The organism is Thermosporothrix hazakensis, from assembly GCF_003253565.1.
GTDB lineage: Bacteria > Chloroflexota > Ktedonobacteria > Ktedonobacterales > Ktedonobacteraceae > Thermosporothrix > Thermosporothrix hazakensis.
On the sequence record NZ_QKUF01000001.1, the window covers coordinates 897,788 to 955,282 of the forward strand.

Sequence of the window (57,495 nt, forward strand, 5' to 3'; positions counted from 1 at the left end):
CAGAAGGTTACTCAGGCAACCGGGAAAGTCGCGCAGGGAGCAATTGAGGTTCGCGCCCGCATTGAGCAGGGCAAGGCTATTGTCAAAACTTTCTTCAAGCCGCCCCGCAAGCAGAATCTTGAGGAACGCATCAATAAGGAAGGGCTACAATTTACCAGCCCGGGCTATCGGACACTCATGAAAGAAAAAGCGCCTGTATCCACCGCCGAAAGTCCGAGCGGCGAAGGATATGAGCAGACAATCACAGCAAAGCAGTTAAAAGATGTCCCTTCTCGTTGAGTACCTTCAGGCATTCAAACATTTTCAGCGAGATGCACGTCTCTTTCTTATCAGCAACACGCTGAGCGGCGTAACAGTTGGTATCATCCTTGTGCTCTATAACCTCTACCTGATCGCACTGGGCTATGATACCAGCTTCGTCGGTCAGCTTCTCTTTGTAACGACGTTGGGTGCAGGATGTGCTATTTTCCCCGCTGGCCTCTGTGTTGACCGCTTTAGTGGCAAGTGGATCATGATTCTGGGCAGTCTCGCAATTGGCATCGCCGGAGCGGGACAATTTCTTTTGCACCAGCCCCTTCCCCTGCTCATCAGCGGTTTTGCCGCGGGAGTTGGCGGGGCCTTTATTCTGGTCGTGAATGCCCCCTTCCTGACCCATCACAGCACGCCACGCGAGCGCCCGCATCTCTTTAGTGTCAATATCGTGCTCTTACAAGTAACGACCGTCATCGGGGAGCTGCTTGGGGGCGCGCTTCCCCAGTGGATTCAACACTATAGCTGGCTGACCGCCTGGCTTCCCTCCTGGGCAGAGAGCATGCTGGCCCCGGGAGCAGAGGCCCGGGCGTACCAGCTTTCGCTGCTCTTTGCTGGCATTATTGCGGCTCCGAGTTTCATTCCACTGCTGTTGATGCGCGACGCGCCGCCACCACGCCCCCCGCAACAGGACCGCGCCACCCACCGGCCAGCGCAGCGCCCCGGCCTGCATTGGCGCCCGCAAGCCCTGCTGCGTAGCCCACTCACGATCCTGATCGCGATTCAGGTGCTTATCGGCCTGGGAGCGGGACTTTTCATTCCCTACTTCAACATCTACTTTGTGCATACACTGGGGGCCTCTCCCTTTCTCTTCGGGGTGATTGATGGAGGAGCTAACATTGTGTATGCGCTTCTCACATTACTCGCTCCACTGTTGGCCACGGCTCTGGGCAAAATCAATACTATTGTCCTGACCCGGCTCATCAGTCTACCCTTGCTGCTGGCAATCGGGTTGATACACTATCTGCCCCTTGTCTCAATTCTGTATCTCTTCCGGCTTGGGACAATGGATATGGGGAATGGTCTCTTTCAGGTCTTCTCAATGGAGGCCATAGAGCGCAAAAATCGGGGAATGGCTAACAGCCTCTATCAGATCGCATATCAGGGCGCATCGGCCATTTCTACCCCCATAGGAGGGCTTTTAATCGATCAATCAGGCTATAGTGTTGTCTTCATAGGAGCCGCTATCCTGTATCTCTGCTCACTGTTGCTGCTCTGGGGATATTTCGGACGAGGGAAAGGGGAACGTCTGGTCACGGCCATCCGACTCCAGGAGCCGCCACACACACCACAGGTAGAGCAGGAGATGCAACCCTCCTGAACAGAAAGAAGGCGGGAGTGTTCCCGCCCTTCTTTTCGTTATCCCTTTTTTAGCTCAGGGACTTTTTCGACTGTCGCTCAGTAAAGAAGCGTACAAAGAAAATGCTCAACTCATACAAACCTGACATAAAAATGCCAATAATAATCGGGCTGTAGATATCGCCTCCCGGGAGGAAGCAGGAAATCAGCCAGAGAATAAAGTGAGCGAACGGACGCTTCTTTCGGAGTGTCTCTGATGTCACCAGACCGATTTTCGCCATAAAGGTGAGCACCAGCGGCAACTCGAAAATAAGCCCGAAGACAATCAAGAACCAGGCCGCAAAACTGAAGTAGCTCTGCGCCGTTACCAGTTCGGTAAAGTTGTTCTGCGCGAACCGGATCAGGAATTCCAGCGGATATCGCAGAATAAAGTACCCGATCGAAATGCCGATCACAAACAGCACGATCCCGATAAAGACAAACGGCAACGCCGCCTTTTTCTCGTGCGAATAGAGGCCAGGCGCAATAAACGCCCAGGTTTGATAGAGAACGACAGGCAAAGAAGCCAGGAACCCAATAGCGATAGAAACCATCAAGGTTACTGTAAAGCCTTCAGCAATCCCGGTGACGACCAGTTTGCTATGTCCTGTGCCTTTGACCCCGGTCAACACATTCGTGCCATCAGGCAAAGGAGCAGTCAGGAAAGCCATAATATAATCTCGGAAGATGAACGCAACCACGGAAAACACCGCGATGGCGATCAGACACTTGAAGATACGCTGGCGTAACTCTTCCAGATGCTCGACCAGCGTCATCGAAGAGCCAGCCAGCTCATCATCTTCGTCATCATCGTCTCCGAAATCGAAACGGAAATCGTCATCATCTTCGGCCAGCGCTTGCTTGAACCGATCCTGCCGTTCCAGTTCACTGGAAGCCATGAGTTCCCCCTAAGCAGGCTATAGAAACAGTCTTAGCTAACTTTGCCATCCCTGGTGACTTCTTTTTTCTCGCTCTCGGGAGCAACCTTCACCTCAGACTGAGCAGCTTCTTTTGCAGCCAGAGCGGCCTTACGAGCAGCAATCTCGCGCTCAAGCTCGTCCAGCGACATTGACGCGGGGTTCAGAGCCTTTTCTGGAGCGGGGGCCGGTTTGGGCTCAACATACTCTTCCTCGTCTTTCGAGCTGGAGCTATTGCCGATACCCTCTACGCTCTTCTTGAATTCTTTGATCGTGCGACCAATCGCTGAACCCATTTCCGGAAGACGCTTCGGTCCAAAGAACAACAACGCGAGCAAGAACAGAATGAGAAGCTGAGAAGGGTGAAATCCGATAGGCATTTGTTTTGTATCCTTTCTGGTCGTAACAACCTTTGGCAACAACAGAGAACAATTACCAGACATGCTGTGGGTGCGAGACATCCCGACCAAGCAGAGATGCGCTTACCTCGCTAATCCCATCCAGAGCGACTCCTACCACGCCAACCCCGGCTGTACCCAGAGTCACAAAGCGCAGCATCTGGCGGCGACTATAGCGCCGTTTCCGCAAATGCGCTTCCATCTGTTGACGCTGGCGAAGCTGTGCGCCCTCCTGACGGACTGACGCGATCAGACGCTGTTCCAATCCATCTGGTGTGGATGCGGCATGCCCATAATGGCGCAGCAGCAGGGTTTCAAGAGAATCATTTCGCATGAGCTTTTCCTATCTGCCGGGAGGATGAGCCAGGAACGATAAACGACGAGAGAGCGGTTTGACCTGCCCTTCCTCCTCGTCACGGGTCACGCGACGCTGTGGGGAAGAGGTATCGATCAGCATTTCGCCACTTTCATAGCGATAGAGCCGCTGAAATTGCTTTCTGGCTCGCGAGAGCCGTTGCCGGACCGCAGCCTCATTCAGTGAGAGCAGATCGGCGATTTGTGCCGTTGAGAGGCCACCCACGATGGAAAGGAGCAGGCATTCACGCAACTGCTCAGGGAGTTTTGCCAGGGTTCGCTGCACAAGCTCCTGTTCCGCCACCTGCTCAGCAAGATCGCGCGAAGCGACCGGAGCAAAGCCAACGGGTTGCACCGGAACAGCCTGTTCCTCCTGCACAACCTCTGTACCCTCCAGTCTTCCCTCAGCCTTCTGTGGCATCCGCGAGAACGGAATAAAACTGAAGAGTTTGCGGCGCCGACGCTGCATGCGGACAGTGTTAAGCGCGATGCGCAGCAACCAGGCTCTGGCCTGAAAATGCTCGCCACTGGCGGCCCGCGCCGCATCAATCGAGCGCAAGGCCTGATGGAACGTATCCTGCGTAAGATCCTGACTTTCTTCCCAATCGCCGGTCAGGCCGTAAATAGTATGGAAAACCAGCTTATGGTAATCACGTATAAGAGCTTCAACCGCTTCAACGGCTGGCATTTTATCCACAGCGACCACTCTCTATCGTTCACCGCTTCCACAGCGAAGCAGTGTCTCAAATACAGTTACTTAATTACAACGATGCACGACCAGGAGGATTTGTGACAACGAAAAAAATCATTGTCTTACTATTATTACAATACCAGTTCAAACGGAAAGGGGCAAGAGAGGAAAAGGGAGGGGGGAAACAGGGCAGCAAAAAGCCACCCTGTCGTGTATGGATAATAGCGCGAGAGATAAAAATTTAGCTCTGCAAATGCTCTTCGATGTAGTCCAGAGCTTCCTGAACGGTTGTGATCTTCTCAGCATCCTCATCGGAGATCTGAACCCCGAACTTTTCTTCCAGGGACATAATCAGCTCGACCAGATCGAGAGAGTCAGCGTTCAGGTCCTCAACAAAAGAAGCTGTCGGAACAACCTCGTTTTCATCCACACCAAGCTGCTCGACGATAATCTGCTTGAGTTGCTCATAGATGGACGACGACATTTACTTCACCTCACTTTCCGCTTTCGGGATGGGCTGTTGCTGAGCCCGATTAAATATAGTACCCAGGACACCATTAACAAAGCGACTGGATGTGTCACTTCCGAAAATCTTCGCAAGTTCCACGGCTTCATTAATAGCAGCCTTTGCTGGTACAGTATTATTAAACAGAATCTCGTAGATGGCAAGTCGCAGGATATTTTTATCGATGCGAGCCATCTGTTGTAACGGCCACTCACGCGCGGCACTCTGAATATGAGCATCGACCTCCGCCAGGTGGTCGCAGACACCTTGAAGCAGCTCATGGGCATATTCCACCACCTTCGTGTGAAGATTACGCTCTTGAGCATGCCGCTGCAAGACCTCAAAGGGGTCATGGTTGGCCGTATCGTATTCATAAAGCGTTTGCAGAGCGACAATGCGTGCTTGTCTGCGTATCCCTGGCATAGTACCTCGAAAGCTCCTTTCACGATGCCTGAACTGAGAGGTCAGACACAGCGATTCACCCGTTTAGTCTACCTGACCATATAACGAAGGACATGGGCGCAGCGCTGACATCGTGGTATGCAACATTACCATCGGGCCAGATGTGCCTCTCCCGGCACACCACCCGTTCATCTCCAGGATGCTCTGACGAAGCAGAAAGAGAGGTGTCAGTATCACCCGCCCTCTTATGCAACATCCTGAATATAGACATTGACAGCCTCAACCTGCATCCCTACCATCTCTTCAAGGGCTGCGGAAACCTCCTCCTGTACAGCGGACCCGACTGCAAGCATATCAGCATCGGATTCGACAACAATATACAGGTCGGCAGTCACAGTGTTATCCTTAATGGTCAAGGAAACGCCTTGCGGCGGAAGCTCGCGCTTGAGAAGATGGGACCATTGCCCATATCGCTGCGCAGAGCGAACAGGATTTGCCATCCGAACAACACCGGGTATCAGCAACGCACTATGAATGACAATAGTCGAAAGAACCTGCCGTGCCACTCGAACGGTGCCACTGGGCTGTGACGCTATTGTCATAAGACCTTCTTTCTACTACCGATTTGTGGCCGGGGCCACAAGCGGCGCGACCGAAACAACAGCATCTTCGCTTTCCATTGCAAAGATAGGTGCTTTTTTCCGCGCTGTCAAGTAGAAAGCGCCAGGATGGCTTATTTCACCTATCAGAATAGCTGTTAGATGCCAGCTTCACGTAGAGCAGCAGCCACCTTTGCGACGTCGGACGCTTTGCTCACATTCAGCATCGTTACCCCTTTGGCGATACGCTTTACCATACCAGCAAGCGCATTGCCCGGGCCAATCTCAATAAAGGTGGTAACACCAGCAGAGACCAGATATTCTACGGTCTTTGTCCATTGCACAGAGCTTGCCACCTGCTTCGCAAGTTCTTCACGCAGGGCATGGGCATCTGTCAAAGGAGTTGCTGAAATATTGCTGATGATCGGAATAACCGCATCTTTAATCTGTAGTTCGGACAACACCGAATCCAGGGCATCAGCAGCGGGCCGCATGACTGGAGAATGGAACGCGCCACTCACCGCCAGCGGGATCACGCGTTTGGCTCCGCGGGCCTTTGCCAGCTCACACGCCAGCTCCAGTGCTCGCTTCTCACCGGAAATCACAATCTGTCCGGGCGCATTATAGTTCGCGGCAATGACCTTACCCTGTCCGGGATGCACCGGCTCGGAGATCTCGGCCAGAGCTCGTTCGGTTGCCTCCTGGCACACCTGCTCAACAACGTCCGGCTCCATCGCGATAATGGCAGCCATTCCACCGGGGCAGCTTGTTCCCTCCTGCTCCATCAGGCGCCCACGTTCACGCACCCCCTTGATCGTTTCTTCCAGGGACAGGACCGAAGCCGCAGTCAGCTCGGTCCACTCCCCCACACTGTGACCGGCCAGAAAGGCAGGAGTAAGCGGAGAAATCCAGGAAGAATCGTCAGGAGAAAGGGCTTCTTGAAGGGCGGCCAGGAAGGCCAGGCTGACGGTTACAATAGCGGGCTGAGCATTGATTGTTGAGCGCAAGGTATCCTCTGGCCCCTGAAAACAGAGAGAGCTCAGGGGAAAGCCAAGAGCTGTATCAGCGGCCTCAAAGACACGGCGAGCAGCGGGCGACGCCTCATAAATGTCTGCCCCCATGCCTACGGTCTGGCTACCTTGCCCGGGAAAAAGAAAAGCGACTCGTGTCGACATGTTGCTTCACTCTTCAGTAGAAAAGCGGCCTGTGTATCGCTTGTGAGAAGCTACACTGCCGCCTTCTAAATTTATTTCTGATTTTTCGGGATAAAGACCTGACGTCCACGATAGGTACCGCAATGAGGGCAAGCATGGTGTGACAGCCGAGGCTTCTTGCACTGCGGGCAAGCCGCCAGCTGCGGCAACTTCAGATGATGATGAGCTCGCCGCTCACCCTGACGTGAACGAGAAACACGCTGCTTTGGTAGCGCTCCCATGGTTAGTACTCTCCTCTTCCACCGGTTATAAGAACCTGGGTCTTGTCTATTTTTGAATCATACAACACTATACCAAGCGAAGGCCGCCACAGGCAACGTCCCCATCGGGTGGGGGCGCTACCCGCTGGACGACCCGCTGTATTAGCCTTCTTGCTGGAGCAACGCCTTTAACGCACTGAAGCGTGTATCCACCTCAGGCTCACAGGAACAGGGACCTTCATTCAGATCCTTACCGCACTGTGAGCAGAGTCCCTTACACTCCTCTTTACAGAGCGTCACCATCGGAATGTCAAGCAGGATCTGTTGTCGAACCGGCTCCGTCAAATCGAGATGATGGTGGTCATCAATCGGGAAGGCGTCTTCCACATCCTCGGCATGCACAGGCATGCCAGTGAGAATATCAACGGTCGGATAGTACCGCGCTTCGTAGACGACATGCATCGGCTGCTGAAATTCCCTCAGACAGCGTGTGCAGGACAATTCGAGGGTTACATCAACCCATCCGTCGACCAGGACCCCCTGATTGATACGACGCATGCGGACATGTCCATTAAGTGGGCCGACGACCCTGGAAACTTCATCGAATTGAATCTCGTCTTCGTGAAGATCTGCTTTGAATGAAGCCCCAACCTGAGACTTCATGAGTTGCGCCACATTAAAAAGCATAGGAAATCCCCTTCCATAGATCAAACTCCCGGTGGGGAGAACACATGTATCACTATAAATAGCTATGGCGCAGGTATGTAGTTTCCTACGTTCTTAGCTGGCGCTTGCTCATTATAGACAAGCCGTTTGAGGGTGTCAAGCCCTCACAGGACCAGCATAGACAAGGATAGCGGCTCACGCCCATAGCAAGTAGCACCACAAGCACAAGGGCAGAAAGCACAGCGCAAAATTCACAACTGAATCAGCCCTTTACGAAAAAACATTCGGCCCGCCTATAGTATCCGCTGCCAGAGACGAGCGCCGGGGTGTCGGAAGGTCGGAAGGCTCAGGCAACGTGTTCTCTTCCTCTTCAACAACCTCTTCTTCAAGAATCGTTGTTGGTTGATCTTGTAAACTGTCAATTCCGCGCTCAATGCTCAAAATCGTGCGACTGACCTCGGTCTCCACATGTAGCAGATGCTCACGCAGGTTGCGCAACGTTTCCAGCGCGTATCCATCCGCATCAGCCTTAAGCTGTTCGGCATGCTCCTCTGCCCGCCGGATGATATCCTGAGAACGCAGATTTGCGCTCTGGATCATCTCCTGTGAGCGCTCTTCCGCAATGACCAGCAATCCCTCACGGTCAATGGCCCGGTTAGTCTCTTCCTGAGCGCGTGCAAGAAGCGCGGAGGCATCAGCTTGCGCCTGGGCAAGAATACGCTCTTTCTCTTGAATAATGCGGCGAGCCTGCTTCACTTCCTCAGGGATCGAGGTTCTCATCTGATCGATTATGTTGAGGATGTCACCCTCTTTCAGAATCACCTGATTCGTTAGAGGGACGCGCCTGCTACTGGCAATGAGGTTTTCCAGGCGGTCAATGAGATATAATATATCCATTCTTTTCCTCCTTCCCCACTGAGAAACTCCCCAGGCCCGCGCACAGTCAGAAATCCTTTATCATCCATATTTCTGCTGAAGCGCCCGAACAACTACAGGGGGGAGCATGTCTGAGACATCGCCGCCCAGGCGTGCGACTTCTTTGAGTAAGGAAGAACTTGCAACAAGATGCTGTAAGTTTGTAAACAAGCAAACGGTCTCAATCTCTGGTGCCAGTTTGCGATTCATCAAACCCTGTCGAAATTCTGCATCAAAATCATTGGGAGAACGCAGGCCCTTGATAATGGCGATACCATCCACCGAGCGCACATACTCAACAAGCAGTGTCGAAAAGGAGTCAACCCGCACATTGTGTAGCCCCTCTGCTCTCAGTATCTCCTGCCAGAGCGCAACTCGCTCCTCAACCGAGAACAACAGATTCTTCGCGGGAAACGCATAGACCGCAATGATGACGGTATCAAATAGTTTTGCCGCGCGACGCGCAATATCCAGATGCCCGTTTGTTGCCGGGTCAAAGCTCCCAGGATAGACTGCAATCCGTTCCGATTGCGCTGGAGTATTCATGCCCGGTTCCCCCTCATTTGTTCTTTTTAGCACCCCTCGGACGCTTTCTCGTTAAGAGGAATGCTGTTTCCATTAAACCATAACGCGAGACTTTCGGCAATAGGAGGGAGATATGAGCCAGTGCGTTCACTGCTCCTTTTACCCCGATTCCAGATGCCTATAAAAAAAGCAAGGACACAGCCTGTGGACTGTCTCCTCGCCTTGCAGCACCCGCCGCTTAGTCGCGTTTATGGCGAGCGTTCATCATCTCACTCAAACCAATCGCGCCGATACCAAGCAGGGCATGCACAATCTTCGTCACCACATTGCCCGGGCCGATAACAAAAGAATCCTGCGTGAAGCCCACAATCAACAGGACTATACCCCAGACAAAGGCTCCGATTGCGTTTCCCCGGTTTCCGGGTTTGGAGGTCATCAAAATACCGGCGATCACCCAGAGCGCAATGGTGACGATCAGGCCCAGTAATCTATGTGTATCTACGGCCCGTGGCATATAGGTGTAATTCCCGGTCCAGAAGAGAACTCCCATGATAAGAGCCAGGATAAAGCAAACACGCACAACCCAGATTGCAATACGCATAAAAACTCACTCTCCTTTAAAGGTAAAAAAGCGTGCAGACCAGCAACGACCCGCACACTACGCTGCCAATGCAGCGTCATTCCCTTACGTTAAAAGATACCGTAAAAGTGGAAACACTGCAAATCGCAGCTCACCACTTCATATTCTCCGGCTTGTCAGGCCGGACGCTGAATCTTTGCAAGCGATGGGGAAGCAGTCAATACAGCCAGCAACGAAAGCAGCCCACCAACAACAAACGGGATCGCCGGCCCCCCCAGTGCATAGAGCCCGCCTGCAACCAGCGGCCCAAGCACACGCCCCAGGCCCGCGATCCCCTGCGCGAAGCCCTGGGTCTCGCCCTGCACATCTGAAGGCGTGGCAAACGAAAGCAGGGTGGAAACCAGTGGCGAAACCGCTCCATCTCCAATACTCAGAATACCAAGCGCGATAAGCAAGAGTGCAAGCTGATGACTGAACGCCAGTACGAGCAGCCCGAGCGCCAGGCATACCATACCGCCGATCATTACAACGTTCTCACGCCAGCGCCGCACCAGCTGCCCTACCAGCCCACCTTGCATGATCACCACAATGACGCCTATATACGTAAACACATAAGCGTTCTGTGATGCCCCCCATCCAAACTCATGCTGCGTAAAGAGGGCAAAGACTGACTCCATGCCGGTAAAAGCTACGGTATACAACAGATTGACAAGGACAACCGACAGGATCAGCGGGTAATGCACCGCGGTACGCCAGCCAGAAAACAGCACATTGATCCCTCGCTGCTGTGCTTCCTCCTTCACGCTGCTACGCTTACGCGTCTCAGGCAACAGGAATAGCACCAGCACCATATTGAGCAAGGCAACCCCGGCAGCGATCCAGAATGGCAGTGTCTGATTCTGCTGTGCCAGCACTCCGCCAAGCGCAGGACCAACCACAAAGCCAAGACCAATAGAGGCCCCGATGATTCCCATGCCCCTTGCTCGCTCCTTCGGCGCAGTGACATCCGCGACCACAGCCTGCGCAGAACCAATATTTGAAGCGCCCAGACCTCCGATAAAGCGAGCAAGCAACAACACCGGAAGCGACCCTGCCAGGGCCGTCAGAGCAAACGACAACGCCTCGATCACCAACGAGAGCAGAATGATCGGTTTACGCCCGTACCGGTCAGAAAGGCTTCCCAACAGCGGGGTAAACAGGAACTGAGCCAGCGCATACAGGCTTGAAAGCATGCCAACCATGAAAGCATTCGCGCCAAAATGTTCCGCCCAAAAAGGAAGTAACGGGATAATCAGTCCAAAGCCTGTGAAGTCTATCAGCACGGTTAAGGCCATCAAGGAGATAGCCGTGCGTTTCTGCTTTTCCATACTCTAACCTCGTCCTTTTATTAAGTCAGATTTGACTTAACTCATAAAAAAGAGCAAACCTTCTGTCCCTTTCTATGCTTTCGTCTCTGGAAAAAGAGTTACGCTTCGACTTGCTTCCGTTGAGAAGAACAGAGATGATCGATTGCTCGGCGCAGCCAGTTCAGCTCCGCATCCAGCAATGTCAGCTTATGATCATTTACCAGCAAGTGAGCGGGATCTGGAGAAGAGAGTCCTTCCATTTGCTTCACGACCGAGAGGCGGAAACTGTTGACAAGTTGATAACGCTTTTCCAGCAGAGCCCTGGCTTCCTCGGGCGAAAGATAGCGCAGGAAGAACAAACAGGCGTCGATATCTTCCAATCCGGGAGTATAGCGGCTGATCGTATCTCGTAAGAGGCTATAGAAATACTGACGTCCTTTTTCCGTAATATAGTAGACGTCACGCTCGCGCAGCGCAACATCATCGTGGGCAGCACCGGGCCCTGGAGCCTCCACTGACTCTCGGCGAATCTCCAGGTAGCCATCATGCGCCAGACGCTCCAGTTGATAATAGATGGTTGGCTTCTTGATAAAGTTTGCCAGCATCTCGTGATGGTTTTCAATGACCTCTCTGATCTGCTGTCCATACATTGGCTTTTCCAACAGCAGGCCAAGAAGCATCACTTGTTTATACATGGTTACAGCCGCCCTACTCAGTCAAATCTGACCTATTATATCGTTGAAAAAGGCGAGGCGTCAAGGCACGCTTATCGCCCTGCGCTTCGCCTTTTCTGCGCTCCTGTCAGACACGACGCCGTACAATCATGCTCACGTTATCACGCGGACGCAGCGTCAGCGTATTGGAAGGATCGGGAAGAACCTGTTGTCCCGGCACAAACTCAAACGACACGCGCTGTGCCAGCGTCGCCAGTAACAGCGGTCCCTCCATCATAGCAAAATGGTTCCCAAGACAGATACGCGGTCCGGCTCCAAACGGCAGAAACGCATAGCGCGGGATCAGCTTTTCATGTTCTGGCCCAAAACGTTCGGGCTCAAAGCGTTCGGGATCAGGAAAATGTTCAGGATTGCGATGCATCACCCATGGAGCCATCAGCGCAACCGTATTCTTGCGTACGCGGTACCCATCAATCAAAACATCTTTCAGCGCGGTGCGAGTAAACGCATAGGCTGGTGGATACAGACGCAACGCCTCTTTGAAGACCTGAACCGTGTAGGGAAGTTGAGCAAGATCGTCATAGGTCGGCGAACGGCCCTGCAAAACAGTGTCGACCTCCTGACGCATCTTCCGATAGCGCTCGGGATTTTGCGTCAGCAGGTACCAGGCCCAGGTAAGCGCCACGGCAGTCGTTTCATGTCCTGCCCCAAAAAGCGTTAGCGCCTCCGCAATGATCTGATCCTCATCCATCGCGCTCCCATCATCATAGCGGGCACGCAGCAAGAGTGAGAGCACGTCATTGCGCTCATCCAGTGGCCGCATGCGCCGTTCCCGGATCATCTGGCGTAGACGATCCTGGAGCAGTCGGGCAGCAGTACGAACCTGCGCATGGCCGGGAAGAGGCCAGCCAAGCGGCAGATGAATCAGGCGAGTTAGCTCCTTCCCGACATACGAAAACATCACGGTAAAGGCGTTTCCCAACTCATCGGTCTCCTTAAAAACATCCGCATCAAAGAGCACCTTCCCAATAATGCTCATGGTGAGATCGGTCATCGCATGGTTGATCAGGATTTTCTCCCCATCCTGCCACTGCCGTTGAATCTGCTCGCTATATCGCACCATCGTATCAGCATAGCTGACAATATGCCGTGGCTGAAACGGAGGTGCCATAATCTTGCGCTGTCGTCGATGAAACTCCCCTTCGCTGCTAAAGATCCCATCGCCAACGACTGCCCGAAAGATGGTATGTATTGCCACTCCTTTATCAAAATCATAGCCATGCTCTACCAGAATACTGCGTACCTGTTCAGGCGCAAAAAACGCCACGCCCGGGAAGGGCCCAAAGTGAAACCCGACCACATTCCCATGTTCCTGCCACAGCCGCATATAGAAGTTCAAACGGTCTCTATTATGCTCAAGCAGGCTCCCCATCAGGGGATTCTCTTGCTTGAGAAAAGGAATCTCCTTTTCCTGCGTAGAGAGTGCAACCATTGTGTGTTCTCCCGTTTCATCATGCATCACGTTGTTATCTGGAACACTTCACACTATAGCAGCAGCACACTCGGGAATGCATCGAGAAAAAGATGGATCTTTTCCTCCAACCTGCTCCTCCCGATTTCATGCACAAAAGAGATGACAGAAAATGGAGAGCATTACAAGCAAAACGTTCGATATCTTTCGATCCTGCTCCACCTTTTGGGTAACTTTTATCGCGTCGGACATCCACAAAAGAGAGGGAGATTTGCGTTTAGTGTCTCAAAAGCGCATTGAAAAATCAAGTTATTTCGAGGAAGCACGAAACTGTGGTAGCTCACGCAACCACGATCACACTTTCTCGGTCCGGAGAACCCGTCCCTTGCTTACTGCTATAGTGTCATGGTTTTGAAGAACTGTTGAAGGGTGAAAAGGCAGATGATAAAGCTCACATTTAAACACATATTGAAAAAGCATCAGGTCTCTATGACTGAAGTATCCAGATATAGCGGTATCAGCACTTTGCTCATCTGGATGATGGTTCTGGGACAGCCGGTTCAGCGAGAGGACGCTGAGCGAGCGCTGGCAGGCTTAAACCGACTCTGTGGTACGACCTATCGGCTGGAGACGCTCAACATGCCCCTGAGCGAGGCAGAGGAAGCGTGAGAAACAGTTCCCCTGCCCGATTGTTTTTGCTAGTGAGCCATAAAATCGCGCCAGAAGAGGTGCATGCGTTCGCGCAGTGGTGCATGCTCTGGTTTGCGTAAGTAGGGATCGCTTTGCCAGAGTTTAGCAGCTACATCGCGCGTCAATGAGATCAGCGCGGTATCGCTGAGATCAGCAACCTTCATTTCGGGCATACCACTCTGACGCACGCCGACAAAGTCACCGGGGCCACGCAAACGGAGATCTTCTTCAGCCAGCTTAAAGCCATCATCGATCTGCTCAAAGACGCCCAGGCGCTCCTGTGCATTGATACTGGCCTCAGCGCTCAGCACATAACAATACGACTGATGTTGCCCGCGTCCGACCCGGCCTCGAAACTGGTGCAACTGAGATAGACCAAAACGGTCGGCATCTTCGATCACGATAACAGTCGCGTTCGGGATATCGATACCAACTTCAATCACCGAGGTTGCGACCAGCACATCAAGCTCATGGTTTCGAAAACGATGCATGATCTCATCTTTTTCGGCGGGCTTCATCGCGCCATGCAACAGCCCGAGGCGCAGATGCGGGAAGACCTCCCGCTGGAGGCGCTCATACTCGGCTGTTGCCGCTTTCACCTCCTGTAGCGCCTCCGACTCCTCAACCAGCGGACAGATGATAAACGCCTGTCTGCCCTCCTCCACCTGCTTCTCGATCAATTGATAGGCTTCCTTGCGCCGTGCGCCGGTACGCCAGCGCGTAATAATCTTCTGCCGACCGGGCGGAAGCTGATCGATCACCGAAACGTCCAGATCGCCATAGAGGGTCAGAGCCAGCGTGCGCGGGATTGGCGTCGCGGTCATCACCAGCATATGCGGATGGTACCCCTTACGTCGCAAGAGATCGCGCTGTTCCACACCAAAACGATGCTGCTCGTCAACAATGACCAGACCAAGCTTATGAAAGGTGATATCGTCCTGAATCAGCGCGTGAGTACCAATCGCCACCGCGGCCTCTCCACTCGCCAGCATCTCACGATACTGATTGCGCTCACGTTGGCGCAGGCTTCCCGTCAGCAATACCGTCCGAATGCCGAACGGTTCCAGCATCTTCGTGATACTGCGCGCATGCTGTTCCGCCAGAATTTCCGTTGGTGCCATAATTGCGCCCTGGCACCCGTTGAACGCCGCCATCAACAGCGCGGCAGCAGCCACAGCCGTTTTACCGGCACCCACATCACCTTGAAGCAAGCGGCACATCGGCTGACTCTTCGCCATATCCGCGAAAATCTCGCAAATCACCCGCCTCTGTGCCTCAGTAAAGCGGAAAGGGAGGGTTGCCTCAAGCGGCTTATCGGTGGTAAAGACCGACCAGAGTGTTGAGCCAAGCGTAGGTACAGCTTCCTGACGCTCAGGACTCTTGATCTTCGGCAACTCAGAAGAATCAAGAAAGATCTTATCCAGTTCAATAGAGAAAGCGTTCCCCTGTGGAGCCTCGAATTGCCAGCGCGAGCGCCGTTCCTGCATGCCAAGCTGAATCAAAAAGAGCTCGTCAAAGGCCAGCCGTCGATAGGCCGCCTGACGCATGCCCTCATTTTCGGGATAGTGATATTGCGCCACTGCCTGCGAAAGCGTCAGCAGGTTCGCTGCCTGCAACACCGAAGGGGGAAGATGTTCAGGAAGCATCCCGGCATAGCGCTTGACCACATAATCAGTAAAACGTCGCAAGGCCTTCGCATGCAGGCCTTCGGTCAGGCTATAGACCGGAACCAACCGCCCGGTGTTGAGCAGCTCGTTCTGTTCCGGGAGTTCATGACTACGGACATTAAAGTAGACTTTGTTCCCGAGACGCTGCTTGATACCGGTAACAACAATATAGCTTCCCTTCGCCTTTTGTAGTTGCTTTTCCAGATAAGGCTGATTAAACCAGTTTGCATAGAGTTTGCCATATTCGTCGGAAATTTCGGCAATAGTGCGTGTTCGGCCGCCGCTGGTGCGCTTTGTGCTCACCTCCCAGATCAGGCCCTTTGTTGTTGTCAGCTCATCAAATGGAATTTTGTTGATAGGAGTCAGTCTACTATAATCACGATGCTCACGCGGGAAATAAAAGAGAAGATCCCGCACAGTACGAATATTCAGGTGATTCAGGCGCTTCTTCACCGTCGGCCCCACGCCGGGAATAGCGCTCACATCGGCACTCAACAGCGTTAAAGCAGTATGCCCTTGAGACATGCCCGCTTCCAGTTGGATCTGGTTCTGTGGCAACGGTGGGGGCTCCTGCATCTTGCGGATAACCGGCTCCGGTCTGGCATCCTTCGGTTTTGCCTCTTTCTTTACGGGCGCAGCAATCGGCTCCGCTTCTTTCTTCACGGGTGTAGCGACTGGATTTGGACCGGAGTCCAGTTCATGTAATAGGGCCAGCACCGCCCGCAAACTTGATGCACGTTGCTCCGGGTCACGCTGATGATACCCCTGAAGCAACTGGGCAAAACGGCGCACAGGAGCGGGATCTATACCAGCGGCACTACAGGTCTGAACAGCCTCCGAGGTCCAGTGAGAGGCAAACGCTTCAAGCCCACCACCCAGAATGGCCTTATCCCGATACTGTGTGCGCTGTTCCAGTTGCAGCACCTTACGAGCGCGCTCTATATATGGAGATAAAACATGTTGCTTTGACTGTTTTTCCATACAAATCTTCTAACTGCTCAGGGATTCACTCCCCAATAATAGAAGGAGAGCGAGACAAAAGTCAATGTGACATTTGTCTATTCTCCTCCTGACAACAACGTGAAATACATAACAAGGCCAACTACCCTGTTACGCCAGAAACAATCCCTTGCACTTATAATTATCTATCGTTTATTGTATAAAACGGAAACTCTGCTCACCTGGATAAGAAAGAAAGGGCATCCCACAATGAGAGTTGAATCTTTCATAGAGAAATTCAAAGATGGCTGGGAAACCGCAACACATCATCCATTCCTTGACGCAGTGCGGAATGGAACCCTGAACGACCAGGCCTTCAATGCATGGCTTGTTCAGGATTACCACTTTGTCGGCTATGAAATGAAATTCCTGGCCTCTTTTCTCACCCGTGCGCCACGTCCTGCGCATTCAGCGATCATACGTTGTCTTGCCTCACTGGAAGCAGAGCTAACATGGTTCGAGGATCTGGCAAAAGAGCGCCATTTGAATGTGTATGGTCCAGAACATCCGGTCACACAGCAATATGGAGCGCTCTTTAAACGGTATGTTCAGGCACCTCCACCCGTCATTCTCACCATTATCTGGGCCGTGGAACGTGCCTACCTGGACGCCTGGAAAAGCGCCCTTCCGGGAGGACCACAGTTCCGTGAATTTGTCGAGCGCTGGACCTCACCGAGTTTTGAAACATTCGTCGGCGTACTTGATGGCCTTGCCTCAGTCTCGCTGGAACGCGGAGGCTATGTTCAGGAAGCAGAGCAGGCTTTCCTCGATGTAGCCCAGATGGAAAAGGCTTTCTGGGATATGGCCTGGTCGGGCGCAGGCGTCTCTTGAAGCTGCGAGGAGTCATGGTTCGCGCAGTAAGAACCGCCACCACCCAGACCGCACATCCTGCTCGGTACCTGCGCACTCTGAGCAGGTATCCGCAACCAGAACACAAGCGTCGCCCAAACAGGCATGTACTGCGGGGTCTCTGCCTCCTGATAGGACTTCTCTTTCTCTGTATGGTGCTGCTCAGTGCCTTTCCCGGCGATCCGCTGGCCCAACAACAGGCCGAACAGAGCAGCAAAGCGCTCGCGCAGGAGCTCCGATATGCCCGCAGTATCGGGATTCCCGACGCTTACCTTCAGCCAATACTGCGCCGTCAGCAGGTTCTGAACAACACCCATGCGCCGCTCGCCTTCTTTACAAATACACAGGCTGTAACAACCTATTATACCAATCTACAGCAGAGCTACCAACTCCTGCTGATCCAACTCCACGGTATCGAGGAACAGGCCCCACAACGACTGAGCTACCAGGCGAACCGCGACCTACAGGCGCTCAGTAGTCTGCTCAACCAACGCGAGGCACAGGGTTTTCTGGAAACTGAGCGCTTCAAAGAGGTGCTCTCTCAATATCGCCTGCAACTAGAACAGGCCCGGCTTCCCGGCGATTTTGTACAGGTCAGTGCCAGCATGCACGATACGATGCAGGCACTACAGCTACTCGGTCCTGTTCATGACCAGCTCAACCGTCTCCAGACCACCATTACCTTGCTTGCACAGGTTGGTGTGGAAGTCGATACGCTCAAGACTTACGAACAGAGCGACAAAGCCAACCTGCTAAGTGCCCAAACCGCCAGCGATTTCACTCGTCTGTTGCAGCAGCTTCAGAACCATGTTCGCCTGGGCAATGAGCTTACCGCGCAACACATCCAGGCTATCGGGCAGGTGAAGCTTCAGCAGCTTGCCGAGGATCTGGAACGGCTGCAAAGCTACCATGTCGATATCAGCGTCTATCAAAAGCGGCTGGAAGCGAACAGAGAGGCTTTCAAGCGGGCCTCCTCACCCGCCGAATATCTGCAGGTCGCACAGCAAATTGAGCAGGATAGCGCCGCGCTCCGTCTTCCGCTGCTCCGCGGGGAGGCTACCTATCGGCTGAACATCCTGCGCGACGAGGTCCAGCGTTGGGGTCAGACCCACCGGTATCAAAATGCATTTGACAATACTACCTACAGCTATGGATATGAGTACAACGATGCACATGGGTTACTTGCCGAGTTGAGAGCCAGCGTCCAGCGGGCAAAGAACGCGGATGACTATCAGGTTATCATTGATCTGCTGAAAAATGCCCGGGAACACTTTCATGCGATGCAGAACAACGCCAGCAGCAAAGAGCCCTGGAATCAGGTCCATAGCACCGATCTCCACCTGATCCGCTTCTATCATCAGGAGCAGGGACAGGTGATAGTGGTCTCGCTACTCGAACAAACAATGCGCGTTTATCAGGAGGGGAAGCTGCTTCGGGCCTTCCGCGTCACCACAGGGCAATATGAGCGTCCAACGCCACCCGGGTACTGGCCGATCTTTCTGCGCCAATCCCCGACACGCTTCACGTCTCCCGAGCCTCCGGGTTCTGCCTTTTGGTATCCCGACACTCGAATCACATATGCAATGGGATTTCGTGAGGGAGGTTACTTTATTCACGATAGCTGGTGGCGTACCGAGTATGGGCCGGGGACCAATTTTCCGCATGCCGACGCAGGGGGTGAGTTTGCGAGCAATGGCAGTCATGGCTGCATTAACCTGGCAGAAGCGGACGCGGGCTGGCTCTATCAGCATACAGCCTACGGGACACCACTGCTCATTTATTAGAAACGCGTCAGTTCGTAACCACGAGTACGCGTCGTTTGACAGGTGAAAAGGACTTCTGCTATAATCTACGCGCACTCACCCAGTCCGGCAATAACAGACCGGGATTTTTATTGTTGCGATAATCCCTATACTATCTAAAAGAACAGAAGCAAAAAGTCAGGGCAAGAAGTACACCAACAGATAAGCGCATCCCAGGATCCTTGCGGTGATGCCGCTTATATTGCTGATCGAAGCCCCCGTAGTTCGTCAAGGAGTACCATTGTCCGTTCGTTAAAGCCGGTGTCGAGGCAGATATTCGGGGAGGAAATCTTCACATGCCAAACAATAAAGCTGCCGAAAAGCGCATGCGCCAGGAAGAGAAGCGCCGCGCACACAATCGCAGCGTGAAATCAACTGTCAGGACCGAGATCACCAAAGCGCGTCAGGCAATTGCAACGCCTGATCTGGACGCGGCTGCCGCAGAGGCTGCTGTTCGTGAAGCGATCAGCGCACTGGACAAAGCTGCAAAGAAAGGTGTACTGCACAAGAACAACGCAGCACGCCGCAAATCTCGCTTGATGAAGCAACTCAACGCAAGGTAATACCTGCGCCCAATGCACTGCAATCGTGGATTCCGCTGCCCCTCCGGGAAGCAGCGGGAGTTATGCGTGTCTGCGAAAAGCAAAGAGCGCACAGGAGGTTTTAAGGGATGGCTGATAACAAGGTCGTAACGAAGCCAGCAGGGCGGGCGCTATTGGCCGCTGTTGAAAGTGCTCAGTTACGCAAAGACATACCAGAAATTAAATCTGGCGATACAGTTCGCCTGCAGGTCAAAGTTGTTGAAGGGAACCGCGAGCGTCTTCAGCCTTTCGAGGGCGTTGTGATGCGCATTCGTGGTGGCGGCGTCAACCGCAACTTCACCGTTCGTCGTATCACCAATGGTGTTGGTGTTGAGAGAACGTTCCTGATCAACTCGCCTCGTATCGAGAAGATCGAAGTACTGCGCCATGCACGTGTACGCCGCAAGCAACTGTACTATCTGCGTGGCCTCACCGGTAAGGCTGCACGCCTGAAAGAAGTTCGCCCGATGACTGCCGCACAGGCTGCTCAGAAGGCCGCGAAACAGGAAGCACGCACCGAAGCCCAAAGTGAAAACGCCTAAATCGAGCACAACTCGCTCTACTGGAGCGATCACAGCATCATTAGCAGAAGAAATGGCCCTGTTCGAGCAGGGCTATTGCTTTATCGCCGGGCTTGACGAGGCTGGAAGAGGATGCCTCGCGGGCCCGGTGGTAGCCGCCGCTGTTATGCTACCTCTGGAGAAAGGAGCCGAGACCCTCAGCGAGCTCCTGAGGGGTGTGAATGACTCCAAACAACTCAGCGAAGCCACACGCGAAAGCCTCTACGATCGCATCATGCAAGAGGCGCTGGCCGTGGGTGTTGGCATTGGTTCCGTTGAACTGATCGAGCGCTATAACATTCTCCAGGCAACCAAGCGAGCAATGCAGGTCGCACTGGATCAGCTCTCTCCCGCACCACAGGCATTACTCCTTGATGCGTTAACCCTCCCCAATCTTACGCTCCCACAGCGCTCGCTCATTAAAGGGGACGCACGCAGCCTCTCTATAGCTTCGGCCTCCATTATTGCGAAAGTCACCCGCGATCGCCTGATGCGAGAGCTCCACCAGGAATACCCGGAGTACGGCTTTGACCGTCACAAGGGCTACGGCACCGAAGCCCATATCGCGGCCATCAAGCAATATGGTGCAACACCTCACCATCGCAAAACGTTCTCTCCGATTCGCGAGATGCTCTATGGGCTCTTTGCCGATTTTGAGTGATTCCAGCTTGTCCCCCTGCCCGGGAAAGCGGCGCATCTTCTCCTGTCCCAGGCTCGCATTGATAAATTCATGTGGTTACGATATCATAAAACAACACTTTTTTTGCAGGGTGAAGTTTTCAGTTGACGATACATTTTCCGTGGCATATGGTAGATGTATAATCACAGTCAATGCAAATAGAAATACAAAGGAGCATACAGCATGGATGACGGAAACCGCCAGGAGGTCAGGCAGCGAATTGCGCTTCCCGGAACACCGTTCCCCACAATCGAAGGACACCGCCCTTATGGCCGCAGAGAGCCGGTGCGCGTACGCGAGATCCCCTCACTGTTGCTCAAAGAGCGAATCATCTTTGTGCCTCCAGTCATCAATGACGAAATAGCCAATATGCTCATCGGCATGTTGCTCTACCTTGATAGCGAAGATGCCACCCGTGATATTGCTATGTATATTAACTGTCATGGGTCACTTGAGGGGCACCTGTACTATGGACTGGGGGTCTATGACACCATGCAGTACCTCAAGTCCGATATCACAACCGTCGGCGTCGGCGTCGCACGTGGTGCAGCGGCGGCGCTGCTAGCCGCAGGAACCAAAGGAAAGCGTTACATGCTGCCCAACGCAAGCGTGATTCTCCACCAGCCGCTGAGCGCGGTAAAGGGTCAGGCGCGCGATATCGAGATTCAGGCGACCGAACTGGTACGTCAGCGCCGCTCATTCTACGAGATTCTCGCCAAGCATAGCGGTAAAACCTATGATGAGGTGGCTCAGACAGCCGACCGCGTGAACTACCTCACTGCAGAACAGGCTGTTGCTTACGGTCTGGCCGACGAGATCATCAAGCGGGAAGAGACGCAAGCGTAAACGTGAGAAGGAGAAAGCATGGGCACCGTTTTTAATCCAAATGATCCCAAATGGCGGAAAGAGGCTCTAGAGATCATCGAGAAGAGCAGCGCCAACAACCCGATCTACAGGCCGTCGTTTGTTGAGGACGTTATGCGCATCACCAACGAATACTATGGTGGTGAGTCGTATGATGTGTCTATGACGATCGATGATCTGTTGCTCAAAGACCGCATCGTCATGATCGGCAAGCCCATTGACGATATCGTCGCCTACCAGACCATTCAGGTTCTGCTCTACCTACAGAGCGAGGATGCTACCCGTGACGTCAGCATCTACATCAACTCACCAGGAGGAAGCGTAACCGCCGGTCTGGCGATCTATGACACCATGCAGTTCCTTGAGGCCGATGTCTCGACGTTCTGTGTGGGTATGGCGATGAGTATGGGTGCCGTGCTGCTGGCAGCAGGAGCACCGAAGAAACGCTACTGCCTCCCGAACTCCACTGTCCTGATTCACCAGCCGCTCGTTTCTGGCGGCATCGAGGGTCAGGCCAGCGATATCGAGATCGAGGCCCGCGAGATCATTCGCACCCGCGATCGCCTCTATCAGATTCTGGCCCATCATACCGGACAGACCCTGGAGCGAATCGCAGCGGATTCGGACCGCGATAACTATATGACCGCGCAACAGGCCGTAGACTATGGTCTTGTGGACGAGATCCTCGTTCCTTCCTCCAAAGAGGATGAGGAGAAATAAGCAGATCATTCAGGGAAACGAGTCGGGTTACCTCCCTGCTCGTTTCTCTGTCTCCTTAGATGCCCCTTTCACTCCCCCTTTTTGCTACTTGACAGCCGGGATAGCATTGTTGATAGCAAAAAAATGGTTGTAGAGGAGCATAATGGCAGAATATATCTGGGGTCGCAACCCCGTTCTCGAAACCCTGAATTCTGGCAGGGTCATCAAGCGCATCTTGCTGGCAGAAGGTTTGAAGGAAGGAGGCGTTATCTCCCTGATTAAACAGGTCGCGGAGAAAAAGCGCCTGCCCGTTGAGGTTGTGCCACGCTCGCGGCTGGATCATATCAGCAAGGGCGCGGTTCATCAGGGCTGCGTTGCACAGGTAGAAGAGCGGCAGTACGCCCACGTTGACGATATCCTTGAGCACGCCTCCATCAAAAACGAAGCCCCCTTTATCCTGATCCTTGACGCGATTCAGGACGTCAATAACCTGGGCTCTCTTCTGCGCACAGCCGAGGCCGCCGGCGTACACGGCGTCGTGATTCCTGAGCATCGCGCCGCCGAGGTCAATGCGACCGTGGTCAAAACCTCAGCCGGAGCCACAGAACATATTCTGATCGCCAAAGAGACGAATATCACTCGGACGATTGACTATCTGAAAAAGCAAAATGTCTGGGTTGTGGGATTGGCAGGAGAGGCACAAACAGTTTATACTCAGGCTAACCTGACCGGCCCGCTGGCAATTGTCGTCGGCAATGAGGGGAAGGGCATCAGTCGCCTCGTACGCGAGCACTGTGACCTGCTCATCAAGCTACCCATGTACGGCTACATTAACTCGCTCAATGCGGCAGTCGCGGGAAGCATCGCGCTTTATGAAGCGCTCAGGCAGCGAACAGGAAACGAGCAGGGCCGATAAGCAGCCCTGCTACCTCGCGCACCCGGTGAAAAGGTCAAGGATCTGTTACATGATTTTGGCTCCCTACGTCATATCATAATGATCGAGGCTATTTGCTCAGGAGTTATAGAACGTGATAAAGCTATTTCATAAGCGCTTCTTGCTGCTTTTCTTTGGTTGTCTGGTTGGACTCTCTCTCCTGGCCCCACTTCAGCCAACCCCGGCGCATGCAGCGGGCCAGGTCCAGATTACTGCGCCAATGGTTGAGGGTGCCCCCATCGGGCACGTTGGCACACCCGTTACAATCGCTGGTACCGGCTTTGACAATCAACCGCAGGTACTGCTCTTTGTGACCACTAATGCTGACCCCGGTCAATGCAATCCGGGCACTGCACCCGGTATGACCCCCTTCTCGCCATCGACGGCCCCCATACAGGGGGGCGCATTTCTCGTCAATGCAACCTGGCCCGCTAACGCGGCAACCCCCACCACGCCATATTATATCTGTGCGATTGTGGGAACTACAGGCACGCTCTCATCAAACGCCTATACGGTGGCTCAGGATGTCAGTATCACACTTTCCCAGCCCGATATCAAACCAGGCGATCAGGTCACAGTCACCGGCGCGAACTGGGTTCCCAGTCAGGGAGTCAATATCAGCATTCTCAATAGCGGTGGTTCCCCTATTCTCACTCAGACTGCGCAATCATCCAACGATCGAAATGGAGCGTTCAGCGTGACCTTCTCCATTCCATCAACGACAGCGCCCGGAACCTATAGCGTGCTGGCCTACGCTCCCGGCAACCCGAGTGAGCACATGAAAGCAACCGCGCAGCTTACGATTGCAGAGGCATCTCCAACCGCAACAGCCGAGCCCTCCCCAACCATGACAGAGGAGGAAGTGACTCCCACCCCGGAGGCATCCCCGACCGCAGCCGTCACTCCAACTCCGACATCAACGACCTCTTCTTCAGGTGGCACCAGCCCCATCAGCATTCTGATCTATGTTTTTGGTGGCATTGGCATTGTACTGGTCATCGTTGGCGCTATTCTCTATATCGTGTTTTCCAAACAATAGCCCCTATTCCAGCAAAGAACATCGGGTATCGCTCTTCATCTTGAGGATACCCGATTTCGCTTTCTAAGCCTCCCGCTCAAACACTACTTTCAAGGCTTCGGCAACCTCTCGATGAGCCTCCATCGTCTTATCAAACACTGTAAACATACGGAAGAAGCTATGAATCATGCCCTCATAACAGCGATACTGAACGGGAACTCCGGCCTCCTGTAAGCGGTCGGCATAACGTTTCCCATCGTCTCGCACAGGATCATAACCAGCGGTCAACACCAGCGCGGGAGGAAGCCCGCTGAGGTCAGGAGCATGCAGAGGCACAACATAGGGATTCTGCCACTGTGAGGGATCGGGCAGATACTGTTCACAGTACCAGAGCATATCATGCTTCGTCAGGGAATAACCAACCTCGAACTCGCGATAAGAGGCAGAGCCACTTTCCGGGTGATCGGTCACGGGATAGATCAGCACCTGAAAGACAAAGTGGGGCGCTCCCATTTCGCGAGCCATCAGCGTGACTGCCGCCGCCAGATTGCCCCCCGCACTATCTCCACCGATTGCCAGCCGTTTCGAGTCGATATGGAGCGTCTCGGCATGCTCAACTACCCAGACCGCTGCAGCATAACAATCTTCCAGGGCTGCCGGAAAGGGGTGTTCCGGGGCCAGCCGATAATCAACCGCGATCACCACACAATGTGCCAGATTCGCCAGCGAACGGCAAACCTGATCGTGCGTCTCAAGGCTGCCGATCACCCAACCTCCACCATGTAAATAGATCAAGGCCGGCAGTCCCTCCTCATCAGCCGGGGTGTAGATCCGAACAGGCAACGGACCACCAGGGCCGGGAATCACTCGGTCCTCCACCCCGTGAACCGGAAAAGGCTCACCCGCTGTCTGAAGTGCGGATTGCACTGCCGCCAGGCGTATCTCTTCCAGGGTGGGTTCAGGTCCACCACTTGTTTTATCTGGCAGAGCCTGAAGAAAGGTCGCAACCTGTGGATCAAGTGTCATTGCCCGAGAATCCTTTCTGACATGTTAGAATGAGAGATATTTAAAAAGGCGCTCAGGGATAGCGCGAACAATCAGCATGATATAGCGCCAGAACCAGGGAGTATAGACAACCTCTTTGCGCTTTTTCATCGCCCGATACACATCTTCACCCACAGTCGACGGCTTCGCGAAAAGCAGCCCTTTGCGCATATGAGCGGTCATAGGCGTATCCACAAAGCCGGGCTTGATCGTCACTACCGCAACTCCGGCCTTTGCCAGCCGACCGCGCAGCCCCTGCAAAAAGAGGCTGACAGCTCCCTTTGCCGTGCCATAGACATAGTTACTCCTGCGGCCCCGATCACCTGCTACAGAGGAAATGACCGCAATTACGCCCTTGCGGCGCCGCTCAAAATAATTGGAGCTGATTGTAAGCAAAGAAATAACGCTGAGCGCGTTGCGCTTGAGTTCCTCAAACGTCTCCTCAACACTGGCCTCACATGCCCGCTGATTACCCAGTGTCCCGTGGGCAATCAACAGCATATCAAACCCTTTCAGAGTCTCAATAGCGGTATCCAGCATCTCTTGATGGCGCTCAAAATCCAGCACATCCAGCTCAAAGAGCTCGACCCGCTGTGCACCTCGAATCCGTAAATCGGCGGCCAGGATCTCAAGCCGCTCTCTGTTCCGTGCGACCAGAAATAGTTCAGCGCCATCTCTGGCAAAGCATTTCGCGGTCTCCTGTGCAATCGCGGAGGTTGCCCCTACAATGACCAGTTTTGTCATATCTTCTTTTCCCATCCATTCTCCCGCGTCACACGACGCCAGAAGCTCGAAGAAAACTTTGGATCAATATACTGCTCAAACGTCTTCCACTGCGGATAGGCACGCTGAAAATCATCGGCTCGCATGCGGGCATCCTTCGCCGGGTAAATACAGCCACCAGCCTCTCGAACCATCGCATCAAGTCGATCAAGCAGTCGCAAGGTTTTTGTGCCATGATTGGCAAAATCCAGGGCCAACGTCAGCCCGGGGCGCGGAAACGAGAGCATACCGGGAGATTCCACATCCCCGAAAGACTTGAGCACTGTCAGAAACGAGCCCTCACCCGAGCGGCTGATGCAGTTCATGATCGCCTGCATCACCTCGTAGCCCCCCTCAAAGGGCACCACAAATTGATACTGGAAAAAGCCGCGCTTCCCATACATCCGATTCCAGTGATGAATAGCATCCAGCGGATAGAAAAACGAGTCGTAATGCACCGTCTTCCGTACATGCTTCACGGACTGCGCATGATAGTAGAGCCGGTTAAAGGCATGGATGCTCAGGCGATTCAGCGTGAACGACGGGAAATCAAACGGGACTGTCAGAGGGAGCCGCGACCGCCGTCGCTGAACGACGCGTCGGGTAGAGGTATCATGGTTGCCCCGCATAAAGAAGCCACGTCCAACCTCATTCTTGCTTCCCAGACACACAACCCAGGAGACCGTATACTCAAAGTCGCGATCGGAAGCAGTCGCCAGTTCGCGATACTCATCCAGCGAGGAGAAGCGGATACGATCCATCACGATCAGGGGGCTGTGGATCCGCTTCAGCCGAAACTCGGCCCAGAGAATGACGCCGGTCAGCCCAAGCCCGCCAATGGTCGCACGAAAGAACTCGCTGTTCTCGGTTGGCGAACAAATCAGGCGCTGTCCATCGGAGCGCAGCAGCTCAAAACGTGTGACATGACAGCCGAAGGTGCCAGCCTTATGATGGTTCTTGCCGTGTACGTCATTAGCAATCGCCCCGCCAATCGAGACATATTTCGTTCCGGGCGTTACCGGCAAAAACCAGCCCCGAGGCACGATGACATCCAGTACCTCAGCCAGCGTGACTCCCGCCTCACAGCAGAGCAGCCCTTGCTCCTCATCAAAGGAGAGAAAGTGGCGCAGGTTACTGACATCAAGGGTAATGCCATCCTCGTTCAGGCAGCTATCGCCGTAACTTCGACCATATGCGTAGGGCAGCACCGGACGCTCAAACATCGCCAGATCCGGGATCTCATCGCGCCAGTACACTGGAACCACCCGTTCGGGCCTGACCTGCGGAAAACGCCCCCACGATTGAGGATGATTGTTTGCAGCCATCTTATTCTTGTCCATCTCTACTGTCTCAATTGAGAAGATATCCCATTGTACCAATTTGTGAGAAAATAGAGCTACTATTCTAGCCCGAAAGGTATTGAAAGAAAGATGCATGTCGTTGTGTTTGCGGGTGGAACGTTTCGCCCCGGAAGTGCCTGCAACGAAGCTCTCGCCAGCGCAGACCTGATTATTGCCGCCGATAAAGGGGCAGTGACCGCGATCCAGCAAGGCTATCCTCCCGATATTATTGTAGGCGATTTTGATTCTCTTCCTCCTTCGCTGCAAGCACATGCGCCCGAACTCATCCGGGTCGCAGCCGAAAAAGACGAGACCGATACTGAACTTGCGCTAATGACTGCACGCACGCATGGGGCAACCCGCATCACCCTTCTTGGCGGACTGGGTGGAGCGCGCTTCGAGCATACCGTTGGCAACATATTACTCATTGCCGATCCAGATTTCGCGAGTATCGACCTCAGGCTTGCTGATGGTCCCTCGCTCTGCACCGTTGTTCGTGGGCCGGGCGAGCTCCATATTGAAGGGGAACCGGGAGACCTGTTCTCGCTCTTTCCGCTGACCATGAGCGCGGAAGGCGTGCGCACACAGAATCTCTACTACCCGCTGAAAGGCGAAACGCTCACCTTTGGCAAACCCCGCGGTATCAGCAATGTGCTGACAGCGACACAGGCGACCGTGACGCTGGAGGCAGGCATTCTGCTGGCAATTCACACCAGGCAGGCGGAATTACAGGAAAACCCGGAAGCATAAATTGCTCCCGGGTTTCTCCCTATTTCTTCGGAGGCAAGAAGTCATTGGTATAGAGGGTATTGATTTCCAGTCGCTTGACCGGCTTGCCGGAGGCATCCATCACGGCGCCAGCCTGAAGCATAAAGCGCGGATAGCCTAACCAGACTTTCGGCTCCTGCCAGCCCCACGGCTGCCCGGGGTCAGCATAGTACTGACTCTGATATTTCTGGCTGGCAATCACAAAATCAGGATCGGGGAACGCATCCTTGCCACCCAGTTCAATAAGCATCTTCGCAGCATCTTCAGGATGTTCACGAGCATACTCATACCCCTTCGCCGTTGCTGCCATGAACTTACGCAGCACGTCGGGCTTCTCCTTCATCTGCCTGGGGCTGGTAATAAAGGTCGGCGTGTAGTAGTCGGGAATACCGTGATCTTTGATCGGGAAGCGGATCAGCTTCAGTCCCTCGCGATCAGCTCGGACTCCGTCGACCCCCTCAAAGATCCAGGCGAAATCGATCTTCTTCTGCTTCAGAGCATCCATGACATTGGTATTCACGATTACGTTCTTAAAGTCGCCCTTCCCGCCATCCTTCTTGATAATCTCACGCACCACAGCCTCTTCATAGGGAGCGCCAAAACCGCCATATATTTTCCCATCAAGGTCACGAGGGCGCTTGATCCCGGAGTCAGCCAGTGCAACCAGTTCAGACGTATTATGCTGGAAAATAGCGGCAATTGAAGTGACCGGCTGACCGGCTGCGGCATCGGCAACCACACCCTCCATTGAGCTGATCCCGATATCAGCCTTATTGTTGACTACAAGCGTATCTGGCGTGGTATTTGGCGAATAGGGCAGGATTTGTAGATCAATTCCCTGCTCATGATACCAGCCCTGTTTCTGGGCCACATACACGCCGGTATAGTTGGTATTTGGTGTCCAGTCGGGGGCCAGCGTCACCTTGACCATCTCCTGTGGCCCCCCCTGTGTATTACCACGTTGCAGCCAGAAAAAGAGCCCGGCCACGATTGCAATCAACAGCACCGGGATCAAAATACTGGCCAGCAGGCGCATTCGCTTACTCATAACAAAAGAGAACTCCTTACATCAACCACAAACACTAAGCCCTCTCGGGCTGTTGTCCAAACTTACCCGGCAACGTCCGCTGATGCCAGGGCAAAGCAAGCCGCTCAATAAATGAGACGAGTACAAATAGGAAAAGGCTCAAAAGCGACGTAATCACTATAGCGGCAAAGACAGCAGCCGTCGCATGCGCGTTCACCGCTTTGACCATATAGATTCCCAGACCGCGTTCAGCTCCGACATACTCGCCGACAATCGCTCCAGTCACGCTGTAGGTCGCGGCAATCCGGAGCCCGGAAAAGAAGGCGGGCAGCGCCGCGGGCAAACGCACCATCCAGAGAATTTGCCAGTTTGAGGCCCGCATGCTTTGAAGCAGTCGGATCAGGTCAGGGTCCACGCTGAGCAGCGCATCCGCACAGGCAACGGTTATCGGGAAAAAGCAGTACAGTGTGACCAGTACAATCTTCGGCTGGATATCATAGCCAAACCAGATCAACAACAGAGGCGCAAGCGCGACCAGAGGCACTGTCTGCGAAACAACCAGCAACGGATAGAGCGCCTGACGCACTAGCGACGATAACCCGAGCGCCAGCGCCAGCAGCAAGCCTAACACCGTAGCGACCACTATGCCCAGGAGCGTTTCAAGCAACGTCTGCACTGTCTCGGCAAAGAGAGCATCACTTCGATCTACCAGAGCCTGTACCACAGCTAACGGAGACGGCAACACAGACTGAGTGACTATCCCCGAGCGCACATAGACTTCCCAGAGCGCCAGCAGCGCCAGGGCGACGACAAATGCAGGGCCAAAAGCGGCAATACGACGTAGTTTCATACTGGCTGCTCCTTCAGCAAGAGTGAAAGCAACTCCCGTTCAAGCTGTAAGGCTCGTGCCTCCGCCAGATGTTCCTGGCGGCGCGGGCGCGGCAAATCAACGTCCACCACGCGCAAAATCCGCGCAGGCCGCGCGCTGAGCACATAAATGCGGTCAGATAACAGGAGCGCCTCACGCACATCATGGGTGATGAAGAGCACGCTTGACTGGAAACTCTGCCACAGATCGAGCAGCCACATCTGCAAAGAGAGACGCGTCAGGGCATCGAGTGCTCCTAACGGTTCATCCAGCAGCAGGAACGAACGGTTAAACAGCACCGTTCGGAGCAGGGCCACCCGCTGCTTCATGCCACCAGAAAGCGTGGCGGGATACTGCTGTGCGAATTCCGCCAGCCCGAAGCGCTTCATCAGTTCACGCGCTTCCTCCCGGGCCTGCTGGCGAGCCTCACGTCGCACCTCGGGCCCAAGCAGGATATTCTCCTCGACGGTGCGCCAGGGCAACAGCAACGGCTGCTGAAGCATATAGCCGCTTCGTCCGGCACGTGGGCTCTCGGCGTCACCATCGATCGCCACCGTTCCAGAAGAAGGCACATCCAACCCGGCAATGATATTGAACAGCGTGCTTTTTCCGCAGCCACTGGGCCCGATCAGAGTCACAAATGCGCCCTTCCTGACATCCATATCAATTGAGCTCAGCACTTCTACCGTTCGCTTCCCGGAACGAAAGCTCCTGGTCACTCCTCGAAGCGAGAGTTTATAGCCTGGATTCATTGTTTTTCTACAGCTCTTTTCGGGAGATACAAAGGCATGGGGAAAGAATGCAGCAGAAACGAGAATGAGGTAGAGAAAAAGAAGAACTGCCGCTTCCCTCCGCTGGCACTACCCAGATCAGGTTCGTAGGGTCGGGGCCGCTTCCGGCCACCTCTCAGCCTATAGGCTCCCCTAGCAGCGCAATCATGCCCGGCCATCATACGGCCAAACACAATAAATTCACCTCAAGTATATCATAGATAGCAGATATATCAATATAGACAGCCAGTGACGCGCCTCACTGCAATGGCAGCCAGAATGATACCTCACAACCACCTTCGGGACGATTGCGGGCCATAATCTGCCCCCCATGCTTTTCAATCAGCACTCTGCAAACATAGAGACCGAGACCAACCGTTTTCTTCTTGCCTTGCTTCGGCCTGCGAGATCGCGTGTAGTACTTGTCGAAGATAAAAGGAAGTTCCTGCGGGTCAATCCCGCTCCCGGTATCGTGCAGGCTGATACTGAGCACACCAACATTCCAGGCACAGGAAAGCGTGATCTCGCCTCCCTTCGGGGTAAAGCGCAGGGCATTTTCAAACAGGTTATCCAGTACCCGTTCAATCTGCGAGAAATCAAGCAGCGCCTCTTCTGACTCCGCGACACGATAGAGTTCATACCGAAAGCGAATCTCCTGTTCAGCCGCCGCCAGCTCATAATTCTGGGCCTTACGTCGCAGTTCATCGCCCAGATGGACCGCCTGCATCTGAAGCGAGAATTCTGCCTGTTCCAGCGAGGAGATCAGCAAGATCTCTTCCAGGAGACGACCAATGCGCTGCGCGTTCGTTTCCAGCACCGGAAGATAGCGCTCAAGGCGCTCTGCTCGCTTGGCGGGCTGGGCCCGCTGTAGTCCCTCAATATGCCCCTGGATCACGGTCACAGGTGTACGCAGGTCATGCGAGAGAGCGGCCACAAGCTCGCGCATCTGCTCTTCTTTATCCCACTCGCGCAACAGCGAGGATTGTAAGGCCGTACGCAGATCATTGACCGCCCGGCAGAGATCGCCGAGTACATCAGGCTGGTCATAATGGATCGTAAAATCCAGGTCGTGCTGTTTAATCTTCTCGACCGCCCCCATCAGTTCTTCAACCGGCTGGTTCAGCTTTTTGCCCAGACGCGAGGCAAAGATTAGAACAACGACAAACAGCACAACAGGCGGCTCAAGCAGCAACAGCCCCAGAATAAAAGCCCAGGAAATCGACGCCTGTGGAGGAAGGGCGCTGGCAGGATAGGTCAACAGGAGATAGCCATAGACACGGGTATCAGAAACCAGAGGCACGGTATTAACATAGTGGTCATTCTTGAGCAAAATAGTCTGATTCAGCCGCTGAAGCAACAGCGCGGGAGAGGGCAGAGGTGAAAAAGTCTGCCTGTTCCCGGCAAGCGGTTTTCCCTGCGGATCGAGTACCAGATACTCTAAAGCAGGTACAGCTCGCACACGTCGCTCCCAGTCCTGCATGAATCGATTGTCTCGCTCCACAAGCAGTGCCGCATGCTCGCTCCCGAACTGTGCCAGCCGGCCGGCCTCGCCGCTTACCTGAGTCATGCCGAATGGACGCAACAAGAAAGCAGCAAGGCACATTTCCAGAAACACAATAGCTGGAATAGCGATCGCAAGCAGCAAAAACAGATATTTCAGAAAGAGGCGTCGGAAGCCTTCGCTATGGCTTGGTCCCATTTATACCCTACTCCCCAGACCGTCTTGATATATTCGGTATGCGGATCTGCAAGCGCCAGCTTCCGCCGAACTCGCTTGATGTGCTCGGTCACGGTCTCCGAGTAGCTATTCGCATCGTCGCCCCAAACCCGCTCGTAGATTGTCTCGCGCGAAAACACCTGCCGCGGGTGCAACGCCAGCAAGCGAACAATCTCAAATTCTTTGCGCGACAGGGCAAGGAGCTGTTCGCGGTAGCGCACCTCGTAGGTATCGAGGTGAATCGAGAGCGCACCACAAACCAGCCGTACCATCTGGCGCTTTTGCTTGCGCAGCCTGTTCTCGCGGCGGAGATGCGCCCGTACCCGGGCAACCAGTTCCCGAATACTGAACGGCTTCATAATATAATCATCGCCACCGACACTCAATCCCTGGATCCGGTCGGACTCTCCCTGTCTGGCACTGACAAAGAGAATCGGGATATCCAGCTCATCACGCAAAACCTGGCACACACTGAAGCCATCGAGATGCGGCAACATAATGTCCAGCAGCACCAGATCGATGATTTCCACCCGAGCCAGTTCAATAGCCCGGGCTCCATCGTGTGCAATCAGCACCGTAAAGCCTTCGTCCTCAAGGGCATCCTGGACGAACTGTGTAATCTCATCATCATCATCTACAAGCAGAATTTTCCCCTGCAACGTCGCATCATCAAGCATACACAGCAGCTCCTTCCCTGAAAATGGTCGCATATCTGAATCGTACAATGTCCCGTCTACCACTCGCGTCGCCTGAACCAGCGTATACTTACCCACAACACCGTGACCGTCAGAACAACGGTCGCAACCACAGGGAACAGCAACTGTGGCCAGTTCGTGGAGAGCGCGTGCGCCATCATCGGGAAGCGGAAAGGCCACGCCCAGGGAACATACATCCATACCGCATCACCCATTGACGTTGTCCCAAGCAGCGTCCCCACCAGCATGCCGATCCCACCAAGCCCGATGGTCCAACCGAACCCTTTCGCCGTCGCAAGCCATGTGTAAAGCAACAGCATCGGCATCACAAAGAGCGTGGTAGCCAGCGGCGCACCGAGCAAGCTCCCCCAGAGAATCTCGCCCTCAGCATGGAGCAGGAGCCCCGTGATCAGAATCAAGACACTGAACCAGAGCGCATGAAGTAACAAGAGCACAAGCAGCGTCAGATATTTCGCGCCTAGCTGTATCCCCGGCTCAACAGGACGCGCAAGGAGCGCTCGCCAGTTCTGCCCATCCATGTTCGCAGCCAGCGCTGCCTGAAGTGCCGTACCGCCAGCACTCCAGAACACCAGCCAGATGAGAAACGTTTCCTGAAGATTATCCCAGGTCATCCGGTGTGTCGTTGCCAGATACCAGCCAAATGCCAGCATGCAGAGCAACGGAAACAGCACCGTTAACCAGAGTGTCATAGAGCGCCGCAACTTGAGAAACTCGGCCCCCATTCCGCGCAGGAGTGTCATGCCTTCACCTCCTGCCGGGCGAACCAGACCGCCCCCAGGGCTGCGAACAGGATAAACGCGATCAGTGACACCAACACTACTGGAACCATTGGCGTCTGCAACAGCGGGTCGCCAGCCTCAAGCGGTACACCGTTTGGATGCACCCCAACCACCGGGATAACCACGCGCAACGGCCAAGCCCAGGGATTCAACATCCAGGATGATTGTACCGCCATGACTGCGCCACTCAAGGGCCCGACAAGCGAAACGACAACCGGCAATACATAACCGCCAAGCAGCGCAAACCACAACATCAGCGCAACCAGCGGCAGCGCCGTTACCCAGATCAGCAGCGACGCAGTAATGACCGTTCCCCAGGGTGTCGCCCCTTTGAGCAAGAGCACCCCGGACAAAAGCGTCAATGCAATCAGCAACAGAGAGCTGACCAGGAAGTGAATTACCAGTACCAGCAGCTTTCCCAGGTAGAGCAGCGCAGGTGACACGGGACGTGAGCGCAGCCCCCGAAGCAAGGGCTTATCCAGCATCATCGAATGGGCAGCCAGAATCGCGATACCGAAAGGCCCCCAGATCAGCGGCCACCAGTTGAAGAGCATCCAGAGGTAATAGCTCCAGACGGTCGCGTTCGGAGCCAGATAACGCATGATCGTTACCAGCACCACAATGCTCGCCGGGAGCACCGTCAGAAACAACGGTACAAAAGCCCCTTTCAGACGCAACCATTCAGCCCGAAGTACAGCAAACATCTCTCATTCTCCTCCTAGCGATAGTTTCCGCTCTCAACAAGCCGCAGGAAGAGCGTTTCCAGATCATCCTGTACCGTATCGATTTTGGTCACAGCGATGCCATGCTGCGTCAACAACGAGATAATTTGAGCCGTGACCGCACCCGGATTCGGAAGCACCAGCTTTTGACCTTCGACCCGCAAGGCCGGGAACGAGGGCTGAAGCAACCGGTATGCCTGCTGAAGCTGCGGCGTCTCCAACTCAACGCGTTGTTGTCCTTGCGCCAGCAGATCGCGTAGTCGTCCCTGATAGCGAAGCTGCCCCTTGCTGATAATGCCCAGGTGCGTAACGACCTGCTCAATTTCAGCCAGGATATGACTGGAAACCAGAACCGTCATTCCTTGCTGGCAAAAACGATGAATCAGCCCGCGCATCTCGCGAATGCCAGCAGGATCCAACCCATTTGTTGGCTCGTCCAGAATCAGCAATTTGGGCCTGCTCAGCAAGGCCGAAGCAATCCCCAGCCGCTGCTTCATCCCGAGCGAGAACTGAGCCGCCTTCTTGGAACCTACATTGCGCAGATCAACCTGCTCCAGCGCCTCATCAATACGGTTTTTTGGCACACCAAGCAACGTCGCATGCACCGCCAGATTCTCCCAGGCTGTCAGATGGCCATAGAGGGCGGGACCTTCGATCAGTGCACCAATATGCCAGAGGTGTTCTCGCCGCCAGGGCTCACCAAACAACAGCACCTGCCCCTCAGTCGGGCGGAGCAGGCCAACCAGATGCTTGATGAGCGTTGACTTTCCCGCTCCATTTGGCCCGAGCAGGCCATAGATCGTCCCCTGCTCAATCAGCAGATTAACATTCTGTAGCGCGATTTGGTTTCTGTATTTTTTGGTCAGATGGACCGTTTGCACAATAAAGCTCATTATTGGACTCCGAATAGAAACAGGTATACATGTATTTCTCCCAAATCGTACAGCCAGAATCTAAAGAAAAAATAAACAATCCAGGGGAATGGGCGATGAGGAGAGGGCAAGCTGAAAAGCAAAGCGGGGCCCGTACCAGCACGGACCCCGTTTCTTCTTCTGAATAGATGCTTAGTGACCCGCCATCAGGAGACCAGCGGGCAAACTGGTAGCCGACAGGAAGACCTGCGCGACCAGTGTCATCACGACCAGCGCCGCACTCATCAGCACCAGCGATGTGCCGAGGCTGAAGGAAGTGGAGAGGCGACCCTGCTTTGCAGGCTTGTCGAAGAACATCGCCTTCACAATGCGGCCATAGTAGACCAGCGAGATCACGCTGTTGAGCAGTGCCACGACCACCAGCCAGTACTGGCCCATATTCCAGGCAGCCGAGAAGAGATACAGCTTACTGATAAAGCCAGCCATTGGCGGGATACCACCGAGCGACAGCAGACACAGCGCCGTTCCAATGCTCAGCAGCGGCGCGCGATAGAACAGGCCACGGAAATCTTCGATGCGATCGCCACCGGTCAGGTTCGCCAGCCCAATAATACCGGCGAAAGCGCCCAGGTTCGTCACCGCATAGACCAGCAAGTAGAACAGCACCGCGCTATTGCCTTGCGGCTGTCCCGATGCCAGACTTGCGATAAAGCCAACCAGGATATAGCCAGCCTGCGCGATACCGGAATAGGCCATCATGCGTTTCGCGTTGCTCTGAACCGCAGCGACCACGTTACCGACCGTCATGGTCAGAACCGCGACGATCGAAAGAACGACAACCAGATCACCCAGGTTGACCGCGCCCAGATTACCAAGCATAAACACACGAATCATTGCGGCAAAGCCAGCAGCCTTTGAGCCAACCGAGAAGAAGGCCGTTGCAGGAGTAGGTGATCCCTCATAGATGTCAGGGGCCCACATGTGGAACGGTACAGCCGAGATCTTGAAGCCGAAACCGGCAATAATCAGAATATCGGCGACCAGCACAGCCAGGTTCCCCTGTCCGATCTGTCCAAAGGATTTCGCAATGCCAGCCAGATCAGTTGTCCCGGTCAGACCATAGAGCAGAGCAAAGCCATAAAGCAGGATTGCGGACGACATCGCCCCCAGGAGCACATACTTGACGGCTGCCTCAGCAGACTTATCGTTCTCACGAATCAGACCCGCCATCACATACAGCGGGAAGCTGGTCAGCTCCAGCGAGATATAGACCGTGATCAGTTCACTGGTGCTTGCCATCAGCATCATGCCGACGACTGAGAACAGCATCAAGACATAGAACTCGCCCTGGCCTTTCACATAGCGTTCCACATAGTTATATGAGGCCAGGATCATCACTGCCGCGATTACTAAAAAGAGAATCGTGAAAAAGATAGAGTATTGATCGATAATCAACATATCCCAGAACGCTTTATGCGTCCCGGTCAGAGTCATCGCTTGAGAGATCGCAAACCCCGCAGGAACAATCAGACCGACGAGCGAAATCGCGGCGACAACACTGCGGCGTTTTACGAACATATCGACCGCCATCACCACAAGCGCCAATACCATCAGGCTGATCGCTGGCGAGAGCAGGTAGAAATCAAACGCACTGAATTTCATTCTGAACTCCTTAACCCGCCTGGGGGAATATTTCGGCAATATTCCCCCGGTTCGGGTGATCCGAAACCCGAAGAAGAAGAAGCTCTATCGCCTCAACGGGTTCCGGGAGATTCCTACTTAATCAAAGCCTGAGCCGCATCATACAGGACATGATGCAAACTAGGTAGCAGCACATCAATCAAGAACTTGGGATAGATACCAACGATCACGATGAAAGCCGCCAGGATCACCAGCGGAACCATCTCGCGCGGGTTGGCATCCGGCAACCAGCTCCATTTCTTGTTGAAGGGGCCAAAGAAGACGCGCTTCAACATCCAGAGCAGATAGCCAGCGGTCAGGATCATAGTAAAGACCGAAACCACGGTCGCCACAGGCCAGATCTTATAGCTGCTTGTGAAGACCATGTATTCAGCAACGAAACCAGCCAGAGCAGGCAGACCAAGCGAGGCCATACCGGCCAGCGTAAACAGGGTGGCCAGACGCGGCATCTTCTTGGCGACACCACCGAAGTCAGCAATCATACGCGTATGGGCATGGTCGTAGATCACGCCAACGCAGAAGAAGAGCATACCAGAAATCAAGCCGTGGCTGATAAGCTGGAAGGTTGCACCCATCAGCGCCACCTCGCGGAACTGGACGTTGCCGCTACCGGCAGCGGCAGCCACACCAAGCAGGGTAATACCCATATGGCTGATACTGGAATACGCGATAAGCTTCTTCATGTCCTTCTGGACGAGACAGATTGCCGCACCATAGATGATGTTGATCACGGCCAGGCCAGCCATCCAGGGAGCGAACGCGTGAATCCCCTCCGGGAAGAGCGTGAAACAGATACGGATCAGACCGTACGCACCCATCTTCAGGAGGACGCCAGCCAGGATCACACTGACCTCAGTTGGAGCATCGGTGTGCGCATCTGGCAGCCAGGTATGAAATGGGAACATTGGGATCTTTACCGCGAAGGCGACAAAGATCAACAGGAACAGCACCAACTGGGCGCTTGCAGTGATACCAAGAACATTCAGCGTGCCGGAGGGCATATGCGCCGGATCGGCAAAGTACGGCATGCTCGCCGTGATTGTCGCACCCGCGGTTCCTGCATTCATGAAGTAGAGCAGCAGGAAACCGACCAACATAAAGACACTACCGAAGAAGGTGTACAGCAGGAACTTCCAGGCAGAGTAGATACGACCCGGAACCCCGTGCTTAATCTGCTCATTACCCCAGATACCGATCAGCAGGAACATCGGGGCAAGCTCGACCTCCCAGAACAGGAAGAAGAGGAACAGATCCATTGCTGTAAAGACACCCATCACGCCAGCTTCCAGCAGCAGCAGCAAGGCGAAGTAATCTTTTACCCGATTGCGCCGCCAGCCACCAATAATCGCCAGCACCGTGAGCATACCATTCAGCACCACCAGCGGAAGACCCAGGCCATCAACGCCCATGAAGTACTGAACATTAAACGGAATTTTCCCGATAGGAATAGAAATCCAGTCGACGCGAACAGCATTCCAATCGACGCGATTAACAGCGCCAATGGTCTTTAAGCTACCAAATCCATGAGAGAAGCCCTGCCCGAGCAGGTAGAGCGTCACCACGAACACGAGCGCACTGAAAATCAGTGCCACCCAGCGAGAAACCTTTGTAGGCGTCAGATACGCTACCAGTGCGCCGATCACTGGCAGCAGGATAATTAAGGTAAGTGGATGAAACAAAATGTCCATAACTTAATATCCCCTCGTGACCAGCACAATAACCACGATTGCCAACACAGCGACGCCACCAAAGAAACCAACCATGTAAGCCTGCACGCGTCCGGTCTGCAGACGCCGAATACCCTGGCCCAGGCCAGTAATCAGGAAAGCGACACCGTTTACAATACCATCAACAACATAGGTATCAATGGCCTGAGCGACATTGCAGAAGAAGCCAATCACAATGTACTTCACAAAGGCCGCATAGAGGTCATCAATAAACCATCTGTTAAACAGGAAGGCGTGGAGTCCACGTACGAAGGAATTATTCCGTACGAAAGATTCGAGTTTTGCTGGTTCCACGCGACAATACATCACATAGGCGACGGCCAGACCGATAAACGACACCAGCACACCGATCCAGGTATCAGGCAGGGACAGCATGTGCGGGATGTCCAGCGGGTTCGCCTGAGGTTGCACAAAGGGAAAGAAACCAGTCCAGTAGCCGGCGATAATCGAAGGAATCGCCAGAATAATCAACGGGATGGTCATGGTGAACGGAGACTCATGAGGCTCGCCAACACCGCGATAGGTGCCACCCCAGAGGCCACCGAACTTACCATCGCGACCACCAAAGGCCAGGATATATGCACGCAGCATGTAGAAGGCGGTCAGACCGGCCGTCACCAGGGTCAGCACATACAGACCCCACTGATTGGTTTCATAGGCCAGACCAATAATTGTCTCTTTACTATAGAAGCCAGAGGTGAAAGGGAAGCCAGAAATTGCCAGCACGGCAACCAACCAGGTGATCGCCGTAATCGGCATTTTCTTCGCCAGGCCACCCATAAAGCGCATATCCTGCATCTCACGATGGGTCACATGATGCAGGGCATGGATCACGCTACCAGCACCCAGGAAGAGCAGCGCCTTGAAGAAGGCATGCGTGAACAGATGGAACATACCGGCACCAACGCCGTAGTATGGCACATGATGACCGCCCTCGGACAACGCGCCCTGAACAGCGACCAACAGCGCCTCATGCTCGTTGGCGGGTCCATGACCGTTCAACACGGCCAGACCGGCAACACCAAGACCCACAAACATATAACCAAGCTGGCTGATCGTCGAGAAGGCCAGCACACGCTTGAAGTCGCGCTGGACCAGCGCAATGGTCGCTGCGAAGAACGCGGTCAGACCACCAATCCAGGCAACAACAGTGAACGCAGCAGGCTCAGCCGCAGCATACAGCGGGAAGGTACGCGCCACCATATAGACACCAGCAGCAACCATCGTCGCGGCGTGGATCAGCGCGCTAACAGGAGTCGGACCTTCCATAGCGGAAGGCAGCCAGGAATGCAGCGGAACCTGGGCCGACTTACCAATAGCACCACAGAACACACAGATCATCGCGATGGTCAGCAGGGTTTTATCCATATGGCCGGCATTGGCAAAGAGCGTGTGAAAATCGAAGGTGCCAAGAGACGTGAACAGAATCATGATGCCGATGATAAAGCCAACGTCACCGATACGGTTCATCACAAACGCCTGCAACGAAGCGCTTGCGGGAGACGGACGCTGCTCATCAGGCTTGGCAGTCTTATTAATCCAGAAGCCAATCAGCAGATAAGAACTGAGACCGACCAGTTCCCAACCAATGAACATGACCAGGAAGTTAGCGGCAAACACGATCACCAGCATGGAGAACGCGAACAGCGACAGGTACGAATAGAAGCGAGCGTACCCGGCGGAGCGCTCCATGTAGCCCTGAGAGTAGATCATCACCAGGAGAGCGATCGTCGTCACCACCACCATCATCGCGATAGCCAGGCGGTCAATATGGAAAGCGATTTCAAGTTTTAACGGATTGCCAGGGACCGCGAACCACTCATAATGAAAGACCGAGGTGCCCTGATCCGGGAGCACGTTACTGGTAAGAGCATTGATTAACAAAAACCAGGAGAACCCACAGGCGATCACCATAAAGAGCATCGCAACCCAGGCGCTGGCTTTTGCCCAGATGGTCAACTGAGGCACTTTGGGATCTTCATCGTCATCAAGTCCATTATGATGATGACCATGAGACTCCTCACCATGCGCCTCTGTGGCATGTCCATGAGACTCTTCGCTCACCGTGGCTGCACGAGGACGGCTGAACAGATCCAGCATTCGCGTGCCGAAAATAATCACGACGAAAGCGAAGAGCGGAGCAAACAGGATCAGCCAGGAAGATTGATACAATTCCATAACCAAAAAACACAGTGCGCACTGTGTTAACCCTCGAAGACAGGGGGGCGCACAACTCCTTTCTTCACATTAGCGACCTGTCTGAATCAGAACTTCATGATATCAATTTCGCCAACATCCACCGTCTTGCGTCTGCGATAGATCGCAATGACCATCGCCAGAGCAACCGCGGCTTCCGCCGCCGCCACAGTGATAATAAAGATAGCGAAGATTTGACCGGTAAGCAGGCCCCGATAAGCGGGAACCTGATTGAAGAGCGAAAAACCAACCAGAGTCACATTCACCGCATTGAGCATAATTTCAATGCCCATCAGGACAGCAATGGCATTCCGTTTTGCAATGGTGCCATACAGTCCTATACAAAAAAGAATAGCGCCAAGCACCAGGAAATGGTTGAGTGTGAGCGTGGTTAACATATACTAATCCTCCCTGCCGATAACAATTGCGCCGACAATTGCTACCAACAGTACAATAGAGGCAATTTCAAAAGGCAGTACATAGCTATACTGGCTAGGACTATACAGCAGCAAGCCAATGCGTGCTACATTGTTCAGTGGGTCCATCGGGACGCTAGCAGGAAGCGTCTGCGAAACAGCCAGAGGACTACTCAACAGAGCATACAGGATGCTGCCACCAACAAGGAGACAGACCAGCAAGGCAACCGGCCAGGTTCTGTTTGTTGGATTCGTCCGCCGTTGTCCTCCTATACGCGTCAACATGAGCGCGAACAGGATCAAAACGGTAATAGCACCACCATAAATAAGGATCTGTACAATAGCAATGAATTCAGCACGGGCCAGGACATACACACCGGCAGCCAGCGCAAACATGAAAAAGAGCGCCATAGCGCTGTGAACGATGTTGCGCATTGTGACTACCGCTAAGGCCGCCACCACCATGACAATTGCCAGAATCCAGAATAAAAGGGTGGCAAAGTCCATCTTAAACATACCTCCGGGTCGTTTCGGATCATCACAATCTTTTCTTCTGGCAAGAGGAGAACATTAAATCCTTCTATCTTCGCTTCTTTTCATAAAAAGAAGTAACAGGACTCCACGTAGCACAAATGCACTCTTCGCCTCTTGTCTTCTCGCCGTTTCTCTTTCCACAAAAGAGAGACGTTCGCTTGTTTGCTTTCAGCCCTCAACAACCTCAAGGGATTGCCACAAGGCTGCTCTCTCCAGGAGAGAGGCGCGAGGAACGCGCATTGCATTCCTCAAAGAGGTTCTGCCAACGCCCCCGGTCCTCGCGTTCCAGAGAACACGAGTGGTGTCGCCTTTCAAACCTCTTCTGTTCCGTTCTCAAAACCGTTCCGGCTTTCTACACGAGAAAATCGATCTTGTATTTTTCTCCAAACATGGAAACACACTCTTGACATCCCGGATACAAGAGTGATCCATAATCAAGAGCATGCTCGCATGCAGGTATTCAGGAGCCTCTTGAGACACAAGGCAAGCACACACAGACGTCGTTGTGGTGCCAGATTGGTAAGCGAATACATTGGCTCTGAGAAGCCAGCAGGGACCGCAGAGACAGCACTGTCGATCAGCCCCCGGCCCTATGCTTCTGGGGTACTCTTACTCATATTGTATCACTCGCAAGCTTCTCAGGCACTATCCAGAGCAGGAAAAGAGGCCAAGTATCCTTTAGGGATTCTAACAAAACATCCGACATGTGACAAGGGGAAAACATCCCTCTCCATCCTCCTACGACGATACCCTAAATCCACCAATACAACGTATAATAAGAAGACAGAAATCAATGGAGCTTCGTATTGTTCATTCTTTATAGAACAACACTGTCTGTTATCATTTTTTCTTTTCTCTTCTCAAAGCACTTCAGCAGCAGACATCGTGCCATTGAGAAGCTCAACCTGTGTATCCCTTGTCAGGCGGTTGTTTGTCCTATCCTGAAAAAGACGTAGTAGAGGATCTATGAGCGTGACACCGACTATCAATGCACAAAAACAGCCCTCTGGTACCCATTGTCCGCACTGCGAGACCGCGCTACCGCAGAATGCGGTTTTCTGTAGTAGCTGTGGCGCACGCATTGAGCAGAACTCCAATATGCTCTCAAGCGATACGAAAGCGATTGATGAACGCTATCATATAACAGCTCTCGTGCGACGACAACCCGCTGTACAAATCTTTCTGGCAACCGACAACCGGCTTCAACGCCCTGTCGCTATTCGTGATATCGACACCAGTTCGCTGGATCAGAGCACGCAGGCCCGCGCTCTCAAAGCAATCCAACAAGAATATGATCTGCTCCGTCAGGAACACCCGGCCGGTGTTCTGCCAGTGATCGATCTCCGTTCTCTTCGTGGACATGTTTTCGTTATTGCCGGGCAACAGGTCCAGACACAAGAAAAGTCCTCCCTGCACGTACTCCAGCATCAGCTTCAAAGCGGAAACGGGCTCCCCGATACAAAAACAGCGATTCGCTGGACCCTCTCGCTCTGCCGCACGCTCTCTGCACTGCACCGCCATCAGATCTTTTTAGGTGATCTCGATCCTTATACGATCGTTATCCGTGAAAACGATTCAACACCAGAGCTCATCGTTTCCTGGCTAACGCCTGCCGTCCGTCAGCTTCTGCCAGCAAAAAAGGCAAAGATCCCGGCCAGCAAGTTTACCGCGCCCGAGATCCAGCAAAACCCGCCGGACGCGCGCGCAGATCTCTATAGCCTGGGCGCGCTTCTCTACCTTTTCCTGACCGGAGCCGCTCCCGAACGCGACATCGTCAAGAAACAGGAATTTCCCGCCCGCTTCGCGCCGATCCTCCAACGCACGTTGACTATCGAGAGCGCTCAACGTTTCCAGCATGCCGATGAACTGGCCGCTGCCCTTGAGACGCTTGCCTCAAACGATAGCTCTACATCGAAACATACAGATAAACAACAGGGCAAGCACGACCCAGAAGCAACCATCATTGCCAGTGGTCCCTTGCCCTATCAGATGCCAGAAGAGAAGGGTAGCCCGACAAGCGATGACGTGGTGAAGCAGCCCACCCGGAAGCTATCTGAACCGGTTCCCATCGATCAGCAGGAAACCATGCGGATGCAGCCGTTTGCATCTCGACAGCATGAGCCCCCCCCTTCGGGGGCCCCCTCACCGCAGCAATCGTTCCTGCCAGTTCCGGCGCAGCCACAGAAGCCGGCCCTCAGCAGAGAACTGAGCCAGACCATGCACCGTGTCAAACAGCGGCTCACCACGGCCCTGCCTGCAATCATGCGTGTGATCAATCAGCTTCCGATCCCGGCGAGCAAGCCCGGCTTACCGGCTCCTCATAAGGGAACGGTTGTCAAGAGCGTCTGGCTGAAACACCTGCAAAGCTTTGTGCTTGGAACACAACGACGCGATATTCAGGCTGCCGCATTGGTTGAAACCCCGCTACGGATCAGACCGGAGCAGCCCTATCAGGTACGCATTACCATTATGGGTCGCAATCACCCCACCCGGCCTATTGCCGCGCCACCAGGAAGCCCAATCGCTGGCCTGAGCGCCCTCACAGAGGGCGATATAGTCCATCTGGAGGTTCGGTCTGTGCTGGCTCAGGGCAAAGCCTATGTCATCCAACGCGCAGAGGTACAGGTCCCAGGATATGGCTATGCAGCAGAGGTTTTGCTTCCGATGCCTCCGTTTGAAAAAGAGCCCGGGGGACGCCGCGAACGGCTCTACATCAGCATCAAGGATGGAAAAGATCGCTTGCTTTATGAGCAACCATTTGTCGTCGAGCTGTTTATATCCCATCTGGTACAATCAGGAAGAGAGGGACATAACGTTCTCCCCATTCCCATTTAACGCACGCAAAAGGCGGGCAGGTCCTTTTCCCTGCTCGTCTTTTTTTTACCCCGTAACATTTCCGCACTTTCTGCGATTTGTTTGTAGAAGACAATTGAACAGTTTCTTTCCAGCATGACGCTTAGGCTGTCTTGATGACGTTATGTTGTCATTTATACTATGTCAAAGGGGCAATGCAAAAAATGTATATTAAAATGCAATCAATGGAGTTGGAGCAGCGTCAAACGCTCCTTGATCCTCATACACCACTTTTTCAGCAGGCCCGACTCAGTCGCTTCCGACCGGGCAAGATCCTCACGATTCTCATCACAGCCCTGCTTTCTTTCGTCTTTCTCTTGCTTCCCAATTACCTGCTTATCCCTGCTTTCTACAAAATCTGCTCTATCTTCTCGTTACGTGAACAGGTATACGCACTCTATCGAGATACTGATAGTCTGAAGAGCGCCGCTGGCTACATCTGGATCTGTTTTATCTGGCTTGCCGCTGTCGTTCTGCTCCTCTGGCTCCTTATCGTGAAAAGCGTTCTTTTCGCACCCTCGGCCTGAACGTCAAATCATTCACCAGTTCATATGCTCTTGGAATAACTACGGGTTGTCTGCTCATGGGTTCCTCAGTTGGCCTCCTTCTGCTCTCAGGAACAGCCACACTGAGCTCACTCAAGCCCCTGGAGGGGCACATGCGCGATTGGCAAAGCGTGGCGGTCGTTTTTCTGGCCTGGATGCTACAAGGGGGTAAAGAAGAGCTGATCTATCGGGGCTGGCTCTTCCCGCTCCTGGGCGTGAAGCTCTCGCCGGCCGCTGCGCTGTTTGTTTCCTCGCTTCTCTTCTCGCTCGCGCACGGCCTGAACGCCAATTTCAACGTGATTTCCTTCCTGAACCTCTTCCTCTTCGCGATCCTGACCGCGCTCTATGCAGCCTATACGGGGAACATCTGGGGCGTTAGCGGCCTCCATGCCGCCTGGAACTGGATGCAAGGAAATGTCTTCGGTTTGCCAGTCAGCGGGGTTGTCTATCGGGGCTTCTATCCCATTCAAATGCATAGTGTCGGCCCGGAGTGGCTGAATGGGGGAAACTTTGGGCCCGAAGGGGGTATCGTTGTTACGCTTGTCTTGCTCCTTGCGAGCGTCATTCTGGGCTACCTGCACTTTACCCGCTCGGTTCAAAGACGGTAACGTGCGCACACAAAAGAGGCGAGCAGGAGATCCTCCGCTCGCCCTTCGCTTGTTCAGGCACCAAAGGCAAAGACTGTTCCTGCCATCATGCCAAAGAGCAGTATCAGCAAAAGCCCTTCCAGCCAGACCAGTTCGCCATCTTTTGTAATCTCGCTGAAAAGAAAGGTCGTAATGCCAAGCACCGCAAGCTCAACGATACTGAATACCAGATCCAGGCGTTGTGGCATAAACAGGCTGAGCAGCACCAACAGCGGTGCAACCAGCAGCGCGATCTGAATAGAGGAGCCAGCGGACGCCGCCAACACCATACCGATCTTCTTATTCCAGGCCATCGAGATGCAGTTAAAGTATTCGGGCAACGCGCCAATAAATGGCACAAACACCAGACCTATAAACGCCTCATTCCAACCCAGACCCTTCGCCATCGGTTCAATCGAGCCAACCAACACCTCGGAGACCAGCGCGACCCCTACTGTGGCGAGACACAACAGCAACAGAGAACGCCAGAGCGGCGGACGGTGCAGATGGACAGGCTGTTTTGTCGCGGATGCTGCCGCCTGAACCGGGTTGATCTCCCGGGTTGCAGCCGGCTTCTGCTCTTGTTTGAGCATCGTATCCACAGCGACATCTATATGCTTCAATGCTTCGGTCTTACCCGCGATATCGCTCTGTGCCAGACGATAGCGGTACGAGAGCAAGCGCGAGATCGCGTCCATTGAGCGTGCGCCCAGAGTCGGCTCTAGATCCTCATCCTCGTCACCATGATCACGAAACCGAAACACGCTAAAGATAATCGAAGCGATATATCCAAGTAACAGGATGACCGCAATAAAGTCCGAGAGATTATGTTCTACTACCTTCTGTTGCGTCGATACCACATGCAGATTCGCAATGGTTGGCAACATCAAGCCCGCTGAACAGAGCAAAAAGAGCGATGCATACTGACTGGCCGGGCGAGCCTCGAACTTCAGGCGTCCGTGCCTGAAACCACCGACACAGACAGAGATTCCCAGGGCCAGGAGCGCATTACCCAGGATCGCACCAATAATCGAGGCACGAACCACATCGACTAATCCTTCACTCAGCGCAAAAATGCTGATAATCAGTTCGGTGGCATTGCCAAATGTCGCAAAGAGCAAGCCCCCGATGCGTTCACCGGTATATTCAGCGACCCCTTCAACGGATGTGCCAATCAATGCAGCCAGCGGCACAATGCCAAGTGCTGCAAGCCCAAAAATGATGGCGGGTGGCAAAGACACATGTGCGAAATCAAGAACAACGGCTGCAACTGCAAAGATCAGCAGGAAATACAACCAGCGCGGCATGAAAAGAGTCCTCCCCTTCAATTGATTTTCTTCTTTTGCAGGCGGGTTATGCTGTTCTGCAAAAATGTAGAGGTTAAGGCGCTTAACGGGCTGTTTCCGGGTTATTTCTCACATGTATACACTAACACAAAAAAGAACAGCGATAAAGGAGCAAACGCTGTCTTATCGCTGTTCGTCATTTGGTTATGCCAGCTTACGATATGCCTCACAATAGCTGCGCACGGTCATAATATATTCCGCATGGCTCCAGGTTAATGGGGAAACACTCAGCGGCTCGCCGGTAAAGGGATGCATCTGTTCTGCCAGCACGCCACTCGACAGGGTCCGCTTTTTCACCCATTCCAGCAGTGGCAAGGCCCGATGTAGCTCATCCAGGGAGCGGGCCCGAGCGATGCGATATCGCGCCAGCCATAGAGTGCAGATACACCAGGGATTCCCCGGCGCAATGGAGAGATCTTCTGTCACCTGATGATAGCGATCATTCTCATAGCGGGCCATCCCCCCGATCTCTGTTTTCACCCAGAGGGCGCGCTCAACAGCCTGAATGGTACGCTCAACACGAGGATCATCGGCGGGCAGCAACCCGAAGAGGAACAGACCGCACAGGCTGCTATCCAGCGCCGTATCTTTCTCAAGTGAGCCATCCGCTTTCACCTGGATTCGACGCAAGAAGTGGCCCCGTTCCTCATCCCAGAGGTACTGAAGCGCCGCGCTTCTCATCACTTCGGCTTCCCTACCATAGCGCTCCGCCAGCACAGTTTCACCAAACAGATGCGCGAACTGAGCCGCCGCCTTCAATCCCGCATAGACGGTGGCGGTCGTAAAGGTAAAGATACCCCGGCGCTCTTCCCAGAGATCATAGGAGGCCTGGGGCAGTCCCGTTCTCGGATCTCGATAGGAGACCATAAAGTCAGCCGCTCGCACGATCAGCGAGCGAAACAGCGCAGCCACGAACTCGATATCATGAAACCGCTGATAATGTTGCCAGAGACTATAGATCACCAGTGCCGTTTCATCTTCCTGAATCGGCAACTGAGGCTGCCCTTCCCCATCAATCCACGCTTCCCAACTACTCCCCCAGGAATGGTCGGGGTTATACTTCTGAAGCAGATAACCGCCTTCGGTCAGGACATCGTTACAGAAGTGAAAGAACGAGCGGGTCGGCTCGCCATAGCCCGCATGGCTCAGCGCGTTTGCAACCAGCGCCCCATCACGTGGCCACATGTAGGAGTAGCTATCATTGGAGAACTCCTGTACATCGCCATCGTTTGCGGCCAGAATAGCGCCCCCGTGATCGATCTGGCTCTGCACAATCAGCAAGCTGCGCTTATACAGAGCGACCAGTTCAGGCGACAGGTCGGCGAAATCTGGCTCCACTTCCCTGTTCACCCAACGCTTCCAGTAATTCGCGGTACGCTGTAGCAACACTTCGGGACCGCGCTCACGCACCAGCCGATCCAGTTCCACAACGGCAGACCAGTCCCGACCGGCCACAAGCCAGTGATAGCACTCAACAGCAGCGCCGCCAGCAACATTCGGAACATGCAGCGCCAGTGTGCTATCAACCGAGCCCTGCGCAATCGGATTACGGCCCAGGACGCCATCTTCCGCGTCACGCCATGTCCCCTCTGCGCCCTGAAACTGCTTGATCCCGGTAGCCCAGCTACTGACCCCAACGGTGGTCGTTCCGTCCAGGCGCACCAACCCGTTCATCAGGAAGTATGCACGCAACTTATAGGCGATCAGCGCCTGCTGCTCGGGAGCGTAAAATACCGTGTTTGCGTTCCGGTCATTCCAGAGATACCAGTCATAATGGAAGAACAGCCGCACCTCTCGCTCCCGTGTCGCTAGATTGGTGATAATCATGTGGCGGAGAAACACAGGGTGGTGAAAGTCGACCAAATCTTCACAGAGCAAGCGGAGCTGTAAACGAGGATGCTCAAGCAGTACATGGGTGACCAATGTCTCCTCTCTATACTGAATCTGCCTCCGCCACTGGGGATCGTTGAGCCAGGCAAACGAGCCGTCAACCCAGACGCCTGTATAGGAGATATCACCACCAGTATGCAACTCCTGTCCAATATGTGGCCAGTAGATATCACGCACATTGTAGGCCCGATCGAAATTCACCAGTAATCGTCCATTTCCCACCGGAATATCACGAGGCATAACAACAATCCTCCACTTTCCAACTGAACCCAACAGCAAAACAAAACAGGCGAGCAAAGGGTCTCTACTGGTTAAACGATAAGAGAGCTGTCTTTTCCCTTTCGATCTTGTGACATGAAGGCTTTTTTGCTACTGTATGAAGAAAGTTCAAAGATGTAGGTTCGCTTTTCATGAAAAAACGGAATTTACTTTCACGTTTACGCACAAACGGCTGGCTGTATCTGGTCAGCGCACTTATTTTGCTTCTTCTCACGCCGCTCTATCAATTGCTGGTCCTCAATCCGGCTGGCTTCGATGATACACGGCTGGTTGGCAGGATGGATGCCTATTTTCTCTGGATTCAGCAGCACACGCTCCACTTCCTGATCTATCGCGGCCTGCTCTTTCTGGCCTTCGCGCTGCTCTTCACCTTTCCCTATTCACTCTACCGCATTATTGTCGCGCAAGAACTGATGCGTCAGCTTGAAGAGGGTGAAGAGCAGGAGAGCGAGAAACCGCAGGAAGAAGATGAACACCAGGCAGAGGGGATGCCATCTTTTGCCTGGAGAGGAAAGGGGTTCGCGGTCCTTGCCGCCTGGCTTGGCACAATTGGTATTCTGATCTTCCTTCTGGGAACGCTCATCGGCACGATCTATGTCACGCTAACCGCACAGAACCTTCATGGCAGCACCATTGCAGAGGGAACTATCCAGTTTACCAACATCTTTACCATTACCACTAATGCGGTCGCGATCGGGATTCTGGCGCTTTCCAGCCTGTTCTTTGGTGCGATGATTGCTCGAAGCGGGCGCACGCTCTGGCCGACTTCCTGGCTCCTTTTTGGCTACTGTGGGCTGGCCGTTTCCGCACCCTTGAGTGGCAGCGCGGTCGGAGTTGCTTGCAGCCCGGCAACGGGGCAGTCGCCCTTAACCACCTATGCCATTCTGTTCTTTGCCGCGTGGATTCTCTGGTTTAGCATCATGCTGGTTCGGCTGCGAGCAGAGGAATGAGCAAGCGGGCTGCCCGATCGAGACAGCCCGCCTCAAACAAGATGTTGATATACGAGGCCACCTACAAAGAAGATGGGCTATAGCCTTTATTCGCGGAATGCAGTATCGCCCTGTCCACCAGCCTCAGAGGCATGCAACAGTTCATATCCCGAACGCCAGTATTCAAGGGCCCGCTCTTGCTGTCCCTGCGCCTCTAGCGTTTGCGCCAGATGCCGATAGACCTCCGCCAGAGCGAAATCAGTCTGCGTTCCTTTCAGGCACTCAATGGCTCGTTCAAAATAGCCGACCGCTCTGGCAAGGAGCTGCTTCCGCCGCTCTCCACTCTGTTGCATGGCTTCGGCATGGACTACCTCACCGATGATCCGATATGTTACACCTTCCATATAGGGAGAGGCTCCCTTGATCTGCTCGATGATTCCCAGAGCACGTTCACAATACCGCCAGGCCGCATCCGGTCGCCCTTCAGCCAGACGCAATGTAGCCAGATTGGCACAGATCATCATAGAAAGCGCCTGCTGACCGCTCAAGCCGGTACAGATTGAAAGAGCTTCAGTATATAAATCAGCCGCTGTACTATAATCCTTTTGCAAAAAACGAATATATCCGAGGCCGTTCAGCATTCGAGCTTCCAACGTACGATTCGCTTGCTCACGATACAACTTCAGCGCGATCTCTCCATGCTCACCAGCCCGCTCATAGTCGCCCATTGCTCGATAGGTCTCGGTGAGACCATAATGAATATTGGGGACTTCATCCCTGTTTTGATAGTGCTGACACAGGCGTAGTGCCTCCATGTATTCCCGTATCGCGGCCTGATAGAGCCCCCGCATATAGAAAGCGGTAGCCAGAGAGTAGCGCCCTTGAATACGGACTCGCGGTAGGTGAATACGCCGATCGTGCAACAGTTTGAGGCAGGCTTGAAAATGGAGGGATGCATCAACAAACAGAAACAGATTGGAAGCGGCTTTCCCCAGGCAGAGCAAAAAAAACGCGATGCGCTCTCGCTCTAGCACAATCTCACTGCCTTCGGCCCTTGTTGCCTGTTCCAGTAAAGGAGAGAGCACACGCATGGCTTCATCCCACTGGCGTCGTTCCACGTAACACCAGCCAAGCAGATAGGCAAATTCTTGCTGCTGCTTCTCGCTGGCAGCTTGAATCTCCTGCTGTAGCTGTTGCAACTCATGCAAGACAACGTCGGACTGCCCTTCTTCTATTTGCAGACGAGCACGATACAACTGCATCTGCAATTTTGCATTTGATACCACGAACCGCATCTCCTCCTTACATCATATGTAAACATATGCAATTATAACACATCCATAGAAAAATGAGTAGTTTTGGAAGGATAAATAGGAAAGAAGAGAAGAAGTCTTATATGCCAATAGAAGGAGGGTAAAGAAAGTACAACGGAAAATCTTGAACCCTTACCACCGCGCCCACAAAGTGGCAAGGAGATTTCCCGTTATTCACAGTATAACGTAATCTTTTCTTTTACACAAGAACCCAGTACTTACAGGATATGCGCTTTTCCTTGCGAGACAAGTAGCTTCGTGATAGACTGTGCAAGGGGCCAGAGCGCCCACCCTCTCGATACTGTATTATAAAAGCAGGAAGAAAAAAACATTTACCCCTTTGCCCAAAAACAAGCAAAGTGGCTAGATGTGGAAGATGGAGAAACGAAATTGATGCATCTAGAAGAAGGTAATACCATCGAGAACGAGAGTGGATCCAGTAGCAGGAGATTGACAGTGCAAGGAAACCATCGCTTACATGATCGCCTCACTAATCTGCGGGTTGTCACCATCGGTGGAGGTTCGGGAACGTTTTCGGTGCTTTCGCATCTCAAAAAATATCCCCTGAACATTACTGCCATCGTGACTATGTCAGATAGTGGCGGCAGTTCACGCATGCTCATGGACGAGTTCCGTCGCCAGTTACCACTCGGAGACCTTCGCCAATCCCTTGTAGCGCTTGCCCGCAATGGAGCTCTCTGGCGCGAGGTCTTTATGCATCGCTTTGAACGTGACGATGAGGATGAAACAGAGGCAACCATTCGGCAGGGTGTCACCGGGCATAGTCTGGGTAACCTGATCATTAAAGGGCTACAGGACATCAATAACGGCGACCTGCTTCTTGCCATTGAAGACGCACAAGAACTCCTCAATACCGCAGGCAATGTTCTGCCGGTAACCTTAACTCCCACAACGCTCTGTGCAGACCTTGAAGACGGCACGACGATCTGTAGCGAAACCGAGATCGATACACGTGGCAAAAAAGACCGCGGCGACCTTTCCCCTATTCAACGTCTCCATCTTCTCCCGGAGGATGCCGCAGCCTGTCCTCAGGCTATTCGTGCGCTACGCCGGGCAGATATCATCATCATTGGCCCTGGCGACCTGTACACAAGCTTGCTCCCCAATCTGCTGGTGCGCGATGTCGCACGCGCTATTCGTGAGTCAGAGGCCGAAAAGGTATATGTCTGCAATCTGATGACCAAGCATGGTGAAACAGATGGCTACAAAGCATCTGACTTTGTCAATGTAATCCATCGTTATCTTGGAGCCCGCGTCGACCGCGTCATCGTTAATGACGGTCCCTTCTCACCCGATCTCCTCAAGATGTATTCTGAAGAGCGCAGTGAGCCCGTCCTTGTCGATCGCGCCCAGCTCAGTCGTCTGGTGCCCAACGTTGTCATCGAGCACCTCACGCTGGAAGATGACACGCTGGCCCGTCACGATGCCGATAGACTGGTGCAGGCCATCCTGAAAGACTATTTTTAACACAGCATCTGGTCACGCCAGTATTTGGCCCTCACGCGGCCTGAAGAAGCCCTTCTACGCCAAAGGTAGAAGGGCTTGTCATGCTCATCGCAATCCGTGAGCGATCTGTTCAAATTCCTCACGTGGAAAGGCTCTCAGAGTTTGCGTTCTCATGGAACCCTGAGTCATCGTTTCAAGAAGAAGGCGAGCTGCCGTCTGATCGTCGGGAGCCTCGATGATTACCACATAATCAAACTGGCCCATCACTAAATAGAAGCCTACTAACCTGCCACCAACCTCTTTTGCGGCCTCTTCAAAGGCCCTGAGACGCTCTGGCGCATCCCTGACGTCCTTCACGCTCTGCTCCGTCAAATTGACCAGAGTCACGTATGTTGGCATAGACGTTTTCCTCCACATTGAGAAAAAAGACATGCACCGTCTCGCAGAACAACGGCCATATACTCCATTGTATACGCTGGCATGCCGACAACACAAGTACCTTTTCTTTCTAATTCTTTTCTCTCATCTCAGATTTCTAACATCGGAATGGTCCTTTTCTCATTTTACCTCTTCTGGACAAAGAGCCAACCTTCACAGATTCCGGCCAGCGCTCCCGCCAGCAAGAAGATACCGCGATGCGTCATAATGCCACCCTGAAACACAAACAACCCACTGGAAAGCAGAAGATAGGTGAAGAGAGCCAGAACCGCGCCGACAAATGGTCGTGTGAACCACGTGATGACGATAAATAATGGTGGGGGAGCACTTCGATACTGGCTCAGGGTTAACAGACAACTGATACAGCCACCCAACAAACCATACATCAAGACCAGCCAGGGGACTCCCAACAGCGTAAACTCTTCATTCAAGATAGCCCGCGCAAAACCAATGCCATGCAACACTGCAAAGGTGAGTGTTAGCAGGAGCGTAAATACCAGATAGGTCGCAAATAAAGTTAACAGAGAGGAACGCCGACGCGTCGTCGCACGCGGCAACAATGGTTCCTTGCTGGCCTCCTTTTCCTGAAGCTCCTGAAAGGCTGGAAGCGGCTCTGTATCCTGCGGGGCATACTCGATCAGTGCCGTATCCAGCCTGCTTTTCTCCTCGGTGGTTGCTGTATCCTCTTCTTGCATCATATACCTCCCCAGGTACTTCATCGGTAGTTTTTGTTTACGAGCCGCCGCCGCCAGTTGCTGAACAAACGCCGTTCCCCCCGACTCCGATAGCAAAGAAAGGGGCTGCAATTGCTGACGCACGGCCTCGGCTGCAATATAGGTGATACAGGAGATATCGCGAGACCGATAGACCTCGCGCACAACGGCCTGTACGGGGCGAAACAGGGGCCGTGGAGGCGCAGCCGCATGCACCCTATCTAGCAGCGATGCTTCATCATCTACGGGCTTTGTCAGGCGTTGTGGCACACGATAGAGCACCCCCCAGACCTCCGCCTTTGCTTCAGGTCCTGGTTCAATGGTTGCCAGGGTCTTTTGTTCGTTCGGCAGGGTTCCCAATAAAATGCTATAGCCTTTCAGTACTGCGGGACCATAGAGCAGAGCCTGTCCATCCATCCGTTCGACGCTATTCAGCACGGTAGGGTCCATCTCAAGGCCATATTCAAAAAGCCAGGTGAATTGCGGTACTGTCTCAACGGGAGCGGTTGTAACGGTTGATCCCTCCTCAACCGACTCTTCTTCCTCGTCGATTTCTTCGGGCAAAGGGGGGGCAGACGGGGCCTTTGCCGGAAAGGAGGGCTGTATCTCTTCCTCGCTTGCCTCCGGCTCTTCGAGCTGCGATAGATCGTGAAGAGCAAGCTCAGAATGCAGGGTTAACGGTCTGGGAGTATTGCTTCTGATGACAGAGACGCCGGGCGCCACCTCTTCGTTCTCTTGCTCTCCCTCAGCCATGATGTCATCGGAAGCATCCTCTACTCGCTTGTGCTCGTTGCTCTGACTCTCCACTGCTTTCACCTTCTTCCACATGCACCACCTTATTTCAAGAAGTGTCAGACTATTGCTTTCTGTAGTATCAGGATACAAACAACTCCCATTTTCACCAAATCAATAGGCCAAAAGTAGTGTTGTCTCCCGCGTCACTCTCTTTCCCCACCCCTACCGTGCTCTACGGAGCCAGTTGCAACGCGAGCATCGCCTCCCCGATCTTCCGGGCATAGGTGCCAATCTCGTCCCGTTTCAGCGTTCCTTGCTCCGTAATCCAGTGGCGCACCAGGTGGGAAGGTGTCGCATCAAAGTAAAAATTGCGCACTGCAATCCCTTCAGGCGCGTCCGGCCAGACCTCCTCTGGCTCTTTTTCTTCAAGCCAGTGTTCCTCGTCGGGGTTCCAGTGGCGCGGCGTGATCTTCAATGTCTCACAGAGCACATAGAAGGGGATCTGGAGACCGTGAGCCGCCCAGCCTACCAGAGCCGTCCCGGCCTTATTCAGCACCGTGCCATCTTCCAGCACGCTATCAGCACCGACCACCACCGCCTGACAGCGTGGCAGAAAAAGAGCGGCCTGAGCATCGGTAATCAGCGTGATCTTCAGCCCGGCACACTGTAAGATTAGTGCCGTCTCACGCCCCTCAAAGTTCGGGCGCCCTTCCATCACCACCACCTCGCTGATCTGCTGCCGGCAGGCCCGCAACACATCAAGTACGGTATTGGAGATGCTGCATGTCAGCAGGCGCCCGTGCAATAAGGGAGCCGCGTGCTGCGCGATACGGGTGGTCATGCGGTCATAGTCAGAGAGCATCCTTGCAGCGGCCGCTGCGATCTCCGCGGGCGTTTTGCGTCCGACCATTAACAGGCCCATCGCCCCCGAAAGAGCCGCCATTGCCGGACGCGCCTGTGCGATTTCGCGCGCAACTTCTCGCAGCATGTAAATATGCTCTTGCTGTTCGGTAACCTTCTCCTTCGCTGCATCGTGCATAATACAAATTGCCTCACGCACTAACCAGCGTGACCCATGTTCTCTATCTGAGTACAGTTTTTTCACTCTTTGTTCAATTGCATTCATAGTACATCCCTCCTGGCAGCAAATTTATCTTTGCCGTTTTGCAACGTCATAAACAACAAAGAAACAGTTTAACATAGTCTGCGTCAGAGCATCGACTAATCGTACAACCAACAGTTGTACTTTTTCGTGCGTGTGCAGATAGCATTTCTTTTATCGTAACCGTGAGATTTAATATATTCCACAATAACTGCGTCATAAAGGTAGAGAGGGTATTCACGTACAGCATGTTTCGCCATTGGAACAAAGGAGAACACAATGCATCATACATTGTACCGGGATGATGTTCAAGCAAGGCGTGTCACCAGCACAATACAGAGCGCGCTCGCCAGGCAAGGTGTTATACAGGGTATCTCACCAAATGTCCTCGCCAGCACGCTTTGTATCTGGACACAGGCCGCATTCACCTTACGCCAGCGAGCCACCGAGCTGATCGAGAAGCCCTGCCAGGAGCATGGCATTGCGATCCAGTGCCTCGGCGAGTATCCGTTGTTTACTGGCTCAAAGCTGATTCGAGGTGCGCAAACAGATGTAGTGATTCTTCCAGCAGAAGAAGATCCGCTCCTGGCATCAGGAAAGTTCCCTGTGCCGCTTCATGCCGCTCGACGCCTTCAACTCATCAGAGAAGCCGGGGTACCACTCGACCAGATGCGGACCTACATTGCCCACGAGGTGCCACGCAACAGCGTCAGCGAGCATGGACCAATTCCACTGGAAGTCATCGCGCCGCCTGTGCCAAAGGAAGCAGCCGCCACCGCCGAACAGCTAGGCAACATCGCACATATCGCTACTACAATCGTTCTGGGCAAGCTGAAAAAGGCCTTTACTGCCGG

57 protein-coding genes, 1 pseudogene and 1 riboswitch (2 of these 59 only partly in view) are annotated in these 57,495 nt (G+C 53.6%); of the genes and pseudogenes, 19 read left to right on the plus strand and 39 right to left on the minus strand.

Annotation, left to right across the window (positions count from 1 at the left end; translation table 11 throughout):
• Window positions 1-279: the 3' end of a hypothetical protein gene (locus EI42_RS03815; RefSeq protein WP_111318964.1), read on the plus strand. The gene continues 294 nt to the left of window position 1, outside the view; only the last 279 of its 573 coding nucleotides appear in the window; its start codon lies beyond the left edge, outside the window; it ends in the stop codon at window positions 277-279.
• Window positions 263-1,630, plus strand: coding sequence for an MFS transporter (locus tag EI42_RS03820; RefSeq protein WP_111318966.1), 1,368 nt, complete (start codon window positions 263-265; stop codon window positions 1,628-1,630). The genes EI42_RS03815 and EI42_RS03820 overlap by 17 nt, the downstream gene beginning before the upstream one ends.
• A 49-nt stretch (window positions 1,631-1,679) precedes the next feature.
• Here EI42_RS03820 and tatC read toward each other — a convergent pair whose 3' ends face one another.
• From tatC to EI42_RS03900, 16 genes are all read right to left on the minus strand, one after another.
• Window positions 1,680-2,546 (minus strand): twin-arginine translocase subunit TatC, encoded by an 867-nt coding sequence (tatC, locus tag EI42_RS03825; protein ID WP_111318967.1) that lies wholly within the window; start codon window positions 2,544-2,546, stop codon window positions 1,680-1,682.
• A 32-nt stretch (window positions 2,547-2,578) separates the two neighbouring features.
• The gene (locus EI42_RS03830) at window positions 2,579-2,944 is read right to left on the minus strand and encodes a twin-arginine translocase TatA/TatE family subunit (RefSeq protein WP_111318969.1); all 366 of its coding nucleotides are present in this window, start codon (window positions 2,942-2,944) and stop codon (window positions 2,579-2,581) included.
• Between the two features lie 52 nt (window positions 2,945-2,996).
• On the minus strand, window positions 2,997-3,296 hold the full coding sequence (locus tag EI42_RS03835; RefSeq protein ID WP_111318971.1) for a hypothetical protein: 300 nt from the start codon (window positions 3,294-3,296) through the stop codon (window positions 2,997-2,999).
• Between the two features lie 9 nt (window positions 3,297-3,305).
• Entirely contained in the window at window positions 3,306-4,004 is a 699-nt protein-coding gene (locus tag EI42_RS03840) for an RNA polymerase sigma factor (protein WP_111318973.1), read from the minus strand.
• 244 nt (window positions 4,005-4,248) lie between these two features.
• Window positions 4,249-4,491 (minus strand): acyl carrier protein, encoded by a 243-nt coding sequence (acpP, locus tag EI42_RS03845; protein WP_111318975.1) that lies wholly within the window; start codon window positions 4,489-4,491, stop codon window positions 4,249-4,251.
• Entirely contained in the window at window positions 4,492-4,935 is a 444-nt protein-coding gene (gene nusB / locus EI42_RS03850) for a transcription antitermination factor NusB (protein ID WP_111318977.1), read from the minus strand. It lies immediately after the preceding gene.
• 224 nt (window positions 4,936-5,159) lie between these two features.
• On the minus strand, window positions 5,160-5,516 hold the full coding sequence (locus tag EI42_RS03855; RefSeq protein WP_111318978.1) for an Asp23/Gls24 family envelope stress response protein: 357 nt from the start codon (window positions 5,514-5,516) through the stop codon (window positions 5,160-5,162).
• A 155-nt stretch (window positions 5,517-5,671) separates the two neighbouring features.
• Window positions 5,672-6,688 carry an ACP S-malonyltransferase gene (gene fabD, locus EI42_RS03860; protein ID WP_111318980.1) on the minus strand — a complete coding sequence of 339 codons (1,017 nt, stop codon included), beginning with the start codon at window positions 6,686-6,688 and terminating at the stop codon, window positions 5,672-5,674.
• A gap of 71 nt (window positions 6,689-6,759) precedes the next feature.
• Window positions 6,760-6,948 (minus strand): 50S ribosomal protein L32, encoded by a 189-nt coding sequence (rpmF, locus tag EI42_RS03865; protein ID WP_111318982.1) that lies wholly within the window; start codon window positions 6,946-6,948, stop codon window positions 6,760-6,762.
• A 141-nt stretch (window positions 6,949-7,089) separates the two neighbouring features.
• Complete coding sequence (locus EI42_RS03870) at window positions 7,090-7,614, minus strand: YceD family protein (protein ID WP_111318984.1); 525 nt, start codon at window positions 7,612-7,614, stop codon at window positions 7,090-7,092.
• Between the two features lie 249 nt (window positions 7,615-7,863).
• Window positions 7,864-8,490: a hypothetical protein gene (locus EI42_RS03875; RefSeq protein ID WP_111318986.1), complete on the minus strand. Its 627-nt coding sequence runs from the start codon at window positions 8,488-8,490 to the stop codon at window positions 7,864-7,866.
• Between the two features lie 60 nt (window positions 8,491-8,550).
• Window positions 8,551-9,054 carry a pantetheine-phosphate adenylyltransferase gene (gene coaD, locus EI42_RS03880; protein WP_111318988.1) on the minus strand — a complete coding sequence of 168 codons (504 nt, stop codon included), beginning with the start codon at window positions 9,052-9,054 and terminating at the stop codon, window positions 8,551-8,553.
• A 217-nt stretch (window positions 9,055-9,271) separates the two neighbouring features.
• On the minus strand, window positions 9,272-9,634 hold the full coding sequence (locus tag EI42_RS03885; protein ID WP_111318990.1) for a hypothetical protein: 363 nt from the start codon (window positions 9,632-9,634) through the stop codon (window positions 9,272-9,274).
• A 155-nt stretch (window positions 9,635-9,789) separates the two neighbouring features.
• Window positions 9,790-10,980, minus strand: a complete 1,191-nt coding sequence (locus tag EI42_RS03890; RefSeq protein ID WP_111318992.1) for an MFS transporter — start codon at window positions 10,978-10,980, stop codon at window positions 9,790-9,792.
• Window positions 10,981-11,078: 98 nt separating this feature from the next.
• Complete coding sequence (locus tag EI42_RS03895; protein WP_111318994.1) at window positions 11,079-11,654, minus strand: PadR family transcriptional regulator; 576 nt, start codon at window positions 11,652-11,654, stop codon at window positions 11,079-11,081.
• Between the two features lie 106 nt (window positions 11,655-11,760).
• The gene (locus EI42_RS03900) at window positions 11,761-13,125 is read right to left on the minus strand and encodes a cytochrome P450 (protein ID WP_170142330.1); all 1,365 of its coding nucleotides are present in this window, start codon (window positions 13,123-13,125) and stop codon (window positions 11,761-11,763) included.
• 468 nt (window positions 13,126-13,593) lie between these two features.
• Here EI42_RS03900 and EI42_RS03905 point away from each other — a divergent pair, with 468 nt between their 5' ends.
• Window positions 13,594-13,773: a hypothetical protein gene (locus EI42_RS03905; protein WP_111318998.1), complete on the plus strand. Its 180-nt coding sequence runs from the start codon at window positions 13,594-13,596 to the stop codon at window positions 13,771-13,773.
• 29 nt (window positions 13,774-13,802) lie between these two features.
• Here EI42_RS03905 and recG read toward each other — a convergent pair whose 3' ends face one another.
• Entirely contained in the window at window positions 13,803-16,442 is a 2,640-nt protein-coding gene (gene recG, locus EI42_RS03910; RefSeq protein WP_111318999.1) for an ATP-dependent DNA helicase RecG, read from the minus strand.
• A 228-nt stretch (window positions 16,443-16,670) separates the two neighbouring features.
• Here recG and EI42_RS03915 point away from each other — a divergent pair, with 228 nt between their 5' ends.
• The 9 genes from EI42_RS03915 to EI42_RS03955 all read left to right on the plus strand — a co-directional run bounded on the left by EI42_RS03915 (window position 16,671) and on the right by EI42_RS03955 (window position 24,467).
• On the plus strand, window positions 16,671-17,291 hold the full coding sequence (locus EI42_RS03915) for a TenA family protein (protein ID WP_111319001.1): 621 nt from the start codon (window positions 16,671-16,673) through the stop codon (window positions 17,289-17,291).
• A gap of 14 nt (window positions 17,292-17,305) precedes the next feature.
• Window positions 17,306-19,093 carry a L,D-transpeptidase gene (locus EI42_RS03920; RefSeq protein ID WP_111319003.1) on the plus strand — a complete coding sequence of 596 codons (1,788 nt, stop codon included), beginning with the start codon at window positions 17,306-17,308 and terminating at the stop codon, window positions 19,091-19,093.
• A 314-nt stretch (window positions 19,094-19,407) separates the two neighbouring features.
• Entirely contained in the window at window positions 19,408-19,674 is a 267-nt protein-coding gene (gene rpsT / locus EI42_RS03925) for a 30S ribosomal protein S20 (protein ID WP_111319005.1), read from the plus strand.
• Between the two features lie 107 nt (window positions 19,675-19,781).
• Window positions 19,782-20,234 (plus strand): 50S ribosomal protein L19, encoded by a 453-nt coding sequence (gene rplS / locus EI42_RS03930; RefSeq protein WP_111319006.1) that lies wholly within the window; start codon window positions 19,782-19,784, stop codon window positions 20,232-20,234.
• Window positions 20,221-20,913, plus strand: a complete 693-nt coding sequence (locus tag EI42_RS03935) for a ribonuclease HII (RefSeq protein ID WP_246046315.1) — start codon at window positions 20,221-20,223, stop codon at window positions 20,911-20,913. The genes rplS and EI42_RS03935 overlap by 14 nt, the downstream gene beginning before the upstream one ends.
• 201 nt (window positions 20,914-21,114) lie before the next feature.
• Window positions 21,115-21,777, plus strand: a complete 663-nt coding sequence (locus tag EI42_RS03940; RefSeq protein WP_111319010.1) for an ATP-dependent Clp protease proteolytic subunit — start codon at window positions 21,115-21,117, stop codon at window positions 21,775-21,777.
• Window positions 21,778-21,909: 132 nt separating this feature from the next.
• Window positions 21,910-22,515 carry an ATP-dependent Clp protease proteolytic subunit gene (locus EI42_RS03945; protein WP_371859997.1) on the plus strand — a complete coding sequence of 202 codons (606 nt, stop codon included), beginning with the start codon at window positions 21,910-21,912 and terminating at the stop codon, window positions 22,513-22,515.
• Window positions 22,516-22,657: 142 nt separating this feature from the next.
• Window positions 22,658-23,410 (plus strand): 23S rRNA (guanosine(2251)-2'-O)-methyltransferase RlmB, encoded by a 753-nt coding sequence (gene rlmB / locus EI42_RS03950; protein WP_111319014.1) that lies wholly within the window; start codon window positions 22,658-22,660, stop codon window positions 23,408-23,410.
• Window positions 23,411-23,522: 112 nt separating this feature from the next.
• Entirely contained in the window at window positions 23,523-24,467 is a 945-nt protein-coding gene (locus EI42_RS03955) for a hypothetical protein (RefSeq protein ID WP_111319016.1), read from the plus strand.
• 63 nt (window positions 24,468-24,530) lie between these two features.
• Here the strand turns inward: EI42_RS03955 and EI42_RS03960 are convergent, their stop codons facing one another.
• From EI42_RS03960 to EI42_RS03970, 3 genes are read right to left on the minus strand one after another with little or no spacing between them, the layout of a single operon-like run.
• Window positions 24,531-25,472: an alpha/beta hydrolase gene (locus EI42_RS03960; protein ID WP_111319018.1), complete on the minus strand. Its 942-nt coding sequence runs from the start codon at window positions 25,470-25,472 to the stop codon at window positions 24,531-24,533.
• A gap of 24 nt (window positions 25,473-25,496) precedes the next feature.
• Window positions 25,497-26,234 carry an SDR family oxidoreductase gene (locus EI42_RS03965; protein ID WP_111319567.1) on the minus strand — a complete coding sequence of 246 codons (738 nt, stop codon included), beginning with the start codon at window positions 26,232-26,234 and terminating at the stop codon, window positions 25,497-25,499.
• A complete protein-coding gene (locus tag EI42_RS03970) occupies window positions 26,231-27,592 on the minus strand; it encodes an FAD-binding oxidoreductase (RefSeq protein WP_249033444.1) in 1,362 nt (453 codons plus the stop codon). Before EI42_RS03970 ends, EI42_RS03965 begins: the two co-directional genes overlap by 4 nt.
• Window positions 27,593-27,682: 90 nt before the next feature.
• Between EI42_RS03970 and EI42_RS03975 the strand changes: the two genes are divergently transcribed.
• Window positions 27,683-28,342, plus strand: coding sequence for a thiamine diphosphokinase (locus EI42_RS03975; protein WP_111319022.1), 660 nt, complete (start codon window positions 27,683-27,685; stop codon window positions 28,340-28,342).
• Between the two features lie 19 nt (window positions 28,343-28,361).
• Here EI42_RS03975 and EI42_RS03980 read toward each other — a convergent pair whose 3' ends face one another.
• The 13 genes and pseudogenes from EI42_RS03980 to EI42_RS04040 all read right to left on the minus strand — a co-directional run bounded on the left by EI42_RS03980 (window position 28,362) and on the right by EI42_RS04040 (window position 42,387).
• On the minus strand, window positions 28,362-29,408 hold the full coding sequence (locus EI42_RS03980) for an ABC transporter substrate-binding protein (RefSeq protein WP_111319024.1): 1,047 nt from the start codon (window positions 29,406-29,408) through the stop codon (window positions 28,362-28,364).
• A gap of 34 nt (window positions 29,409-29,442) precedes the next feature.
• The gene (locus EI42_RS03985; RefSeq protein WP_111319026.1) at window positions 29,443-30,237 is read right to left on the minus strand and encodes an ABC transporter permease; all 795 of its coding nucleotides are present in this window, start codon (window positions 30,235-30,237) and stop codon (window positions 29,443-29,445) included.
• A complete protein-coding gene (locus tag EI42_RS03990; RefSeq protein ID WP_111319028.1) occupies window positions 30,234-31,007 on the minus strand; it encodes an ABC transporter ATP-binding protein in 774 nt (257 codons plus the stop codon). Before EI42_RS03990 ends, EI42_RS03985 begins: the two co-directional genes overlap by 4 nt.
• A gap of 77 nt (window positions 31,008-31,084) precedes the next feature.
• Window positions 31,085-31,190: riboswitch (TPP riboswitch) on the minus strand.
• Between the two features lie 94 nt (window positions 31,191-31,284).
• Complete coding sequence (locus EI42_RS03995; protein ID WP_111319030.1) at window positions 31,285-32,724, minus strand: HAMP domain-containing sensor histidine kinase; 1,440 nt, start codon at window positions 32,722-32,724, stop codon at window positions 31,285-31,287.
• Window positions 32,682-33,401: a response regulator gene (locus tag EI42_RS04000; RefSeq protein WP_111319569.1), complete on the minus strand. Its 720-nt coding sequence runs from the start codon at window positions 33,399-33,401 to the stop codon at window positions 32,682-32,684. Before EI42_RS04000 ends, EI42_RS03995 begins: the two co-directional genes overlap by 43 nt.
• A gap of 74 nt (window positions 33,402-33,475) precedes the next feature.
• Complete coding sequence (locus EI42_RS04005) at window positions 33,476-34,198, minus strand: ABC transporter permease (RefSeq protein ID WP_111319032.1); 723 nt, start codon at window positions 34,196-34,198, stop codon at window positions 33,476-33,478.
• Window positions 34,195-34,941, minus strand: coding sequence for a lantibiotic immunity ABC transporter MutE/EpiE family permease subunit (locus tag EI42_RS04010; RefSeq protein WP_111319034.1), 747 nt, complete (start codon window positions 34,939-34,941; stop codon window positions 34,195-34,197). The genes EI42_RS04005 and EI42_RS04010 overlap by 4 nt, the downstream gene beginning before the upstream one ends.
• A gap of 215 nt (window positions 34,942-35,156) precedes the next feature.
• Window positions 35,157-35,852 (minus strand): annotated as a pseudogene (locus EI42_RS04015) (ATP-binding cassette domain-containing protein); the annotation flags it as partial.
• A 171-nt stretch (window positions 35,853-36,023) separates the two neighbouring features.
• Complete coding sequence (locus EI42_RS04020) at window positions 36,024-37,493, minus strand: NADH-quinone oxidoreductase subunit N (RefSeq protein WP_111319038.1); 1,470 nt, start codon at window positions 37,491-37,493, stop codon at window positions 36,024-36,026.
• A gap of 113 nt (window positions 37,494-37,606) precedes the next feature.
• Complete coding sequence (locus tag EI42_RS04025) at window positions 37,607-39,220, minus strand: complex I subunit 4 family protein (protein WP_111319040.1); 1,614 nt, start codon at window positions 39,218-39,220, stop codon at window positions 37,607-37,609.
• Window positions 39,221-39,223: 3 nt separating this feature from the next.
• Entirely contained in the window at window positions 39,224-41,437 is a 2,214-nt protein-coding gene (locus tag EI42_RS04030) for a proton-conducting transporter transmembrane domain-containing protein (RefSeq protein ID WP_111319042.1), read from the minus strand.
• 86 nt (window positions 41,438-41,523) lie between these two features.
• Window positions 41,524-41,853 carry an NADH-quinone oxidoreductase subunit NuoK gene (gene nuoK, locus EI42_RS04035; protein WP_111319044.1) on the minus strand — a complete coding sequence of 110 codons (330 nt, stop codon included), beginning with the start codon at window positions 41,851-41,853 and terminating at the stop codon, window positions 41,524-41,526.
• A gap of 3 nt (window positions 41,854-41,856) precedes the next feature.
• Entirely contained in the window at window positions 41,857-42,387 is a 531-nt protein-coding gene (locus EI42_RS04040; protein ID WP_111319046.1) for an NADH-quinone oxidoreductase subunit J family protein, read from the minus strand.
• A 990-nt stretch (window positions 42,388-43,377) separates the two neighbouring features.
• On the opposite strand from EI42_RS04040, the gene EI42_RS04045 reads away from it, so the two are divergent.
• From EI42_RS04045 to EI42_RS04055, 3 genes are all read left to right on the plus strand, one after another.
• Entirely contained in the window at window positions 43,378-45,240 is a 1,863-nt protein-coding gene (locus tag EI42_RS04045) for a protein kinase family protein (protein ID WP_170142332.1), read from the plus strand.
• A gap of 182 nt (window positions 45,241-45,422) precedes the next feature.
• Window positions 45,423-45,785 carry a hypothetical protein gene (locus EI42_RS04050; RefSeq protein ID WP_111319048.1) on the plus strand — a complete coding sequence of 121 codons (363 nt, stop codon included), beginning with the start codon at window positions 45,423-45,425 and terminating at the stop codon, window positions 45,783-45,785.
• A 131-nt stretch (window positions 45,786-45,916) separates the two neighbouring features.
• Window positions 45,917-46,411: a CPBP family intramembrane glutamic endopeptidase gene (locus tag EI42_RS04055; RefSeq protein WP_170142333.1), complete on the plus strand. Its 495-nt coding sequence runs from the start codon at window positions 45,917-45,919 to the stop codon at window positions 46,409-46,411.
• Window positions 46,412-46,464: 53 nt separating this feature from the next.
• Here EI42_RS04055 and EI42_RS04060 read toward each other — a convergent pair whose 3' ends face one another.
• Window positions 46,465-47,736 carry a calcium:cation antiporter gene (locus tag EI42_RS04060; RefSeq protein ID WP_111319052.1) on the minus strand — a complete coding sequence of 424 codons (1,272 nt, stop codon included), beginning with the start codon at window positions 47,734-47,736 and terminating at the stop codon, window positions 46,465-46,467.
• A gap of 183 nt (window positions 47,737-47,919) precedes the next feature.
• Window positions 47,920-49,905: a glycoside hydrolase family 15 protein gene (locus tag EI42_RS04065; RefSeq protein ID WP_111319054.1), complete on the minus strand. Its 1,986-nt coding sequence runs from the start codon at window positions 49,903-49,905 to the stop codon at window positions 47,920-47,922.
• A gap of 170 nt (window positions 49,906-50,075) precedes the next feature.
• Between EI42_RS04065 and EI42_RS04070 the strand changes: the two genes are divergently transcribed.
• Window positions 50,076-50,894, plus strand: coding sequence for a hypothetical protein (locus tag EI42_RS04070; protein ID WP_111319056.1), 819 nt, complete (start codon window positions 50,076-50,078; stop codon window positions 50,892-50,894).
• Window positions 50,895-50,980: 86 nt separating this feature from the next.
• On the opposite strand, the gene EI42_RS04075 is transcribed toward EI42_RS04070, so the two are convergent.
• Window positions 50,981-52,159, minus strand: a complete 1,179-nt coding sequence (locus EI42_RS04075; RefSeq protein ID WP_170142334.1) for a tetratricopeptide repeat protein — start codon at window positions 52,157-52,159, stop codon at window positions 50,981-50,983.
• A gap of 420 nt (window positions 52,160-52,579) precedes the next feature.
• Here EI42_RS04075 and EI42_RS04080 point away from each other — a divergent pair, with 420 nt between their 5' ends.
• Window positions 52,580-53,674, plus strand: a complete 1,095-nt coding sequence (locus EI42_RS04080) for a gluconeogenesis factor YvcK family protein (RefSeq protein WP_246046317.1) — start codon at window positions 52,580-52,582, stop codon at window positions 53,672-53,674.
• An 84-nt stretch (window positions 53,675-53,758) separates the two neighbouring features.
• Here EI42_RS04080 and EI42_RS04085 read toward each other — a convergent pair whose 3' ends face one another.
• From EI42_RS04085 to EI42_RS04095, 3 genes are all read right to left on the minus strand, one after another.
• Window positions 53,759-54,052 (minus strand): GYD domain-containing protein, encoded by a 294-nt coding sequence (locus EI42_RS04085; RefSeq protein WP_111319062.1) that lies wholly within the window; start codon window positions 54,050-54,052, stop codon window positions 53,759-53,761.
• 164 nt (window positions 54,053-54,216) lie between these two features.
• Window positions 54,217-55,632, minus strand: a complete 1,416-nt coding sequence (locus EI42_RS04090) for a gamma-glutamylcyclotransferase family protein (RefSeq protein ID WP_111319064.1) — start codon at window positions 55,630-55,632, stop codon at window positions 54,217-54,219.
• A gap of 139 nt (window positions 55,633-55,771) precedes the next feature.
• Window positions 55,772-56,665 (minus strand): eIF2B alpha/beta/delta subunit family protein, encoded by an 894-nt coding sequence (locus EI42_RS04095; RefSeq protein ID WP_111319066.1) that lies wholly within the window; start codon window positions 56,663-56,665, stop codon window positions 55,772-55,774.
• 255 nt (window positions 56,666-56,920) lie between these two features.
• Between EI42_RS04095 and EI42_RS04100 the strand changes: the two genes are divergently transcribed.
• Window positions 56,921-57,495, plus strand: partial view of a hypothetical protein gene (locus EI42_RS04100; protein ID WP_111319068.1) — the 5' portion only. 136 nt of this gene lie beyond the right edge of the window; the window shows 575 of its 711 coding nt (coding positions 1-575); its start codon is at window positions 56,921-56,923; its stop codon lies beyond the right edge, outside the window.

Coding starts and splice junctions, on each gene's coding strand:
- EI42_RS03820 (WP_111318966.1), top strand. CDS start 263: ATGTCCCTTCTCGTTGAGTACCTTCAGGCATTCAAACATTTTCAGCGA.
- tatC (WP_111318967.1), bottom strand. CDS start 2,546: ATGGCTTCCAGTGAACTGGAACGGCAGGATCGGTTCAAGCAAGCGCTG.
- EI42_RS03830 (WP_111318969.1), bottom strand. CDS start 2,944: ATGCCTATCGGATTTCACCCTTCTCAGCTTCTCATTCTGTTCTTGCTC.
- EI42_RS03835 (WP_111318971.1), bottom strand. CDS start 3,296: ATGCGAAATGATTCTCTTGAAACCCTGCTGCTGCGCCATTATGGGCAT.
- EI42_RS03840 (WP_111318973.1), bottom strand. CDS start 4,004: ATGCCAGCCGTTGAAGCGGTTGAAGCTCTTATACGTGATTACCATAAG.
- acpP (WP_111318975.1), bottom strand. CDS start 4,491: ATGTCGTCGTCCATCTATGAGCAACTCAAGCAGATTATCGTCGAGCAG.
- nusB (WP_111318977.1), bottom strand. CDS start 4,935: ATGCCAGGGATACGCAGACAAGCACGCATTGTCGCTCTGCAAACGCTT.
- EI42_RS03855 (WP_111318978.1), bottom strand. CDS start 5,516: ATGACAATAGCGTCACAGCCCAGTGGCACCGTTCGAGTGGCACGGCAG.
- fabD (WP_111318980.1), bottom strand. CDS start 6,688: ATGTCGACACGAGTCGCTTTTCTTTTTCCCGGGCAAGGTAGCCAGACC.
- rpmF (WP_111318982.1), bottom strand. CDS start 6,948: ATGGGAGCGCTACCAAAGCAGCGTGTTTCTCGTTCACGTCAGGGTGAG.
- EI42_RS03870 (WP_111318984.1), bottom strand. CDS start 7,614: ATGCTTTTTAATGTGGCGCAACTCATGAAGTCTCAGGTTGGGGCTTCA.
- EI42_RS03875 (WP_111318986.1), bottom strand. CDS start 8,490: ATGGATATATTATATCTCATTGACCGCCTGGAAAACCTCATTGCCAGT.
- coaD (WP_111318988.1), bottom strand. CDS start 9,054: ATGAATACTCCAGCGCAATCGGAACGGATTGCAGTCTATCCTGGGAGC.
- EI42_RS03885 (WP_111318990.1), bottom strand. CDS start 9,634: ATGCGTATTGCAATCTGGGTTGTGCGTGTTTGCTTTATCCTGGCTCTT.
- EI42_RS03890 (WP_111318992.1), bottom strand. CDS start 10,980: ATGGAAAAGCAGAAACGCACGGCTATCTCCTTGATGGCCTTAACCGTG.
- EI42_RS03895 (WP_111318994.1), bottom strand. CDS start 11,654: ATGTATAAACAAGTGATGCTTCTTGGCCTGCTGTTGGAAAAGCCAATG.
- EI42_RS03900 (WP_170142330.1), bottom strand. CDS start 13,125: ATGGTTGCACTCTCTACGCAGGAAAAGGAGATTCCTTTTCTCAAGCAA.
- EI42_RS03905 (WP_111318998.1), top strand. CDS start 13,594: ATGACTGAAGTATCCAGATATAGCGGTATCAGCACTTTGCTCATCTGG.
- recG (WP_111318999.1), bottom strand. CDS start 16,442: ATGGAAAAACAGTCAAAGCAACATGTTTTATCTCCATATATAGAGCGC.
- EI42_RS03915 (WP_111319001.1), top strand. CDS start 16,671: ATGAGAGTTGAATCTTTCATAGAGAAATTCAAAGATGGCTGGGAAACC.
- EI42_RS03920 (WP_111319003.1), top strand. CDS start 17,306: ATGGTTCGCGCAGTAAGAACCGCCACCACCCAGACCGCACATCCTGCT.
- rpsT (WP_111319005.1), top strand. CDS start 19,408: ATGCCAAACAATAAAGCTGCCGAAAAGCGCATGCGCCAGGAAGAGAAG.
- rplS (WP_111319006.1), top strand. CDS start 19,782: ATGGCTGATAACAAGGTCGTAACGAAGCCAGCAGGGCGGGCGCTATTG.
- EI42_RS03940 (WP_111319010.1), top strand. CDS start 21,115: ATGGATGACGGAAACCGCCAGGAGGTCAGGCAGCGAATTGCGCTTCCC.
- EI42_RS03945 (WP_371859997.1), top strand. CDS start 21,910: ATGCGCATCACCAACGAATACTATGGTGGTGAGTCGTATGATGTGTCT.
- rlmB (WP_111319014.1), top strand. CDS start 22,658: ATGGCAGAATATATCTGGGGTCGCAACCCCGTTCTCGAAACCCTGAAT.
- EI42_RS03960 (WP_111319018.1), bottom strand. CDS start 25,472: ATGACACTTGATCCACAGGTTGCGACCTTTCTTCAGGCTCTGCCAGAT.
- EI42_RS03965 (WP_111319567.1), bottom strand. CDS start 26,234: ATGACAAAACTGGTCATTGTAGGGGCAACCTCCGCGATTGCACAGGAG.
- EI42_RS03970 (WP_249033444.1), bottom strand. CDS start 27,592: ATGGACAAGAATAAGATGGCTGCAAACAATCATCCTCAATCGTGGGGG.
- EI42_RS03975 (WP_111319022.1), top strand. CDS start 27,683: ATGCATGTCGTTGTGTTTGCGGGTGGAACGTTTCGCCCCGGAAGTGCC.
- EI42_RS03980 (WP_111319024.1), bottom strand. CDS start 29,408: ATGAGTAAGCGAATGCGCCTGCTGGCCAGTATTTTGATCCCGGTGCTG.
- EI42_RS03985 (WP_111319026.1), bottom strand. CDS start 30,237: ATGAAACTACGTCGTATTGCCGCTTTTGGCCCTGCATTTGTCGTCGCC.
- EI42_RS03990 (WP_111319028.1), bottom strand. CDS start 31,007: ATGAATCCAGGCTATAAACTCTCGCTTCGAGGAGTGACCAGGAGCTTT.
- EI42_RS03995 (WP_111319030.1), bottom strand. CDS start 32,724: ATGGGACCAAGCCATAGCGAAGGCTTCCGACGCCTCTTTCTGAAATAT.
- EI42_RS04005 (WP_111319032.1), bottom strand. CDS start 34,198: ATGACACTCCTGCGCGGAATGGGGGCCGAGTTTCTCAAGTTGCGGCGC.
- EI42_RS04010 (WP_111319034.1), bottom strand. CDS start 34,941: ATGTTTGCTGTACTTCGGGCTGAATGGTTGCGTCTGAAAGGGGCTTTT.
- EI42_RS04020 (WP_111319038.1), bottom strand. CDS start 37,493: ATGAAATTCAGTGCGTTTGATTTCTACCTGCTCTCGCCAGCGATCAGC.
- EI42_RS04025 (WP_111319040.1), bottom strand. CDS start 39,220: ATGGACATTTTGTTTCATCCACTTACCTTAATTATCCTGCTGCCAGTG.
- EI42_RS04030 (WP_111319042.1), bottom strand. CDS start 41,437: ATGGAATTGTATCAATCTTCCTGGCTGATCCTGTTTGCTCCGCTCTTC.
- nuoK (WP_111319044.1), bottom strand. CDS start 41,853: ATGTTAACCACGCTCACACTCAACCATTTCCTGGTGCTTGGCGCTATT.
- EI42_RS04040 (WP_111319046.1), bottom strand. CDS start 42,387: ATGTTTAAGATGGACTTTGCCACCCTTTTATTCTGGATTCTGGCAATT.
- EI42_RS04050 (WP_111319048.1), top strand. CDS start 45,423: ATGTATATTAAAATGCAATCAATGGAGTTGGAGCAGCGTCAAACGCTC.
- EI42_RS04055 (WP_170142333.1), top strand. CDS start 45,917: ATGCGCGATTGGCAAAGCGTGGCGGTCGTTTTTCTGGCCTGGATGCTA.
- EI42_RS04060 (WP_111319052.1), bottom strand. CDS start 47,736: ATGCCGCGCTGGTTGTATTTCCTGCTGATCTTTGCAGTTGCAGCCGTT.
- EI42_RS04065 (WP_111319054.1), bottom strand. CDS start 49,905: ATGCCTCGTGATATTCCGGTGGGAAATGGACGATTACTGGTGAATTTC.
- EI42_RS04070 (WP_111319056.1), top strand. CDS start 50,076: ATGAAAAAACGGAATTTACTTTCACGTTTACGCACAAACGGCTGGCTG.
- EI42_RS04080 (WP_246046317.1), top strand. CDS start 52,580: ATGCATCTAGAAGAAGGTAATACCATCGAGAACGAGAGTGGATCCAGT.
- EI42_RS04085 (WP_111319062.1), bottom strand. CDS start 54,052: ATGCCAACATACGTGACTCTGGTCAATTTGACGGAGCAGAGCGTGAAG.
- EI42_RS04090 (WP_111319064.1), bottom strand. CDS start 55,632: ATGTGGAAGAAGGTGAAAGCAGTGGAGAGTCAGAGCAACGAGCACAAG.
- EI42_RS04095 (WP_111319066.1), bottom strand. CDS start 56,665: ATGAATGCAATTGAACAAAGAGTGAAAAAACTGTACTCAGATAGAGAA.